Below are 57,671 nucleotides of genomic sequence, written 5' to 3' on the forward strand. Positions count from 1 at the left end.
AGAAGCGTTTGGTGCAGTAAATGAGTTGCTGACAATTGAGCGAATGGGGATTGCTGTATATAATGAAACAACACATCGGTTGGAATATGCTTCAAGCAATGGTCAGGAAATGCCGGAGATAGTCCAACAGTGTTTCGATACTTGTAAATACCTTTCTGTACAACATTCCCAAGCGATTCCATTGATGATTGAGGTGGGGGGTGAACACCAATATGTGGGAGTATTCTATTTGGAACGTAGGGAAGGGACGGAACAAGAAACGGATCGTTTACTATTCGAACTGGTAGCCCGTTATGTAGCTATTGTCGTATTTAATGCGGTGGTTAAATTGGCTACGAAATATCGGGATATTGAATCAGCGCATGAAGAAACACGTCGTGCCTCATGGGAGGATAGTATGCTCCATGTGCAGAATATGGTGCTTGACAACTGTCTTTCTACTATCAAGCACGAGACAATCTATTATCCTAATAAGATAAAACAGATCATCGGGCGGTTAAATACACAGCAACTCTCGGAAAAAGAAGAACGGGAGGCAATAGAGACAATTACGGAGTTGATTGAATATTATAAAGGAATATTCACTATTTTGAGTTCTTGTGCTTCCCGACAGTTGGAAGAGGTTACTTTCCGGCGAACTACTATCCCAGTGCAAGAGCTTTTTGATGCTGCTACAAAATATTTCCGAAAAGTGAATAAAAATCTGATTGAGAAGCTGGAATTAGTGATAGAGCCGATAGATGCGAAGGTTATAGGTGATGTAAATCAGCTACGTTTCTTGTTTGAGAATCTGATCGATGAAGCTTTGACAGTTCATGAAGAAGGAATTATCCGTATACAAGCCTGTAAGGAGGATGAATATATCCGTTTTCTTTTTACGGATACACGACGTGAAAAAAGTATAGAAGAATTGAATCAATTATTTTACCCAAATCTGGCCCGCATGACTTCCGGAGAAAAAGGGGAATTAAAGGGTACTGAGTATTTGGTGTGTAAACAGATTATTCGAGATCATGATGAATTTGCCGGTCGCAGAGGATGCCGCATCAATGCAGAACCTGCTGAAGGTAGTGGATTTACAGTTTATTTCACTATTCCGCGTAGATAATAAAGAACACATATAAGTTATTTGATAAAGAAAAATGGAAGAGCAAAAATTTAAGGTTATTATTGTTGAGGATGTAAAATTGGAGTTGAAGGGGACGGAGGAAATCTTCCGTCATGAAATTCCTAATGCAGAAGTTATTGGTACGGCTATGACCGAAGGGGAATTCTGGTCGTTGATGGAGACACAGATCCCCGATTTGGTATTGTTAGATTTAGGGTTAGGTGGTTCAACTACGATTGGAGTTGATATTTGCCGTAATATATTTAAGCGTTACAAAGGGGTTCGTGTATTAATCTTTACCGGAGAAATACTGAATGAGAAACTCTGGGTAGATGTACTGAATGCAGGTGCGGACGGCATTATCCTTAAAACCGGTGAACTGCTGACTAAAACGGATGTACAAGCTGTCATGGATGGTAAAAAGCTTGTGTTTAATTATCCTATTCTGGAAAAGATTGTGGACCGTTTCAAGAAGTCGGTTGCAAATGATGCCAAACGGCAAGAAGCTGTGATTAGCTATGATATTGATGAATATGACGAGCGTTTTCTTCGCCACCTGGCATTGGGATTTACCAAAGATATGATTGCTAATCTGAAAGGAATGCCTTTTGGAGTGAAATCATTGGAGAAACGACAGAATGATCTTATCGGTCGTCTTTTTCCGAACGGGGAACGGATAGGAGTGAACGCTACACGTTTAGTAGTCCGTGCTTTAGAATTACGTATTATCGACCTCGATAATCTGGAAGCTGATGAAGAGTAAATGGCGGGTACCTCATCCCGCTACAATGTTCTTTCTGCTGACGTTGGCGGTCGTTTTCCTTTCATGGATATGTGATATCTATGGACTAAAGGTGACGTTACCGCAATCAGGAGAAGATATTCGTGTGCAAAGTCTGCTAAGCCCGGAAGGAATCCGGTGGTGGTTGCGGAATGCTATTGGTAACTTTACCGGTTTTGCTCCTTTGGGTATGGTAATTATTGCCATGTTCGGTCTAGGAGTGGCTATACATTCCGGATTCATAGATGCGTGTATTCGTATTGGGGTAGGAAAACGTCAGGGAAAAAGGAAGATTATTATATGGGTGATCATTTTGGGGCTATTGTCAAACGTGATCGGAGACGGGGGATATATCATATTGCTTCCTATTGCCGCCATGCTTTTTCAATGGGTGGATCTTCATCCGATCGCCGGAATTGTGACGGCTTATGTGTCCGTTGCCTGTGGGTATAGTGCGAATGTCGTGTTAAGTACGATGGACCCATTGCTGGCTCATACCACCCAAGAGGCAGCATTAGTGCAAACTGGGTATCAAGGAAATACAGAACCATTGTGCAATTACTTTTTTATGAGTGCTTCTACTGTAGTGATTGCAGCTATCGTATATTGGGTTACTCAAAAGTTTCTTATTCCTGTTTTGGGGAAATATGAAGGTAGTGTGAGAATGGAAGCTTACCGACCTTTATCTCGCAAAGAGCGGCGGGCATTGACACTTGCAATTATTGTGGCAGGGATTTATACGACGCTTATTTTATGGCTAACTTTTTCTTCTTACGGTATACTGCGTGGAGTTAATGGTGGACTGATGCATTCACCTTTTATTGCAGGTATTTTGTTTTTGCTTTCTTTGGGAGCTGGTTTTACGGGAATGGCCTATGGATTTGGTTCCGGGCGTTATCGTAGCGATAATGATGTGATTGACGGACTCACCCGACCAATAAAATTATTAGGTGTCTATTTTGTGATTGCTTTTTTTGCTGCACAAATGTTTGCTTGTTTTGAGTATTCTCATTTGGACAAATGTTTCGCTATCATGGGAGCAGAATTATTATCTTCCTATGAGCCGTCTCCATTATTGACACTTGTTCTGTTTATCTTATTCACAGCATTGATTAATCTGATCATGGTGTCTGCTACTTCCAAATGGGCATTTATGTCTTTCATCTTTATTCCTATGTTTGCTCAAATGGGGATTACGCCTGATGTGACCCAGTGTGCTTTCCGTATTGGAGATAGCTCAACGAATGCTATCACGCCGTTCTTATTTTATATGCCTTTAGTTTTAACTTATATGCGTCAGTATGACAAACAGATCACTTATGGTTCTTTGTTGAAATACACGTGGAGGTATTCGTTGTGCATTTTGGCTGCATGGACTGCTTTGTTTGTTATTTGGTATTTACTGAAGTTGCCAATGGGTTTATAAGTAATTGGTACATAGAGATAAAGAAAAAAGTAGATAAAAAAGTAATAGAAAATTTTTGTGATTACATAAAAAACACTACCTTTGCAACCGCAAATAAGGATGGTTCCGTAGCTCAGCTGGATAGAGCAACGCCCTTCTAAGGCGTGGGTCAAGCGTTCGAATCGCTTCGGAATCACACAAGGAGGTGTGTCAAAACTCAGGCACATCTCCTTTTTTTGATCTAAAACATTCATTTTCCTTTTTTGGGATCAACGTAAAAATCTGAGGGGTTAAAATTCTAAATTGTTATCTTTGCCTCCAAATTAATTGATTATGGAATTAAACGGTTATCGCCTTCTTCTTCCTGAAGGCACTTTGGATTACTTTGACCTTGTTGATGTGAAGGAAAGCGTGAATGAAGTTGTTATTTACCTTGAAGAGAAGAATATTGTTCCCCAGAAGTATTCCGATCAGGATACAGAAAGCAAAGGTTTCTATGATCCTGTTGTCGTTCAAGACTTCCCCCTTCGTGGCAAGAAGGTCTTCCTTAACATTCGTCGCCGTCGCTGGATATTAAAAAAGAGTAATGAGTATATCTGCCGTAACTGGCGTATGGTAGCCGAAGGCACTCGTTTGACGCAAGATTTTGCGTCTTTTTTAAAAGAACTATATTGATAACTATCCGATCAGTTGCAAGCTATTAGGGATTTTATATGGAGTTGACGGAGAATTATTGGAGCGTCAATACCGTAACCATCTAAGCGATTACCTTAATTGGGATCAACTAGTCCATGCAGAGGATTGGTTGTTGTTCGAAAAGAATATCGGTGCTTATATCTGCATTGACGAGGTGGCTCTCTCGCGTGGAGAACTCTATACTGTACTGATCAATAAAGAAGCTCACGGTGGTAAAGGTAGTATTATCGCTATCATTAAGGGTACGGATGTCTGTACAGTCACCTCTGTTTTGCTTAAGTTATCCCGTCGTCGCCGTTACCAGGTGCGTGAGATAACCTTGGATATGGCTCCTAATATGGAACAGATTGCCCGGACTTGCTTTCCTGCGGCCAAGCGTGTTACCGATCGTTTTCATGTACAGAAATTAGCTTATGAAGCCGTTCAGGAGATGCGTGTGAAAGCTCGCTGGGAGGCTTTGGATGAAGAATCCACTCAGATTGCTTATGCAAAGGCCTGCGGAAAGATGTATCATGCCCCTGTTTTCGCTAATGGAGATACAAGGAAGCAATTGCTGGCAAGAAGTATTTATCTGCTTTACAAGAAGGAGTCATTATGGACCCAGTCTCAAAGAATACGAGCTGAAATTCTCTTCAAGGAATATCCCGATATAAAGAAAGGATATTATCTGGCTATGCGGTTAGGTTTAATCTATCATCAGTGTAAGTTTAAGGATATTGCTTTGACAAGGCTTGCAAGGTGGTATGATGAAGTGGATAAGTCAGGTTTCCTCACATTTGGAAGGGTGGCACGTTCTATACAAACACACTATCTGAATATTATCAACTTCTTTGAAAGGAGAGCAACCAATGCTGCAGCAGAGTCGTTCAATGCTAAGATCAAAGCATTCAGAGCACAGTTTAGAGGAGTTAGGGATAAGGCTTTCTTTTTATACAGACTAACTAGGTTATATGCATAAAATGAAAATCCCTCAGGTTTTTACGTTGATCCCTTTTTTGTCTATGCGGCTATTTTTTGCCTCATTAAACGATAAGTCGTTACATTCCCCGCATTTTGAGCCACACATGGTCTGAGAGCGATAAATATAGCGTGTACATTCTTTCCCTTTCTCGCTTTTAGCAGTTTTGCACACATTTTTTTGATATTAAATGCTATAGCAAAGAAGGCAAAGTCCATTGTAACCTTGTCTTGTCCCACATGCCGGAACCTTCTGTATGCCATGTTGTGTTTCATTTGTCCAAAAACTGCTTCCGGTTCTATACATCGCCTTCCCCTATGCCTGATGCCTTCTTCCGAGAGCAACCTTTCCCGTGCCTGCCGTTTGTATTGGTTTAACCGGTGGTTTACTTCTATAATACGGTTCCCCCGGGCTTTAAAGCAACTGCCACGCAAAGGGCACCCTTCACATCTTTGTGCTTTATACCGGGCACTTTCGGTGATGTATCCGCTCGCAGTCTTGTCACATCTGGTTCCTATACGGTTCATGTGCTGCCCCATAGGACAAACGTAATAATCCTCTTCCGCATTGTAATGGAGACTCTCCGTATGGAATGGATTGGGGGTATAACGGGGACGCCGTTCTTTATGGAAGTAGTTGTACTTGACAAAGGCTTCTATCCCATTATCTTGCATGAACCGGTAATTTTCTTCCGAGCCGTAACCGGAGTCTGCCACACCGACAGTTGGTAAGCGGTTATAGCGTTGCTCAAAGGAGTGGAAGAAAGGTATGAGGGTCAGTGTATCGGTTGGGTTTGGAAACAGTCGGAAGTCTATGAGGAATTGGTTCTCGGTACCTATTTGCAGATTATATCCGGGCTTTGTCTGCCCGTTTCTCATGGCGTCTTCTTTCATGCGCATGAAGGTGGCATCAGGATCGGTCTTGGAATAGGAGTTGCGTTCTCCAAGAGTATCAAGATGGTTGTCGTATTCCATCAACTTGTCACGGTACTCCTCAAGTTCCCGGACCTGTTTCTTCTTTTCCCGGATGACTTTCTTTTGTTCCTTGTCCTTTGTTACAGGTTGGTGTTCCAGTACCTCTTTAAGTTCATCCACTATATCTGAGAGCATGGCGGGAGTGAACTCTACGGGGGTGTCTTTGACGGAGTTCTCTTGGGCTATGGCTTCATCCACCTGCTCCAGGAGAATGCGGATCTTATCCATCAGCTTTGTACGGTTCTTTTCGACTGTCTTGCGCCAGACAAAAGTATATTTGTTGGCCCTGGACTCAATCTTGGTACCGTCGATATACTCTACGTCAAGGCTGATGAAACCTTTGTCGGCAAGGACAAGGACCAACTGCGTGAAGACGTTGTTGATTTCCTCCTTGACACGGTTACGGAAACGGTTGATGGTAATAAAATCCGGATGTTCATTACCGGAAAGCCAGATATAATGAATGTCACGTAGGAGAAGCTTCTCTATTTTGCGGCACGAATAGATATTGTTCATGTAGGCGTAAATAATCACCTTGAGCATCATTTTAGGATGATAAGGACAACGACCGGTTGCTTTATAAAGCTTCTTGAAATTGTCAAGATTGAGATTATCAACAACAGTATTAACTATGCGAACCGGATCGTTCGCTGCTATGTTTTCATCAATTCTTTGGGGAAAAAGAACTGTTTGGTTGGGAATGTAAGGACGAAAATGTAACTTTGCCATAACGAAAAACTTTATGCCTAAAGATACAAAAACTTTGGGTAATAACAAAGCCCGGGCTTGGGAAAGTCTGGGCTTTGTGCATAAAAAAAGGTTGGGCCAGCGTTTTGACACAACCTCTTTTTTATTGTATATCGGATTGTTGTGTGCTATTTAGTTGATATATAGGGGTCAGTCTGAAGTATTCTCTTGCTTATAATTCCTTTTACAAAGAATAACGAACGTTATAGAGCTTTCAAAAAGCTCAAAAAAGGTAAAAAAGAGTTGTATCTTTCTATTATAACTTATACTTTTGAACGATTAACAACTAAAAAACACATAAAGTTATGAAGAAATTGATTTTTTTATTTGCAATCTGCATTGCAGCAACTAACATTTTTGCCCAAACCGACCCTAACCAATTAAAAAAAGAAGGTAGTGAAGCGTTCAATGCTAAGAACTATCCTGTAGCTTATGCAAAATTTAGCGAATACCTAAAACAAATTAATAATCAGGATTCTGTAATTGCTTACTATTGTGGTATGGCTGCTGATGAAGCTAAGAAATATGCTGAAGCTGTAACCTTTTTTGATATAGCTATTCAGAAGAAATATAATGTAGGAAATGCTTATGCTCGTAAGGCTTTAGCTCTAAGCGAGCTGAAAAAAACGGATGAGTTTGTGGCTACTCTTGAAGAGGGATTGAAAGTTGATCCGGATAATAAATCAATGGTTAAGAATTATGGTTTACATTTCTTGAAAGCTGGAATTGCGGCTCAGAAAGCTGGTAAGAAGGAAGCTGCCGAAGAAGCATTTAAAAAAGTAATTCCCCTGAATAATAAGAAATACAAAACTGACGCATTGTATAGTTTAGGAGTATTATGTTATAATGATGGAGCCAATATATTGAAAGTTGCTACTCCGTTGGCAACATCAGACGCAGACAAGTATGCTGCAGAAAAAGCAAAAGCTGATGCTCGTTTTAAGGAAGCTGTAGATTATTTGGGAGAAGCACAAAAAGTTTCTCCGGAGAGAGCCGAAATTAAAACGATGCTCACTCAGGTACAAGATGCAATGAAATAATTTTTTAATTGTAGAATGAGTAGAGGGTTGCTAACAATCAAGTTTAGCAACCCTTTTTTGTACCTAGTTTTTCTAGTCCTATAGTTTTTATATACATTTGCTCCTTCAAAGTAAGAAATGTATGCGATTATATACTAAAGATCAAGCAATCGAGCGAATGAATCGTTTGGGACGAAATTCTAGCCCTTTTATATTTATTATTAATTATGCACAAGATACATCTTATGTTGAGGAGGTTTCGTCTGTTGATTCTAATGAGATATTATATAATTTGAATGGATTTACTAACCTGCCGCTGTGGAAGGAAAATAGTGTTTCAGCTTTTTCGGAACAAAATGTTTTTTTTAATACACCTGTTCACTGGCAATCTTTTCCTGAAGCCTTTGATGTTTATAAACGTTCGTTTCAGATTGTTCAGCAAAATATATTTGTAGGAAATAGCTTTCTTGCCAATTTGACGTGTTGTACTCCGATAGAAACCAATCTTAATATAAGAGATCTTTTTTTCCATTCAAAAGCTATGTACAAATTGTGGATAAAAGATAGGTTTACCGTTTTCTCTCCTGAAATATTTGTCAGAATATGCAAAGGAAAAATTAGCTCTTATCCGATGAAAGGAACAATAGATGCCTCTTTACCATGTGCTGCTCAAATATTGATGAACGATTCTAAAGAGGCTGCAGAACATGCAACTATTGTAGATTTGATTCGCAATGATTTGAGTATGGTGGCAGACCGAGTATCAGTATCAAGATATCGCTATATTGATAAGTTGCAAACCAATAGAGGCACTATTCTTCAGACAAGTTCTGAGATTCGGGGAATATTACCCAAAAACTATCAGTCTGCATTAGGAGATATTATTTTTAAACTCTTGCCAGCAGGTTCTATCACAGGAGCACCTAAGAAAAAGACGATGCAGATTATCGAAGAAGCAGAAAACTATGATAGAGGTTTCTATACTGGTGTGATGGGATATTTTGACGGTAGCGACCTAGATAGTGCTGTTATGATACGTTTTGTGGAACAAGAAAACGGGAAAATGTATTTTAAAAGTGGAGGTGGCATTACTTGTCAAAGTAATGTGGAAAGCGAGTATAATGAAATGAAACAAAAAATATATGTGCCTATTTATTGAAACTATTCGGATAGAGAACGGACAAATCTGTAATTTAGAGTATCATACGGAACGTTTAAACCGGACTCGTGCTGTTTTTTGGAAAGATATAGCTTTCATTGATTTGAAGGAATTTATTTACCCACCAAACATCCTTGGTGTTCAAAAATGCCGGATTGTATATGGAAAGCGGATCGAAGAGATAACATACACTTCTTATCAAGTCAGGAAGGTATCTTCTTTGCGCTTGATGGTTGATAATACGATTGATTATACCTATAAGAAAGTAGATCGGGAAAGATTGAACGCTTTGTTTTCACAACGAGGGGCAGCAGATGATGTATTGGTAATAAAGAATGGATTTCTGACGGATACATCCATTGCTAACATTGCTTTATACGATGGAAATACATGGTTTACTCCGGCTCATCCTTTACTGAATGGAACTAAGAGAGCAAAGCTCTTAGAAAAGCATTTGATCGTAGAGAAGGATATATCTTTGTCTCAAATAAATGATTATTCGTACATCATGCTGTTTAATGCGATGATTGATTGGGAGCAGATAAAATTTGCTGTTAATGAAAAGTGTTTGATTTTATAAACTATAATTAACGGATTTATTCGAAGAATTGCTGAACAAATACTCTCTTTAAACTGTTATATTTATGTGTTTTTCATAGTATTAGATATAAGATTAATTAAAAAGAGATTGTACGCAACTTGTGAAAGCTTAAGTACGTCAGAAACAGAAGAGTCTGTTTTTATGATAAATGTGTTAGAGCATCGGTTTATATATAGCCGATGCTTTTTTTATGTCCTTTTGTAGTGTTTTGTAGTTTATATGAAATAAAATTTGTACGTTTGTAGGATAATAATAGAAAATAATGAAGATGAATATACCCGTTATTTTTCAATTTTTAAATAATCTTTCTGCGAACAATAATCGAGAGTGGTTTAACGAACATCGCGCAGAATATGAAACAGCGCGTATTGAGTTTGAAAATTTTCTGGCAGCAGTGATTGCCCGTATTTCCTTGTTTGATGAGTCTATCCGGGGAGTTCAACCTAAAGACTGTACGTATCGTATTTACCGGGATACCCGTTTTTCTGCGGACAAGACACCATATAAGATACATTTTGGCGGATATATCAATGCCAAAGGGAAAAAATCCAATCATTGTGGTTATTATGTACATCTTCAACCAGATGGTTGTATGCTTGCCGGAGGTAGTCTGTGTTTGCCTCCTAATGTGATGAAAGCTGTCAGACAATCTATTTACGATAACGTAGAAGAATACATATCAATAGTAGAAGATCCGAAATTCAAACAATATTTTTCTGTAGTGGGAGAGGATTTCATGAAAACAGCTCCTAAGGGTTTTCCGAGAGATTTCAAGTATATTGATTATTTAAAATGCAGGCAATATACTTGTGCATATAATGTTCCTGATAACTTTTTTTCTCAGCCTGATATGATGGAACAAATAGGGAAAGTGTTCCAGCAATTCAAACGCTTCTCTGATTTTATAAATTATACGATTGACGATTTTGAATAATACCTAAAATATAAACTTTAAAATTAAGCTTTTATGGTTATAGATACTTTGGATAATCTTGAGAAATATACCACCTTGAATCCTTTGTTTGCGGAAGCTATAGAGTTTTTAAGATCTCATGACTTACAGGCTATGGAGGTCGGCAAGACGGAGTTGAAAGGAAAAGATCTGTTTGTGAATATAGCACAGACACAGCCTAAGACAAAAGATGAAGTAAAGTTAGAGACACATAGAGAGTATATTGATATTCAAATACCACTGTCTGGAACAGAGGTAATGGGTTATACTGCTGCTGAAGACTGTATTCCTGCAAATGCTCCTTACAATGCGGAAAAAGATATTACTTTTTTTGAAGGGTTAGCCGATATTTATCTTGCTGTGAAGCCCGGAATGTTTACTATCTTTTTCCCACAAGATGGACATGCTCCCGGAATTAGTCCGGAAGGAGTGAAAAAAGTAATCGTAAAAGTAAAAGCTTAATCTTAATTCAATTCTGATATGGAAAAGACTCTGAATCTTATCAAAAACGATCCCTGGTTGGAACCGTATGCCGATGCTATTGTTGGTCGTCACCAGCATGTATTAAACAAGGAAGCCGAATTGACCAATAAAGGTAAACAGACTCTCTCGGATTTTGCATCAGGTTATCTCTATTTCGGTTTGCACCGTACACCGAATGGATGGACATTTCGTGAATGGGCACCCAATGCTACACATATTTATATGGTAGGTACATTCAATAATTGGGAGGAAAAGGCGGCTTATAAACTGAAAAAGCTGAAAAACGGTAATTGGGAGATTAATCTTCCTGCAGATGCGATAAAACATGGTGATTTGTATAAGTTGAATGTTTATTGGGAGGGTGGACAAGGAGAACGTATTCCGGCATGGGCTACACGTGTGGTTCAGGATGAGAATACTAAAATATTTAGTGCACAAGTATGGGCTCCCGAAAATCCTTATAATTTTAAGAAAAAGACATTCAAGCCTAGTACTAATCCACTGTTGATATATGAATGCCATATTGGAATGGCACAAAAGGAGGAAAGAGTAGGTACGTACAATGAGTTTCGCGAAAAAATTCTTCCTCGTATTGCACAAGAAGGATATAACTGTATCCAGATTATGGCTATCCAAGAACATCCTTATTATGGAAGTTTTGGTTATCATGTGTCTAGTTTCTTTGCAGCTTCTTCCCGTTTTGGAACTCCTGACGAGTTAAAAGCATTAATTGACGAAGCCCATCAAATGGGAATTGCAGTGATTATGGATATTGTCCATTCTCATGCGGTGAAAAATGAAGTAGAAGGACTGGGTAACTTTGCCGGTGATCCAAATCAATATTTCTATCCGGGTAATCGTAGAGAACATCCGGCATGGGATTCACTGTGTTTTGATTATGGAAAGAATGAAGTAATTCATTTCCTGCTTTCTAATTGTAAATATTGGTTGGATGAATATAAATTTGACGGATTCCGTTTTGACGGTGTAACTTCTATGTTATATTATAGCCATGGTTTGGGAGAAGCTTTCTGCAACTATGGAGACTATTTCAATGGTCATCAAGATGATAATGCTGTTTGTTATCTTTCATTAGCTAACGAATTGATTCATCAGGTAAATCCCAAAGCAATAACGATAGCTGAGGAAGTATCCGGTATGCCGGGACTTGCTGCAAAGGTGAAAGACGGAGGTTATGGCTTTGATTATCGTATGGCAATGAATATTCCGGATTACTGGATTAAAACAATCAAAGAAAAGATTGATGAAGATTGGAAGCCGTCAAGTATGTTCTGGGAAGTGACAAATCGCCGTCAAGATGAAAAGACTATTTCGTATGCAGAAAGTCATGACCAGGCATTGGTAGGGGATAAGACAATTATTTTCCGTCTGATTGATGCTGATATGTATTGGCATATGCAGAAAGGAGATGAGAATTATATAGTCAATAGAGGTATTGCTTTACATAAAATGATTCGACTGCTGACGGCTTCGACTATCAATGGTGGTTATCTGAACTTTATGGGTAATGAATTCGGTCATCCTGAATGGATTGATTTCCCACGTGAAGGTAATGGATGGTCTTGTAAATATGCTCGCCGTCAATGGGATTTGGTGGATAATAAGAATTTGGCATATCATTACTTGGGTGACTTTGACACAGAGATGTTGAAAGTGATTAAGAGTGTGAAAGATTTCCAGGCAACCCCGGTTCAGGAAGTTTGGCACAACGATAAAGATCAGATATTGGCTTATGCGCGAAAGGATCTTATTTTTGTTTTCAACTTTAATCCAAAGCAGTCATTTGCAGACTATGGTTTCTTGGTGACTCCGGGAGCTTATGAAGTGATTCTGAATACAGATAATACTGCATTTGGTGGAAATGGTTTTGCTGATGATTCTGTTGTTCATTTTACGATAACAGATCCTTTATATAAAAAGGAAAAGAAAGAATGGTTAAAACTTTATATACCTGCACGTTCTGCTGTTGTTTTAAGGAAAAAGAAATAAGCATTAGTATATAGAATAAAATCGATTTTTGATATAGAGAATTAGCCCTTGCAATAATGATTGAGGTTGCAAGGGCTTTCTTTTTATAAGAATTTACTTGTTTATAAGAATGTGCTGGGACCTAGTATATCGTACATATATGTTACATTACGTTTTCGTAACATCATTCCATTGGGAGTATAAAAAAGTTGATATTTGATATCTACATTGTCTTGCCCTACTTTTATCACGATAATGGCTTGCCATTTAGGAAATTCTACCATTGTAACATCATCTACTACCCAACTGGCATAAGGACCTGCTACAAAGGAATTGTAAACTGTTGGAGATAGTTGATCGAGACTTACAAGATCAGTTTGTGTCATTTCCCATTGAGCTTGAGCATTGAACCAGACGCTTTTGGTGAATCCGTTCATAACAAAGTTGGCACAATAGTAACCGGAATCTTGTGACCAAGCTACACCGTTTGCTTTTGGGTACATCTTTTTAAAAGCTGCCTGTACATTTGAAGGAGGTGCAATGGCAAAGATAGATACAGACAAGAGCAACATAATTGTCAATAGACTAAATTTCTTCATAAGCTATTGGTTTAGGAGATTATTTTATCTAACTAAACAGCTTCCAAGAATTTTTGTTTTGTCATGGAAGTATAATTAAGGGTATATCTAGAATTATGTTGGTAATGATAGTTTTTGCCATCGTCATATTACTGTCTATTTATTAGTAGTACAGTTGTTTAAATTGCTTCATTTAATCTTACTGAACGGTCGTTTTTAAAAGAAATAAGCGGTCTGTTTTGTATAAACGACCGCTTATTTCTTTTAAATTAAGTATACTTTATTCGGTTTTAAAAGACTTTAATCTTCTTGACGATTCCTATATAACTTCAATAAAACTTTTACCCAGCTAACTTAAAATGTGATCTTTAATATTTTTGCATTATATCCTCCTACGGAAACTTCTGTAGCCTTATAAGGTAACATACAAATTTCTTCTTTTGCACCTGTCAATAAATCTATTGCCTGATAAGTGTCCATTTGAGGAATTTGCAAAAAGTCGAATGCGTGTGAAGGCACATTAATCGCAACATCTACCAACTGACTATCAAAATTGACAATGATAAACAATAATTCATTTTTGAATTTTCTCATGAAAGTATATTGCTTATGTTCGTTGAAGCGCCATCCATTTTGGTTAGCATACATAAGGTCGAAAAAAACGCCATGTGCAATGGCCCGTTCTTCGTTGCACAACGTCAATACTTTCTGGTAGACATTGTATAACCTCTTATGCTCTTCAGACAACATTTTGCCATCAAACTTTCCACCATTACGCCAACGACGAATAGTATCTACACTCCAGTAGTCGAAAATCGTTGTTCTGCCATCTCTTCCGCTGAATCCTTCACTATCCATCCCCATTTCTCCAAACTCCTGACCAAAATAAATCATCATGGGATTGGTACTCATACAAGCTGAAACAACTAGAGCTGGAATACCTTTGCGTGGATCACTAGCAAAGAAATCAGAAGCAATACGCTGTTCATCATGATTTTCCAGGAAGTTCAGCATTTTCTTTTCAATCCCGTTTAGACTTTGCCAGCAGTGTGTGATAGCCGATGCGGATGTATATCCACAAGCTACATTGCGAAGCGTGTCGTATAAACCGACTTTATCGTATAGATAATCAAACTTTCCACGGAACAGATAATTTCTGTACTCATTCGGATTATAGATTTCTGCAATAAAAAGAACATCAGGATATGCTTCTTTAACCTGAGGTATTGCCCATTCCCAGAATTCTACAGGAACCATTTCCGCCATGTCACAACGGAACCCGTCAATATTCTTCGAAGCCCAGAATAAAAGGATATCCAACATCTTAATCCAAGTATCCGGAGTCGGGGAGAAGTGGCAAGTTCCGCCGTTCTGATAATCTACTCCGTAGTTTAGCTTGACTGTTTCGTACCAATCGTTGATATTGGGGGTTGCATCGAAACGGTTATTACCTGTAGCTTTAGCAGGAAATTCCCGATAAGGCTCAGCCGCACTTCCTTTCATATCAAATTGTCCACGAAGTTCGGCTTGTGGAATATAGTAGAAATTGTTGTAAGGACTAAAAGAGTAGTTTGGATCATCATTTGCTCCAAGTTCTGTCGTTCCGTCTGGTTGTGCGTCAGAATGATATTGGCGGGCAACGTGGTTAGGAACAAAATCAATGATCACTTTCAAACCTGCCCGATGAGTACGGTGTACTAGATTCTCAAACTCTCTCATTCGTTCCGGTACATCATTTGCCAGATCTGGATCTACGTCATAATAATCTTTGATTGCATAGGGCGAACCGGCTTTTCCTTTTACAATTGCCGGATGGTCAGGACGTATATTATATCTTCGGTAATCAGTCTGTGTGGCATGTTCGATAATTCCTGTATACCAAATGTGGGTGGTTCCTAACTTTTTAATTTCATTTAAAGCTTTGAGAGTAAAGTCTGCCATTTTACCACATCCGTTAGTGGTAATATCTCCATTATATATACAATGGTTGTTATTGTTCCCAAACAGGCGGGTAAACACCTGGTAAATGATTATTTTCTTATCGTCATTCATATAGAGTAGATTTTTATTTCCAAGTTTTTCCTTTCTTTTCCAGCAGTTGCTTTATTATATCATTAGCAGTCTGGTAACCTTGTCCGAAGATCTCTTCCGCTTTTTCCAATTCCGTATTGCTATAGCCATATAGATTGTATGGTTCAACTAACAGATCGCATTTCTCTCTTTCGGGAAAAGTGTTGGCACGAAACATAAAATGAAAAGAACGCATAGCAATACTTACAATATTCATTTTATAATCTTCTGCCATGATAGGGCTTACATTGATTGCCACTACTTTGTCGCAAATCCTGCGGATGGTGGAAACCGGGAGATTCATCATTAATCCACCGTCTACATAGTTTGTTCCTTCAATATTGACAGGGGCAAACATAACAGGCATACAGCAGGAAGCTGCAACCCGTTCGGCAATGGAACCGCGATGGAAGTGAACCATACGTCCATGATCGAGGTCAGTAGCTGTGATTATAAGTGGGATTTGGAGCTCTTCCAAATTCTTAGCTTTCAGATTGGTTCGGAGAAAGTCTATGAATTCGCATAAATCGAATAATCCTTTTTTGGGAATTACGAGCTTTGTCAAATCCTGAAATTTATGTCCGGAAAAGTAATCAAGTACTTTGTGTGGTTCATTGCCATCAGCATAGAAGACTCCTGCAAGTGCACCGGCACTAACGCCAGAGATGATATCAGGTTTGATATCATGCTCTAACAATGCCTGCATTACTCCCAGATGTGCAAATCCTTTGATAAATCCTCCGCTTAAAGCGTATCCTATTTGATATTTACGGTTATTCCAATTGTTGGTAATTACCTCCATGAGTTATTTCCTTTCTTTTATTCGGTACGAATTTAGTGAAATTATTGATAGTAGAAGGAATATAACAAATAGTTTTTTGAATAGTTCCCAATTCCGGGAACGATTATTCGTCTTTGTATTACAATTTAGAATCCGAAATCGTCTACTTTTACATTTTGTTCTTCTGTCTCTTTGAAGGGTTTCGCTTCTTTCTGAATGGAATTTCCTTCAATATATACTGCGCGGAATGGGCGGGATGGACATACATATTCACATCCGCCGCAGCCTACACATATTTCTTTATTAATTTTGGGGAGCGTTAATCCATTTCTGAAAGGTACCATAGAAATAGCCTGTGTAGGGCAGTGTTCGGAGCATGCTCCACAACTTGTCCCTTCAGTATAAACAATACAATTCTCCTCAACAAAAACGACATATCCCATTTGATTGAGATGCTTTTGTTCTACAGTTAGCGGACGAATAGCACCATTGGGACAAACTTCGCCACAAACCGTACAGTCAAAATTACAAAAGCCTTTATCGAAGCTTACGGTAGGTTGCATCATGCCTGAAAGTCCATATTCGGAGAAAGATGGTTTCAATACATGAGATGGGCATTTACTCACACAAAGATGACATGATGTACATTTCTGTTGAAATTCTTCTCTGCTAACTGATCCCGGAGGGGTAATCGGATTTCTCTTTGTGTATGGCTTCTGACCTCCCATAGTAGCAACAGAAGCTTTGGCTTTAGTCAGAATCTTAGGAGTAGTTCCAGCCATTATGCCTGCTGTCAGGAAACGGCGTTTGGACATATCTACAGCCGATGTTTCCTTTTCTACTGAAGTTTGCTGCTTTTTCTTAGGAGTCTTCTGTTGTTGCTTTAAATTTAAAGAAGGGCTATATATTAAAGCTTTCTGTTTACAAGCGTCCAAACAATCGAAACAATCTACGCAACGACTATGGTCGATAAAGTGTTCTTTACTATCAATACAAGCTGCTTTACATTTAGTCGCACAAAGTCCGCAACCATTGCATTTGTTGGTATCGATCCGGATTTTAAACAGTGAAAATCGGCTCAAGAATCCCAACACAGTTCCTACAGGACAAATTGTATTACACCATGTACGTCCATGCTTCCAAGCAAGTACAATGATGATTCCTAATGTAACGATCGCAATGACAAAAGATGAAAGACTAAGAATAGACGCATCTACCCGATAGAACGTATAATTATCAAACTTAGAGAAGATAGATTCCAGCAGGTTGTTGCCTAATATGTATACAGGTTTGAATACATTGGTGATAATCCGTCCGAAAGCACTGTATGGATCAAGCAAACCCAGTAATAGAGGGAGTTTGCATAAAAAAGTAATGATAACTACGCCCAGTATACCCCAGCGTAATATGTTTTTAGCTGCACTGTAACTATATCTTTTTTTCTTTTTTCCGGTTGATTTTGAAATCCTTGCAATAATATCTTGCAAAATTCCCATCGGACAAATGGTAGAGCAGTAAATACGACCGAATAATAGACTAAGCACTATCAATATGATAAGTATACCTACACTGAGCGAAAGCAGGGCAGGAACAAATTGTATGTGTGCTAACCTGTGAAAACTATTAGGTAATAGCTCTGCAAAATCGAGAAAATAAAAAGTTATCAGTGCAAATAATATAACTGATATTCCTATACGTATCTTTCTTAACATTGTGTTTTACATCTTAATTCGCTTCACATTCAGTTTGTCGATATCCATTGTTCCTACTTTCAGTGCTTCTCCTTTAGAGAGATGTCCTACTGTATCCAAAGGCATATCCCGTACTTGATTGAAGAATTTGGCAGCAGCAGTATCTACTGCTACAATATCCGGAGAAATGAACAGCCCTTTTGCCAACACTACATCTGATTCGGAACGTCCACGTGGACCATTTGTTTTCATGATACGATAGGCATCGACGACATTGAGAACTGCTTTCTTTTCCATGGTGCAAATATCTGCAATACATTGTTGCAAATCATGTTGATGGAAGAATCCGCGATCCCATACAATGCCCATATGGTTCTTCATAGAAATCGTCAGATTAGCTCCTCCATGGTTTTTAAGGATAGGCACATTAATCCATGCATCACAGTTTACGATAGCCTCGTGTACTTTTGCCTTTTTCATATTTACACCGTTCGGCAAGTCTATCTGTTTATAATAAGATTCCAGATGAGCTGGCATTATTTTTGCACCGGCACTTTTTACTACAGCTTCAATACCACTATTTTTGTAGCATTTCTGCCAATCGTCACAAGTGTGATCGAATACAGTTACTTCTTTTGCTCCGGCAGCAAAACATTGTTTGATGATTTCAGCCACTAATTTAGGGTTGGTGTTTCCCGCTAACTCAGGAACTTTATCCCAACCAATATTGGGTTTAACAACTACCTTTTGACCGGGCTTTATGAATTGTTTCATGCCACCTAATTCTTTAATAGCACGTCGAAACATTTCTTCCGGTTCTCCACCCATAACAGCTACCAGGTCCGGTTTACCTCCTTTAGGTGCATTGATTGTCTGAGTAAGAACTTCCATTGCCTCAGACCGTTGTATAGTAAAAGCAGCACCAGTAATTGCTACTGCTTTAAAAAAGTCTCTTCTATCCATCTTTGTTTAGTTTTAAAGTTTAGCTATTGCTTTCAGCAAGGCATAGCCGCCGAACCATTGAATAAGCATTCCCGGTATACCCATGCGGAAATCCTGTGCTGCTGCATAGAAATCTCTTACAAGTATCCATTCGAATGCTGTCCCTATGATTTGATAAGAGAGTACAACTCCGAGAATAGCTAACAGGGAGACTGACTTTACAGTTCGTGCAGCAATTGCAGCAGCTCCTGCAAGTAAAGTTGATTTTATTAATATTGCTGGTAAAACTGCGGCTGCAGGCATTGCAAATAGCAAATGATTGATGACAGGTGAGAGAATAGCCGTTAGCAATCCTACCCGAAAACCATATTTATACGAAGCAATTAACGTGAAAAAATAGATGGGCAATAAAGTCGGACCACCAAAAGGTACGAGATGACATAATTGTGGTAGAGCGATGTTACCTGCTACAAATAATAAAACGAACAGGTATGTTTTCACGTTGCTGTAATTCAGCGAATAGAGTTTGGCAGATGTTTCCATTTTCATTAATAACTTTAATGTTTAGATTATAATATCTTAAGAATTGGACCTTTCTTGATGGAAAAGGTTTAATCAGACTTGTATAATTTCGTAATTCATTGTTCCTAATCCGATCTTCTCGGCATGTTCCAGTCCGGCAAGCCAATTGGTATTTGGGTGCATCAAATGAAACTTATCGCGTCCACAGAGATCATCATGGTCATGTTTTTCGGACAATCGGTTGCCACTGTGTAGGATAGGGGCTTTGATTACCATATCGGCACAAGCTTTATCCAATGCTACCGGGTCGAGCGAAGCAAGTATTCCTAAATCCGGAATAATAGCTGCATCGTTATGATTCCAACAATCACATTCGGGTGATACGTTCATGATAAAACTGACATGGAAATGAGGTTTGTCTTTAACCACTGCTAATGAGTATTCTGCGATTTTGTAGTTTAACCGTTCGGAAGTATCTTCATCACCCATAATAGCTCCGTCATACTGGCAAAGTGCTACACATTGACCGCAACCGATACATTTGTTGTAGTCAATTTCTGCTTTCCGCTGAGCATTTAAATGTACGGCATCGTGGGCACAATGTTTTACGCAGATGTTGCATCCTTTGCAGCTTTCCATATCTATTTTAGGTTGAGAGGCACTATGAAGTTCCAACTTACCGGCAACGCTGGCACATCCCATACCTAGATTTTTCAATGCTCCACCAAAACCTGCCTGCTCGTGCCCTTTGAAATGATTCATACTGATGATAATGTCTGCATCGGCAATGGCAGTTCCTATCTTTGGTGCTTTGCAATATTCACCATCTAATGCTATTTCTTTGCAGTCAGTTCCTTTCAGACCATCACCAATAATAACCTGACATTGAGCAGAAATTGGATTGAAACCATTTTCCATTGCGCTTTGCAAATGATCTACAGCATTGGCGCGGCGACCGGAATAGAGTGTATTACAATCTGTCAGGAATGGTTTAGCACCAGAGCTTCGAAGTAAATTAGCCATTCTTGCAGCATAATTGGGACGGATATATGCTAGGTTTCCTGGTTCTCCAAAGTGTATTTTGATAGCGACAAAACTGTCTTTCAGAGGTAAGGTATTGATACCTGCTTTCTTTACCAGACGTTCCATTTTATCCAAAAGATTGGACGTAGGAGTAGTTCTAAGATTTGTATAATATACTTTTGACGTTTGCATAGTTAGTAATTTGTGAGTTTGTCGTTTACAAAAGTAATGTAATTTTTGAATAGCACATTGTTATTCTGTTGTTTTTTCGCAAAAAAAACTGAAAAAAAGAAGTCGTTATCCAATTATTAACGCTTTTAGGTGCTATAAGTTTTCTTGTTTTGTTAAGGCTATTGTGAAAGAAAATCTGATTAGGAAGAGCCCGAATATAATATAAGGTGAAATAGAAACTAGGGTAAAGAACCGTAAGAGGTAATCAAACTTTAGTTTTGCTATAGGTCTACACTTAATTTCATAAGGATGAAACTGTTTTTTCTCTTAGATGAAACAAAGTTTTGTGACTTATGTATATCGTAACAATAAAAAGAGCTGATACTCAATAGCTATTGAATCTTACGATAAACGTCATTAAACGGCACCCTGCACCGTTCTCCCCAGATTCCTTTATTTCCATCCCGTATACCACAGGGGATAACCATATTTATTTCAGCTCCATAAGGCAATTTCAGGACTCTTTTAAGACGCCGACTATCCAAACCTTCTAGCGGACAGGTATCATACCCTTCGTTTGCCATTGCAATCATAAATGTCTGAGCAGCGAGTGCACAAGATTTATGTGCAACGACACGCATATCATTTTCAGAAACCTCGAGCATCATCGGACGGAAAATACTGATGACGTTAGCCAGCAGTTTTCTGAACAACCCTAAAATCCCGAAGAAACGGGCATAAACAAACGGCATCAATATCCCATAGTACAGTTCTCTGTCTTTAATACGTTTAGCTTGACGTTCTTTCGGACTATTACGATGAATATTTTCCTTCTCAAACTCAAGTACATACTTTGCACGCTTCCTATATAGATCTCGCCGTACAACGAAAACGACCACTTGTGAAGCAGTGGCGGTCGATTTTTGGTCGAGACATGCTTTTGAAACTTTGGCTAGCAATTCTGGTTGTGTGATATGATAAAACTCCCACAATTGCATATCTGAACTATTAGGAGCTAACGTTGCCAGTTCCAAACAATGTTTTACCTTTTCCGGATCTATAGTTTTTTCTTTATCATACGCTCGTACGGAACGACGGTAATGGAGAACTTCATCTAAATTCATAATTCTGCTAATTTGATTAAAATACTTTTTTAGATTGAATGATTGCCTGAACTGTGTCGGAGAAACAGACGTCTTATTCTTAAACAAACGATGGAGTGATTAAGAATGTTCAAATTTCTATCTCGTTTGTTTAAATTCTTGGTTTTTGTTTACCCTGAAGGGGTTATACACAAAGTTAGAATAAAAAAAGCGGTACACCAATTATTGAGAAATTGATAATTTAAAAATTAGAAATTAATATCGGAAACCTTCTTCTTACATTCTTCAAGCTTCTCCAACCCTTCTTTTGAGAGAGTGGGATAATGTAAATCCAGCCTTTTCATACGTTCACCGATGATTTTGCTTACTGCGTATCGCATAAACCATTTATTGTCAGCGGGAATAACATACCATGGAGCCAATTCTGTAGAAGTTTTTGTAAGTACATCTGCATAAGCTTTCATATATTCATCCCAAAATTGGCGTTCTTTGATATCAGCAGAAGAGAACTTCCAATTTTTAGACTTATCTTTCAGTCGTTCTAAGAAACGTTTTTTCTGCTCGGCTTTCGATACATTAAGAAAGAACTTTAAGATAACAGTTCCGTTTTCCGTCAGGTATTGTTCGAAATCATTAATCTGGCGGTAACGACGTTTCCAGAAATCAACATCTATATCATCTATATTTTCAACGCCTGGGAGTTTATTCGACAGAATAATTTCAGGATGCACTTTAGCAATCAATACGTCTTCATAATGTGAACGGTTGAAAATACCTATTCTTCCTCTTTCAGGAAGGCAACGATTAATACGCCAAAGGTAATCATGATCCAATTCTTCGGCAGATGGTTGCTTGAAAGAGAAAACTTGGCAGCCCTGCGGATTGATGCCGGACATTACATGTTTAATGGTTCCATCTTTTCCGGCAGCATCCATTGCCTGAAAAATGATAAGAATGGAATACCGGTCCTGTGCATAAAGCATACTTTGGAGGTCGGAAAGTTTTTCAATATCCTTTGCCAATTGTTCCTTAGCATCTTGTTTAGAGATACCTCCAGTAAAAGATGAGTCGAAATCAGATACCAGATGATTCTTTCCCGGTTTAGCCAATAAGTCCTTAAAAATGTCTTTTTCCATAAGTTTAAAATTTGAAAGTTTCTACTACTCTAATAAAAACATTTAGAGAGATTGATTAGTTTTTTGATGAAGATAGATAAAATATGTGCTTTAACTATATGTTTTAAAAGATAATTACTTATATTTGTCTCAGTGACTTTAAAATGGCTATCATGAAAAACTATACAATAATAAAAAACAACCGATTATGAATCAAGAACTATCAATGAATGCCAATCAGTTGGTGGCATACTTGCAAAAGCCTGCCTCAGAGTTTACTAAGGCAGACATTATCTCATTTATTCAGCAGAACGACATTCGCATGGTGAATTTTATGTATCCGGCGGGTGACGGGCGTTTGAAAACATTGAATTTCGTTATCAACAATCAGGCTTATCTGGAAGCTATTCTTACTTGTGGAGAACGGGTCGATGGTTCCAGCCTTTTTTCTTTTATAGAAGCGGGGAGTAGTGATCTTTATGTCATTCCTCGTTTTCGTACCGCATTTGTAGATCCTTTTGCGGACATTCCCACATTGTCCATGCTTTGTTCTTTCTTTAATAAAGATGGCGAACCTTTGGAAAGTTCTCCTGAGCATACACTCCATAAGGCTAGTAAAACATTTACGGATGTTACAGGGATGGAATTTCAGGCAATGGGTGAATTGGAATATTATGTAATAGCAGAGGATACAGATATGTTTCAGGCAACTGACCAACGCGGATATCATGAATCGGGTCCTTATGCTAAGTTTAATGAATTCCGTACGGAATGCATGTCGTTTATCGCACAAACAGGGGGACAGATAAAATATGGGCATTCTGAGGTTGGAAATTTCATGTTGGATGATTATATTTATGAGCAGAATGAGATTGAGTTTCTACCTGTGCGTGTGGAAGAAGCTGCGGATCAATTAATGGTGGCAAAATGGGTGATACGTAACTTGGGATTGCAATATGGTTATAATGTGACCTTCGCTCCTAAAATTACAGCAGGAAAAGCCGGATCGGGACTACATATTCATATGCGTATCGTCAAAGATGGTAAAAATCAAATGTTGAAGGATGGAGTTTTGTCGGAAACAGCACGTAAAGCAATTGCAGGAATGATGGTTCTTGCACCTTCAATAACAGCTTTCGGAAATACGAATCCAACTTCTTATTTCCGTCTTGTCCCCCATCAGGAAGCACCGACAAATATTTGTTGGGGGGATCGTAATCGTTCTGTATTAGTTCGTGTTCCTTTGGGATGGGCCGCTAAGTCGGATATGTGTGTATTGGCAAATCCGTTGGAGGCTGAAAGCCATTACGATACCAGTCAGAAACAGACTGTTGAGATGCGTTCACCGGATGGTTCGGCAGATATTTATCAGTTGCTTGCTGGCTTAGTTGTTGCCTGTCGGCATGGTTTTGAGATAGAGAATGCTCTGGATATTGCTGCGAAGACTTATGTGAATGTAAATATTCATCAGAAAGAAAATGAAGATAAGTTGAAATCGTTGGCTCAGTTGCCGGATAGTTGTGTGGCATCTGCTGATTGCTTGCAGCAACAACGTGCTATCTTTGAACAATATAATGTATTTAGCCCGGCAATGATTGAAGGGATTATTCGTAAACTTCGTAGTTACGAAGATAAGACGTTACGTGCAGAATTGGAGGGCAATCCACAAGCAATGCTTGATTTAGTGAATAAGTATTTCCATTGCGGATAATAAATCAATGCAATAATTGATTGTAAGCTTCTCCATAAAGAAGATAATGAATGTATAAGCTAGTGAAGATGATGCAATTAAGCAAAACTTTATTGTAAAATAGCCTATGATAAAGTTCCGGTCCGTGATGGATCGGAACTTTATGATGTTTATCTAGGTATATAGATTATTCTATCTTTTTACGATTTCCAAGTTCGGAGTATATATTCCATAATCATTCTGATTATTTAATCTCAAATCTGGCCTTCATTTCATATTTATATTTAATTTTTCGGAGTGCTGTTGAATTTGGATCTCCCGGTGAGGCAAAAGCGGCATTGCTAAATGAAGCTTGCGCAGGCATAAAATGATTGCCTTGTTCTTCTGGCTCTATAATACGTAAAATATCTCCCAATTGTTTCCCCGTACAATCAACAAGATAAGTTGCTTTCACTTTCGCAGCTTTTAAGGCTTCTATTTTTCCCAGTTTGCGATAGGTGGCTTGATCTTTATTTTTTAATTCTCCGAAGTGTAGTGCGTTTATTCCTTTATGGTTGATATTTTTAATAATTGTATCAACGATCTTGAAATTATCAAGTTTCAGATCAAATTCTTTGCTGACTAAGAAGTCTTTACCTGTTTGGCGCCAATAATTACCTATTTCCCATACATGAATATTAGAAGAGGCGACTCCAATGTTTTGTAATGTAGCCATTAAATCCTTTTCGATGTTATCGATCGGAACTTTTGTCTTGTATTGTTCAGGTTTGGTATTATCCTGATACTCTTCTTCCCAATATTCTTGAATCTGTATGATTAGATGAATTTCATCCGGATCTACTTCAATTTCTGAGCTACCGGTTACTTCAACGTACTTTAATGAATCATCATTCTGTGCGTGAAGCATTACTGAATAACTAATCAGTAAAACGCTTAATAAAATAACTTTTCTCATATTGCTGATTATTTTGAGTTTGATATATGGGCAAAGTTAAAATAAAAAAAGTAACTAATGTAGATTAAGCTATAAAATATATATTGGGTTCATTATTCGCAGATATTGAATTTGAAAAGATAATGTTAAGTATTGGACTATAATTATAAAAAATATTTTTTCTGATAAAGAAAAAGAGTATTTATAGTGTATTATTCAAAGAAAATAGCTTCCTTTGTACCGAACAACAATAAAAGGTTATTTCGATTTGATTATTTCACATGTATTTTCTCATTTATTGAGTATATCCATTTCTGATTAAGAACTTCCAAAAAACTTTCTTGTTGAATTATTAATTTTTTATATTTGAATTTTATGAATTTGTATGTTGGAAATCTTAACTACAATGTTAAGGAATCGGATTTGAGACATGTAATGGAAGAGTATGGAGCAGTTGCTTCAGTTAAATTAATCACTGATCGTGAAACAAGAAGATCTAAAGGTTTTGCGTTTATCGAAATGCCGAATGATGCCGAAGCTGCAGACGTTATCAAGAAATTGAACGGTGCAGAATATGTTGGTCGTCCAATGGTTGTAAAAGAAGCATTGCCGAAGAACTAATTGAAAATCAATATTAGTATCAAAGAAAGAGTGCGCTATCAATAGATAACGCACTCTTTTTTCATTGATTAATCCTCATTGTTATCCTCTTCGTCATCCACCATATTATTGAGTTCCAGTTCCAGATCTACCAAGTTTTGTTCCCATAATTTCAGGATATCTTTTGGGGTATCCTTTGCTGCTTTTTTAATCCTTTCCTGAGCAACAGATACTTCATGCTCTAATTGACTACGTCTACTCATATTTGTTATTGATTTTTAATTGACGAGATTATAACATGTAAATATAACAAATGGTTCAACAAAATCAATTTTTCAACCTCCCTCACTTATTAATTTTCTATTCACTTAGCAGTGTTTTTAAGAAGTATGGGAATTTCAGCCGGTTCCTTGGCTACTTGAATTCCCGCAGTTGTAAGTGCGGTGATCTTTTCTTGAGCAGAACCGGAACTTCCGGAAATTATAGCTCCTGCATGTCCCATTTGTTTTCCCGAAGGGGCAGACTGTCCTGCAATAAAAGCAACAACGGGTTTGGTGATATGCTTTTGTATGTATTCTGCAGCTAGTTCTTCGGCATTTCCACCGATTTCTCCGATCATGACAATTGCTTCTGTTTCATCATCATTTTGAAACATTTCCAATAATTCACGAAAATAAAGCCCAACGACCGGATCACCACCCATACCAATGGCGGTTGATTGTCCCATGCCATTTGCAGTCAGATGATAAACAATCTCATAAGTTAAAGTTCCACTACGGCTGATTACGCCAATATTTCCTTTCTTGAATACATTTCCCGGTAGAATACCCACAAGGCTTTCTTCTGGTGAAATTAGTCCAGGGCAATTCGGGCCAATTAACTTAGCACCTTTGAGTTGGGTGAAACGATAGGCTTTGATGACATCCAATGTAGGCACGCCTTCAGATATACAGATAATTAGTTTAATTCCTGCATCTGCTGCTTCCATGATGGTATCAGCTGCATGACTTGCAGGGACAAAAATGATAGAGGTATTAGCTTGTGTTTGTTTCACAGCTTCATACATCGTATTGAATACCGGAAGTCCGTCGATTTCAGTTCCTCCTTTTCCAGGAGAAGTACCACCTACAACATTGGTACCATATTCTTTCATTTTCACAGCATGAAAATGCCCGTCTCTTCCTGTAATTCCTTGCACCAATAGGCGAGTCTCTTTATTAATAAGTATGCTCATACATTTCCTCCTTTCACTGATTGTACTGCCAATAAAGTTGCTTCATTCATTGTTTCTGCTACCTGAAAACGACTATGGTCTCTTAATAATCCCCGACCTATATTTTCATTCGTCCCGGTGAGACGAACGATGACTGGAATATCTGTTTGTAGCTGGTCAAAAGCTTGAATTAATCCTAACGCTACATCATCACAACGGGTAATGCCACCGAAAATATTGATGAAAACAACTTTCACTTTTGAATCATTCAACAATAGCTTCATAGCTTCAACTACTTTTATAGGATTTGAGCTTCCCCCAATATCCAGGAAGTTAGCAGGAGAACCTCCATGAAGTTTAATCATATCCATCGTGGTCATTGCCAATCCGGCACCATTTACCATGCAGCCAATATTTCCGTCCATACGTACATAACTAAAGCCTCTGTCTTTCGCCGTCGCTTCTATTTGTTCTTCAGGAGTCGGCTCAAAAAGAGCATGTATTTCAGGGTGTCGGTACAGTGCGTTATCATCGAAAACCATTTTGGCGTCAATAGCTATAAGTGTGCCTTGGGTGGTTAGTGCCAGTGGATTGATTTCGGCTAACGAAGCATCAGTTTCAATAAATATCTTGTAAAGTTTTTGTAGAATAGAACTCATACGTTCTGCTAATTTATTTTGCTTGAAGAATGAAAAAGCGAAACGACGTGCCAAATATGCAGGAAGTCCGATGAATGGATCAATGCTGTAACGGATAATTTTCTCTGGAGTTTTGCGAGCCACTTCTTCGATATCCATTCCACCGGATGCACTTATGATCAAAACAACTGATCGCGTATTTCGATCGATCGTAAAACTAAGATAATATTCGGTAGCTATATCAACTGCCTCACTAACAAGTATTTGCTTTACAGGAAATCCTTTAATAGTCATATTTAGGATTTCATTAGCATATTGACGTACGGATTCTTTGTTGTTGGCAAGTTTAATACCTCCAGCCTTTCCGCGGCCACCTGTCAATACTTGAGCTTTTATAGCTACTTTGTCTGTTCCTATTACTTGATAGGATTTTACAGCTTCATCGGCAGTGTGGCATAGCATATGCCGTTCCACTGGAATCCCATGCTGAGAAAAAATCTCTTTTGCCTGATATTCATGTACTTTCATGGATGATGGATTAAGTGTTTCTTCTGTAGAAAACAAACAGGACAGCCAAAAAGTTGTGAGATAAGTAAATGAGAAGAGGATAAATAAAAAAGGAATGCTCCCATGAAGAACATTCCTTCCTGTGAATTATTTAATTTATTCGATTATGCTATGCCGTGGGCAACAACCGTAGAATCAATTTTCTTGATCAAACCTTGTAACACTGCACCAGGACCACATTCTGTGAAATCTGTTGCGCCATCAGCAACCATATTCTTTACAGTTTGAGTCCAACGTACTGAAGCAGTCAGCTGAGCAACCAAATTCTTTTTGATTTCTGCAGGATCAGTATGTGGAAGTGCATCTACATTCTGATAAACCGGGCATTTGGGAGTATGGATTTCAGTAGCGTTAATTGCTGCTTCTAGTTCTATTTTAGCAGGGTTCATCAATGGAGAGTGAAAAGCACCACCTACTTTCAGCGGGAGTGCACGTTTTGCTCCGGCAGCTTTCATCAGTTCGCAAGCTTTTTCGATACTTGGAACGGATCCGGAGATAACGATTTGTCCCGGGCAGTTGAAGTTCGCAGGAACACAAACATCACCTTCAGCATTTACTGCTGCACAGATTTCTTCTACTTTTTCATCCGGCAATGCGATGATAGCAGCCATAGTAGAAGGAGTAGCCTCACAAGCCTTTTGCATAGCCATCGCACGTGCATAAACCAATTTCAAACCGTCTTCGAAACTCAAAGCTCCAGCAGCAACCAATGCAGAAAATTCACCTAAAGAGTGTCCGGCAGTCATTTCAGGTTTGAAATCGTCACCCATGCAAAGAGCAGAGATTACAGAGTGCAAGAATACAGCCGGTTGAGTGACTTTTGTCTGACGCAGATCTTCGTCAGTTCCGTTGAACATGATATCTGTTATGCGGTATCCGAGGATATCATTTGCTTTTTCAAACAATTCTTTTGCTAAAGCAGAATTTTCATACAGGTCTTTACCCATTCCTACGAATTGAGCTCCTTGACCGGGAAATACAAATGCTTTCATCTTATTCAATATTTTAATTTATTGTTAATTGCGGGTGCAAAGGTACAGATTTTTATAATATGATGGCACAATTTGTTTATTTTTGTGCAGTTCGGTCGGGAAAATGCCATAATGGTCCATTGCCATGGCCAATATTTAATTCTTTTCCTGCTATAATTGCGTTATTGATGTATTCTTTGCTTTGATGAACGGCTTCATTCATTGAATATCCTTTTGCCAGATAGGTTGCAATAGCTGAGGAAAGTGTACAGCCCGTACCGTGCAAGTTTTTACTTTTAATCTTTACCTCTTTATATGTATAGGTATTACCATCTAATGTATGAAGTACGTCACACATTTCGTCGCCTGGCAGATGTCCTCCCTTTATAAGAACAGAAATATTATATAATTCAGAGAGTTCTCGTGCTGTTTCTGTCATTTCATCCGGAGTATATAATGTTTTTCCCGTAAGAATCGCAACTTCATCTAAATTGGGAGTAATTAAAGAGGTAAGTGGAAATAGTAATTTTTTTATTTCAAGAATTGCATCTTCGGTCATTAATTGACGTCCGCTGGTAGATACCATAACCGGATCGTAAACTATATTTCGGGGCTTATATTTCTTGATACAATCAGCTATAACGTGAACAATGGAAGTGTCATCAACCATTCCTATTTTGATACTATCCGGTTGCAAATCGTCCATCACAGCTTCAATCTGTTTGCAGACAATTTCGGAAGGTAATGTGTGTACAGCCTGTACTCCTAATGTGTTTTGGATCGTAATGGCTGTAATAGCAGATGCTGCATAGCCTCCTAATGCAGAAATGGTTTTGATATCTGCCTGAATGCCTGCCCCTCCCGAACAATCAGAACCGGCAATGGATAAAATGATCGGATAACGTTTCATTTCAATTTTTTTTTAATAGTTCTTCCGCAAAGATAGAATAAAATACAGTAAGGTACAAAATGAGATATCGTTTAAAATACAATAAGTACTCTTATCATATTAAAGAATTTGATATGCAAAATACACTGAACATCAAGCTTGTTGGAGCATTGAAAGAAGTAAATAAGCTATCGGGATTTCTTATCAAATGCATGAAAAGATACGGTGATTTTAAGTAAAATAACCGCATGATTTGGTTAAATTTAGCGGTTGATTGAATAGAAATGACCGCTTAATTTGGCTCAATTTTACGGTCAATTGAACTCAAATATACGGTCATTTTTTAATATTCAAATTCTAAGAAGTGACAGTAGTGACGTTTTTTTCTCCCGATATATTATTTATATATAGGAAAATAATAAATATTACTTTTTCTTTATCTAAGTAGAATATTTAATTTCTCCTTTATATATACTCCAAAAACGATAGTCACAAGTGTCACTTTGTCACAGATGCTTAATAATGAGTGAATTATAATAGCAGGTGTTTAGGGATTTCTTCCAAGTATAAAAGTTTCACCATCGCTTATCTTCAATTTCGTCTATCCCTTGCCGGATGTTCCGCTCTCCAAAATACTAACGATGGAGAATAATGTAAAGCAAATGGCTCCGAGCCCTGCCAGAACGCGAGACGGAATAAAATAATCATCATGCATCGAAGCAAGCTCGAATACGAAAGCAGCAAGGAACAAACAACTCAGTGCCGTCATTATTGGTATCAAAGGAATGCGATTGGATAATTTGAATTCATGTCTCCAGATTTTTGCCAATAAAATCACTTTGCTGGAAATACTGTAGCAGACTAATCCCAATCCGATCATAATGTATCCGATTACCCCGTTTGTACTACTTGAATCGGCAAAAATAACGAAAAGTCCCCAGACGAGAGAGATTGTTCCCATCAACAAAACGAGTTCGGGCCATTTACTACGTTCTTTCGCTGAGTATACATTACGAATTTGACGGGCAATCGTAGCTACTAAAGCAATCAAGCTGGTACAAATACATGCAATTCCTGCCATGACATGACCTGCTACGAAATAAGCAGGGTGAGAATGACTGCTTCCCAAAAGAATAAATGCCCAAATCCAGGCAACTGCTGACGTAACAATAGCTACTAATTTCAAGGCACGTTCCTGTCCTTCCGAAAAGGCTCCATCGGGTATGTCATTTCCGATACTTTTAGAATTGGCAGGAATTAGAGAAAAACGTGTGGAAGAAGTTGCAGCCGTTGCTACGCACATGGTTATCAATCCTACACCTGCTACTACATGACCTGCGACAAAAGAAGAAGAGGAAGTAGAATTTGTGAATATGCATATACCCCCGATGACGGTAATGACTGCAGTTACATAGGCAAGTATTGGCAGACCATACTTTGACGATTTATTATAAGTATGTATGATTTGCCTTATTATTGTCGCTGCTGTACAGAACAATGCAATACATATCATACCTAGTGAAAATACGACTGGACCAGCCACTACGCGGCTTGGTGCATCTCCATATCCATAAATAAATGCACCATATCCGAAGCAAAAAACAGCCATTATCAGAGGGATTGCTCTGAATAAAATACTCATTCCGTAATTCATAATTAGATTGCTTTAAAATTTCAACTAAAACAAGGGTACACTCGTTTTGTTTAGGCTCAAAGGTAATTTCTAATTGATAACTTCATGTGAATCTGATTAAAAGTCATCGCTTTTTGCTCGATTAAACAAATGTTTTTGTAAATTTGCACCCTTAAAAATGGGGATACCCCTCAAATTGTAAATTGTAAATAGTAAAATCGTAGATACAACCATGGGTAAGAGATTTACTGAATATTCGCAGTTTGACCTTTCACAGGTGAACAAAGATGTGCTGAAGAAATGGGACGAAAATCAAGTTTTCGCCAAGAGTATGACAGAACGTGAAGGCTGTCCTTCGTTTGTGTTTTTCGAAGGACCTCCCTCGGCTAACGGTATGCCGGGTATTCACCATGTAATGGCTCGTACTATTAAAGATATTTTCTGCCGTTACAAAACTATGAAAGGTTATCAGGTAAAACGTAAAGCCGGATGGGATACGCATGGACTGCCTGTAGAGCTGGGTGTGGAAAAAGCATTGGGCATTACAAAAGAAGATATCGGTAAGAAAATCTCTGTTGCTGATTATAACGCAGCTTGCCGTAAGGATGTGATGAAGTTTACCAAGGAATGGGAAGATCTGACTCACAAGATGGGATATTGGGTAGATATGAAACACCCATATATCACTTATGACAATCGTTATATTGAAACATTGTGGTGGTTGCTAAAGCAGTTGCATAAGAAAGGTTTACTCTATAAAGGATATACTATTCAGCCGTATTCACCGGCTGCAGGAACAGGATTGAGCTCTCACGAGCTGAACCAGCCCGGTTGTTATCGGGATGTAAAAGATACAACGGTTGTTGCACAGTTTAAGATGAAGAATCCTAAACCGGAAATGGCAGAATGGGGAACACCCTATTTTATCGCTTGGACAACGACACCTTGGACATTGCCTTCAAATACGGCACTTTGTGTAGGTCCGAAAATTGACTATGTAGCTGTACAATCATACAATCCTTATACAGGAGAACCCATAACAGTAGTTTTAGCGAAAGCTTTATTGAATACTCATTTCAACCCTAAAGCTGCTGACTTGAATTTAGAAGATTATAAGTTGGGAGATAAATTGGTACCATTCAAAGTGATAGCCGAATATAAAGGTCCGGATTTGGTTGGTATGGAGTATGAGCAACTTATTCCATGGGTGAAACCGGTTGAAGTATTCGAAGATGGTAGTTGGAAAGCTAGTGATAAGGCATTTCGTGTGATTCAGGGTGATTATGTAACCACAGAAGATGGTACAGGTATTGTTCATATCGCACCTACTTTCGGTGCGGATGATGCAAATGTAGCACGCGCCGCTGGAATCCCGTCTCTTTTCATGATCAATAAAAAAAGTGAGACTCGTCCTATGGTAGACCTGACAGGGAAATTCTATTTGTTGGATGAATTAGATGAGACCTTTGTAAAGGAGTGTGTAGATGTTGATAAATACAAAGAGTACCAGGGAGCATGGGTAAAGAATGCATATGATCCGCAATTTACAGTAGATGGGAAATTTGATGAGAAGGCTGCACAGGCTGCCGAATCATTGGATATTGCTATCTGTATGATGATGAAAGCAAATAATCTGGCTTTCAAAATTGAGAAGCACGTTCATAATTATCCACATTGTTGGCGTACAGATAAGCCTGTACTTTATTATCCGTTGGATAGTTGGTTCATCCGTTCTACAGCTTGTAAAGAACGCATGATGGAATTGAATAAGACTATTAACTGGAAGCCGGAATCTACTGGAACCGGTCGTTTCGGTAAATGGTTGGAAAACCTGAATGACTGGAATCTGAGCCGTTCCCGTTATTGGGGAACTCCATTACCCATCTGGCGTACGGAAGATAATACGGATGAAAAGTGCATTGAATCAGTAGAAGAACTTTATAATGAAATTGAAAAATCGGTAGCAGCCGGATTCATGAAATCGAATCCATACAAGGATAAAGGTTTTGTGCCGGGTGAGTATAGCGAGAGTAATTACAATAAGATTGATCTTCATCGTCCGTATGTGGATGATATCATTCTTGTATCTAAGGATGGAAAACCGATGAAACGTGAGATGGACTTGATCGATGTTTGGTTTGATTCAGGTTCTATGCCTTATGCGCAGATTCATTATCCTTTTGAAAATAAAGAATTGTTGGATAGCCGCCAGGTGTATCCGGCTGATTTTATAGCGGAAGGAGTAGATCAAACACGTGGTTGGTTCTTTACATTGCATGCTATAGCTACAATGGTATTTGATAGCGTATCTTATAAAGCTGTTATTTCTAATGGTTTGGTACTTGATAAGAATGGTAACAAGATGTCTAAACGTCTTGGTAATGCTGTAGATCCATTCTCAACCATTGAAAAATATGGTTCTGATCCATTACGTTGGTACATGATTACTAATTCTTCTCCATGGGATAACTTGAAGTTTGACGTGGAAGGAATTGAAGAAGTGCGTCGTAAATTCTTTGGTACTTTATATAATACATATTCATTCTTTGCACTTTATGCTAATGTGGATGGATTTGAATATAAGGAAGCTGATGTACCGATGGATGAACGTCCGGAAATTGACCGTTGGATTTTGTCTGTACTGAATAGTTTGATTAAAGAAGTAGATACTTGCTACAACGAATATGAACCGACTAAAGCCGGCCGTCTGATTTCAGACTTTGTTAATGACAACTTGTCTAACTGGTATGTACGCCTGAACCGTAAACGTTTCTGGGGTGGTGAATTTACTCAGGATAAACTGTCTGCTTACCAGACTTTATATACTTGTCTTGAAACAGTGGCTAAGTTAATGGCTCCGATTTCTCCATTCTATGCAGACCGTTTGTATATGGACTTAATCGCAGCTACAGGACGTGATAATGTTGTTTCTATCCATTTGGCCGAATTCCCAAAATATCAGGAAGACATGATAGACAAGGAATTGGAAGCACGTATGCAGATGGCTCAGGATGTTACATCTATGGTATTAGCCTTGCGTCGTAAAGTGAATATTAAAGTTCGCCAACCATTGCAATGTATCATGATTCCGGTAACAGACGATGAACAGAAAGCACATATTGAAGCTGTAAAAGCTTTAATTATGAACGAAGTGAATGTGAAAGAGATTAAGTTTGTTGATGGTGCTGCAGGAGTATTGGTGAAGAAAGTTAAATGTGACTTTAAGAAGCTGGGACCGAAATTTGGCAAACAAATGAAGGCTGTTGCTGCCGCCGTAGCTGAAATGTCACAAGAAGCAATTAACGAATTGGAGAAGAATGGCAAATATTTACTGAACTTAGATGGTGCTGAAGCTGTTATTGAAGCGTCGGATGTTGAAATCTTCAGTGAGGATATTCCGGGTTGGCTGGTTGCTAATGAAGGTAAGCTGACTGTAGCACTTGAAGTTACAATAACCGAAGAATTGCGTCGTGAAGGTATTGCCCGCGAATTGGTAAACCGTATCCAAAATATTCGTAAATCAAGCGGTTTCGAGATTACAGACAAAATAAAAATAACAATCTCGAAAAATACGCAAACAGATGATGCGGTAACAGAAAATAAAGATTATATTTGTAACCAAGTTTTGGGAACATCGCTCGAATTGGTAGATAAAGTGGAAGATGGTACAGAGTTGAACTTTGATGATTTCTCTTTGTTTGTCAATGTGATAAAAGACTAATACTAAATTATTGATTAACCTTTTAAACTAGTAAAGTTATGGCAGAAAAGACTAGATATTCGGATGCGGAACTCGAGGAATTCCGTGCCATTATTATGGAGAAGTTGGAATTGGCTCAACGTGATTATGATCAGTTGAAGATGAGTTTGATGGGATTGGATGGTAATGATACCGACGATACATCTCCTACATATAAAGTTCTTGAAGAAGGAGCAAATACGCTTTCCAAAGAAGAAACAACTCGTTTGGCGCAACGTCAACTAAAGTTCATTCAAGGATTGCAAGCTGCTTTAGTGCGTATTGAGAATAAGACGTATGGCATTTGCCGTGAAACCGGAAAGTTAATTCCTGCCGAACGATTGCGTGCTGTTCCTCATGCAACGTTAAGTATCGAAGCAAAGAACAGTGGTAAGAAATAATAGTTAGCTACAAGCTACTAGTGACGAGCTACAAGTAGCTGCGCAATATTTTCGCACGGCACTTGTAGCTCGTTATTTTTAATTTTAGACAGACAAATGAAGAAACTACTTACAAAAGGGAGGATTGCTCTGCTTGTTATCTTTTCTGTATTGATTATCGATCAAGTTATTAAAATATGGATCAAAACACACATGTATTGGCATGAAAGTATACATGTGACAGATTGGTTTTATATTTATTTCACCGAAAACAACGGAATGGCTTTCGGAATGGAAATATTTGGAAAACTTTTTCTCACCACTTTCCGTATTGTGGCGGTTGGCTTGATTGGTTGGTATCTTTATAAAATCATAAAGAAAGGTTTCAAAACAGGTTATATTATCTGTGTATCTCTGATCTTGACAGGGGCTTTGGGGAATATTATCGATAGTGTATTTTATGGAGTAATATTCAACGAAAGTACGCATTCGCAGATTGCCAGTTTTATGCCTGAAGGGGGAGGATATTCTACTTGGTTCTACGGAAAAGTAGTAGATATGTTTTATTTCCCGATAATTGATACAAATTGGCCGACATGGATGCCGTTTGTAGGCGGAGAGCATTTTATTTTCTTTAGTCCAATCTTTAATTTTGCAGACGCCGCTATTAGCTGCGGTATTATTGCTTTATTACTTTTTTATAGTAAATATCTGAATGAATCTTACCATTCATTGGATAATAAAAAGGAAAATGTGGATCATGAAAAATAGATTTCGATTTCATCTGTGTTGCATCTGTATGTTCGCGCTGGCGATTGCTGGATGTAAAGTGAAAAGACCCGATGATGTCATTCCGGAATCAAAGATGGAAGATATATTGTATGATTATCATATAGCAAAAGCTATGGGAGAAAATTTGCCTTATAATGAAAATTATAAGAAGTCTCTTTATATCGATGCTGTTTTTAAGAAATACGGTACTACAGAAGCTGTGTTTGATTCATCAATGGTTTGGTATACACGTAATACAGAGGTTTTATCGAAAGTCTATGAAAAGGTGAAAAACCGTTTGAAGAGTGAACAAGAGACTATAGGGGATTTGATTGCCAAACGCGATAAAAAGCCCAAAATGACAAGGAATGGTGATAGCATTGATGTTTGGCCTTGGCAACGTATGATACGTCTGACAGGTGAGAGGATGAATAACCGCTATTCATTTGTTTTGCCGACAGACTCGAATTACAAAGATCGTGATACATTGGTATGGGAGGTACGTTATAGCTTTTTGGAACCGGTGCTTGCTGATTCTTTGAGAGCAACGACAATGGCTTTACAAGTAATATATGAAAAGGATACAGTTAGTCATTGGAAAACATTCACCTCTCCGGGTGTTCAGCAAATTCGTTTGTATGCTGATACATTAGGTGGCATGAAGGAGATAAAAGGTTTTATTTTCTATTCGGTGGTAGATAGCTTGAAAAGTGGTGTACTATTGGCTGATCGTTTTGTTATGACTCGTTATCACTGTAAAGATACACTTTCGTTTGTTGTGCGTGATTCTCTGAATAAGATGGAAGCTCTAACAGCGGATTCTTTGAAGAAAATTTCTGCTACTAAAGAGAAAAAGGATTCTCTAAGGACTGAAGAGGGAATGAAGGATGACAATCAGCGTTTAACCCCGGAAGAAATGAATCGTCGCCGGTCGGGATCTCGCCCGGAAAAGAAACCGGAACAAATTGAAGTGGAACAGCATATTCAACAAGAACGGATAGAGCAGAGAAGAGAACGCCAGATAAATCAGCGCAGACAGCAGCAGAGGCGCAAACAGGCTACTCATTAATTGTATGAAACGTTTTGCAGCTCATTATTTGTTTTTGCCGGGTATTGGTTTTATTAAACAACATGTGGTAGAGATCGTTGAAGGAGGAAGTGTTCAGAGCATTTTTCCATTAACTGAGGAAATAGAATCTGTTGAATGGTTACCGGGAGTAATAGCATTGCTTTCCACAAATGAAATAAAAAACATTGGGATGATTTTTACAAACATCCCAATGTTTGAATCCAATCTTCCCAATGTTTCAAATCAATCTTCCCAATGTTTTTTAAAGGTATTTGAGGAGTCATTACAGAAGAGTAAAACTCTGTATCCTTGTTTATTTTATCCTTTCGATTTTATTTCCATGCAGCCTGTCGCCGAAACTCAGCACAGATTACTGCGGTAGCAATTGCTACATTAAGTGATTCCGAAGTTTCCTGGCCTTGTGGGTAATTGGGAATATATAGTTTCCGGTTAATCAAAGATTCCACTTCTTTTCCTATTCCGTTACCTTCGTTGCCCATTACAATAAGTCCATTGGTGGTTAATGGTTGTTCGTACATATTTTTTCCGTTCAGGAATGTTCCGAATATTGGTGTATCGTCTCCAAGGGAACTGATAAAATCTGGTAGGGGAGTATAATACACTTTCACTCTGGCAATTCCTCCCATGGTGGCTTGTATGGTTTTGGGGTTGTATACATCTACTGTGTTTGTTGAACAGATAATATGTTCGATGCCAAACCAATCTGCTAAACGGATAATTGTCCCGAGGTTACCGGGATCCTGTACGTCATCCAGAGCCAGACAAAGTGATTGGTGAACAATCTCCGGATTTAATTTATATTGTGGTTGTTCGAAAACAGCAAGTACTTGTTGTGGAGTTTTCAATAGACTGGCACGGGAAAGTTCTTCTTGTGAGACCTCTATGATTTCATGTGCTTTACATTCCGGGTGGCTTTGTAGCCAAGAACTTGTAGCAGCCAAAAAGCGACAAGGAAAATATCCAAGCAAATCACTAACTAGCTTGGGACCTTCTGCCAGAAACACTTGTTCTTCTTTACGTATCTTTTTTAGTTCCAACGAGTGGATATATTTGATTTTGTTCTTGCTTAGTGATGCCATATAATTGATATTTTGGACAAAGCTATAAAGATATTTCCAATTAATCGGTTATTATTTCTATTTTTTCCTGATAATTATTCAGTCTATTAACAATTATTGTACAAATAAAAACATACTATCTACTTAATTTTAGTAGATTTGCTTAAAAATAGTAGTTTGATATTCAATATAAAATAGAAGTTGTATGGAAAGATTGACGCAACAAGAAGAAGAAGTAATGATTTACTTTTGGAGAATGGGACCAAGTTTTATCCGAGAGGTCGTTAATGAAATGCCGGATCCAAAACCTCCTTATACGAGTGTAGCTTCAGTCGTTCGTAATTTAGAGAAGAAGAAGTATTTGTCGCCATTCAAATTAGGAAATTCTATTCAATACCATTCATTGGTGAAAGAAAGCGATTATAAACGTAACTTTTTGAATGGGATAGTAACCAACTATTTTACCGGTTCGTATAAAGAAATGGTTTCATTTTTTGTCCGAGATCGAAAGATCGGTAAAAAGGAGCTTGAAGAATTGATGAAAATAATAGAAAATGAGGAATCATAAACTGAATATGTATGGAATCTTTTGCAATTTATTTAATAAAAGTCAATGTTGCACTGATTGTATTATATACTTTCTATAAGTTGTCTTTTAGTAAGGATACATTTTTCAGATTGAGACGGATGATGTTACTATTAATATGTGTGACTTCATTTGTTTATCCTTTTATTGATTTTCCGGTTTGGGCTGATTGGGGTAATCATCCAGTGGGAGAAACACTTGCAGTTGTTTATGCAAAAATTCTGCCAGAAGTTTCGGTTCATGCATTCAGTACTTTTTCTGGTGCCGACAATACACGTTGGACGGTTGATACTTATTTATGGATGATATACGGAATAGGGATTGCTCTACTGATACTACGTACCACATTAGAGATGTTCAAAATGCATACTTTATTACTTCGCTCTAGTCATTGCTTTTTGAATGGTACGTATGTATATCAAACGGTAGAAATAGATGAACCATATTCATTTTTTCATTGGATATTCATTAACCCGGCACGACATTCGGATAAAGAGATCAGTGAGATATTGATACATGAGCGTACACATATGCGCGAGTTTCATTCATTGGATATTCTATTGGCTCAATTGATAATTATATTATGTTGGTTTAATCCGTTTGCATGGTTGATACGTAGCGAAATCCGTATGAATCATGAGTACCTGGCAGATAAACAAGTAATAACTTTAGGGCATGATAAAAAGTCTTATCAATACCATTTATTAGGAATGGAACATTCATCATTGGCTGCAGCAAACATATATAATAATTTTAGTGTATTACCTTTAAAAAAACGAATTATGATGTTGAATAAAAAACGAACCAGTAACATCATGTTAAGTAAATATCTGATGTTTATACCAGTAGTTGCATTATTGGTGCTTTTCAGTAATTGTGCAAATAAAGCAGAAAGCGGTGCGTCTAATGGTGAAGTAAAAAAGGATTCTTCGGCAGTGGTTAAGATTGATGATCGTAACCATGATACGAAAGAAATGGCAGAAATGAGTAAGGTAAAAGCTGATGAAGTGAAAAACGATTCCACTATTCATGATATTGTAGAAAATATGCCGGTTTTTCCGGGTGGACAGTCAGCTCTTTTGGCTTATTTAAGTGAAGAGATTGAGTATCCGACCATCGCAAAGGAAAAGCGTGTTCAAGGACGTGTTATCGTAGAATTTGTAGTTGGTAAGGATGGTTCTATTTCAGAGGCAAAAATTGTACGTAGTGTTGATCCGTATCTGGATAAAGAGGCTCTTCGTGTAATTAATAAAATGCCTAAATGGGAACCGGGTACTAATAAAGGGAAACCAGTGAATGTTAAATTTACAGTTCCTGTCACGTTCAGACTTAGATGATTGAATTCTGTTAGAAATCTTTCTTCTTACCACAGTTTGCGGAAATTATCACGGACATGTTATGAGTCATATATTATTGTTGTGAAAATTTCCGCAACTGTGGCGAAAAGTACATTTTAAATGTCATTTATCGTTTTGATAATTTCCCCGAACGGAAAATATGCTCTATCTTTGCCATACATTTTACTTCAGGTTTATAGAGATACCGTATGAGGAAAGGATTTCATGGCTTATTTACTTGTGCTATTATTATCTTGTTGCTAGCTTCGTGTACTGCTACGAAGTATGTGCCGGATGGCTCTTATCTGTTGGATGAAGTCAAAATCCATACAGATAATAAAAATGTTCGTCCTTCATCCCTGAAAATGTATGTACGTCAGAATTCCAATGCTAAATGGTTTAGTCTCATTAAAACACAGCTTTATGTTTATAACCTTTCGGGACGTGATTCAACTAAATGGGGAAATAAGTTTCTGAGAAGAATAGGTGATGCTCCTGTTATATATAATGAGGGTGAAGCTCTTCGTTCTCAGGAGGAAATTATGAAAGCAGTGCATAATATGGGCTATATGGCTGCTACCGTAAAAAGATCAACAAAAAAAAAGAAAAAGAAGATCAAATTACTGTATGATGTAACGGTTGGTGAGCCTTATATTATTCAATCTTTAAAACTCGATATACATGATACTAAAATAGATTCTATTTTAAGACAGGACTCAGTGAAGAGTTTATTAAGAGAGGGAATGATATTTGATGTAAATGTATTGGATGCAGAAAGGCAACGTATAACTAATAAGCTACTTCAAAACGGTTATTATAAGTTTAATAAAGATTATATCGGTTATACGGCAGACACTGTCCGCAATACTTATAATGTAGATTTAACTTTGCATTTACGTGCGTATAGAGCTCATGAAAATGATTCTGCCGAAGCGCATAAACAATACCAGATCAATAAGATAAATTTTATAACAGACTATGATGTATTGCAGTCGTCAGCATTAAGTAGTATTAATATAAATGATTCTATTCATTATAAAGGATTTCCTATATATTATAAAGATAAACTTTATTTGCGTCCTAAAGTGTTGACGGATAATCTTCGTTTTGCATCCGGTGATTTATATAAAGAAGAAGATGTACAGCAAACTTATTCTAGTTTTGGTCGCTTGTCTGCATTAAAATATACGAATATTCGTTTTATAGAGACTCAGGTAGGTGATACGGCAAAACTTAACTGTTATGTAATGCTGACCAAAAGCAAACATAAATCTATTGCTTTTGAAGTGGAAGGGACGAATTCAGCTGGCGACTTGGGAGCAGCAGCTTCTGTTTCTTTTCAGAATCGGAACTTGTTTCATGGGTCGGAAACTTTTATGGTCAAGTTTCGTGGAGCTTACGAAGTTATTTCCGGACTTCAGGCAGGATACTCAAATAATAATTATACAGAATTTGGGGTAGAAACAAGTATCAATTTCCCGAATTTTCTATTTCCATTTGTGTCTTCTGACTTTAAGCGTAGAATTAGGGCTACGACGGAGTTTGGATTACAATACAATTACCAGCTGCGCCCTGAATTCTTGCGTACAATGGCTTCTGCATCATGGAGCTACAAGTGGTCTCAACGTCTGAAAATTCAGCATAAGATTGATTTGATTAATATCGGTTTTCTTTATTTGCCACGTATTTCTCCTAAATTTAGAGAAGATTATATCAATAAAGGACAAAATGATATTTTCCAATATAATTATCAGGACCGACTGATTATTAATATGGGGTATAGTTATCATTACAATAGTACAGGAGGTTCTATTGTGAATAATACAATATCATCCGATTCTTATTCTATACGTTTCAATTTCGAATCGGCAGGAAATATTATGTATGCTTTATCTAAAGCGACAAATATCCGCAAGAATGATAATGGTGAATACGCTATTTTAGGAATCCCTTATGCACAATATGTCAAAGGTGAATTTGATTTTGCTAAAAATATAAGAATTGATCATCGTAACTCATTGGCTTTTCATGCAGGTATAGGGGTGGCTGTACCTTATGGAAATGCAAAGACGATTCCATTTGAGAAGCAATACTTTTCCGGTGGTGCCAATAGTGTACGTGGATGGTCGGTTCGTGATCTGGGACCAGGTTCTTTTGCAGGAAAAGGAAGCTTAATGGATCAGTCGGGAGATATTAAATTAGATGCCAGCATTGAGTATCGCAGTAAGCTGTTTTGGAAATTTCAGGGCGCGTTGTTTATTGATGCTGGTAATATTTGGACTATTCGTGATTATGCTAATCAACCAGGAGGAGTCTTCAAATTTAGTAGATTCTATAAGCAGATAGCTGTGGCATATGGCTTGGGACTTCGTTTAGATTTGGATTTCTTTATTCTCCGTTTTGATGGAGGTATGAAAGCTATAAATCCAGCTTATGAGACTAAAAAGGAACATTATCCGATCATTAATCCTAAGTTTAGTCGTGACTTTGCTTTCCATTTTGCGGTAGGATATCCTTTCTGATACAAAAAAGAGATGAAACGTGAATGTTCATCTCTTTTTTTGTATTTGTGTTTTTAGTTCTTAGCGAGCTGCAAAAAACATAGGATTACTTGTTGTAGCCTGACGAGCTGCAATCATACCTTGAGCATCAAGGGTTACATTCATTCTTTCGCCATTCGGCATGAACATATCAGCAGTACCGTCATTGTTCATTTTAACTAGAGGAGCAGTTTCACCATTGGCAACTACATTCCAAGTGTTAGTTGCTTGATCATAGATCAAATCCATAGAAGCAGTTTCGCCTTCTTTACTAATGGAATAACCATTTTCGAGTGTTTTTACCATGTAGTTTCCATTTTCTCCTTTCACCTTTTTCACGTCTCCTACATTAGCCATCGGATTGGTACCACTCCAGAATTCGATAGAGTTGATTACTAAAGCATCGGCTAGATAAGCTACACCGTAAACAGGAATGATGTTGAATGCCAAAAATACAAGTTCATTTACAAATTTGGTTCCAACAGATTGGTTCCAAGAAGTCAGACGATTAAATAAACCGAATGAACCTACACAGGAACTGAATAGTATACTTCCACTCAGTACAACTGCTACTAATGTTAGTCTGTTTCTTTTCATAACTTAACAAATTCTGATTAATAAATAATGTTACTATTATATTTCTTAATTGAATGCAAATATAATATTTTTTAATCAGCTTAAGTTATGAATTCTCTTTTTTGTTTTATTTCATTTTCCTTTTTATTAATTGATTTCCAATAAAATAATCAATAGAAAAATTACCAGGTCCTGCAATATACATGAGTATAAAGACTACTAAGTAAATGAATGCTAACTCTTTTACTACAAAGACATCATTGGCATGAATCACAAAGAAAGCGACGGACATTGTAAAGATCATTGGAATCATAGCTAGTCTATATAAAAAACCAATGATGAACCCCATTGAACATACAAGTTCTCCAAAAATGGCTAATCCGAGAGATAAGGGACTTCCTATACCTAGAGGATCAGGAAAAGTCATCGAAAGTTCCTGAAAATTACTCCATTTCTGAATGCCATGATTCATTAGTAAAATTCCGAATATAATTCGGACTGCCAATAGGAACAAAGATACTTTAGTTGTATTTGGCTTAGTAGGGAATAAAAAATTGTAAACCATAAGTTGTTCTATTTTAAGTTTATCTTTATAAACATAAAATATCTTGATTTTGTTCTTTATGGAAAGTAAATATTGAAAAATAAATAATGGGAATAAAGTAGTTGGTATACCTTAATTATTCCCACTATTTAAATGACTATGATTTGAAGATTATTCTTTATTCAAAATATAATGTTCTGCAAGTTCACCGGTAACTTCTTTTTTATCTGCTGTCAGTTTGCACAGTTGGTTTTCGCCTACTTTATAGTACGATTCTTCTCCACCTTCTTCTTTTAAAGTCAATATGTTATCTTTTAAGGTGTAGGTACCTTTTTCGTCAAAAGAACTATCCCGGTCGATATAAACAGAATGGAGGGTAAATGTTTTGTCTTTATTTAATGTGAGAATTGTTTCGATGCCCGGGCAATCGGCTGCCGGAAAAACTCCTTTATAAGTACCTTCATAATCGAGGGATGTTTCTGCACTGTGCGTATCGATTGCTTTGGTAGGAGTACTATCAATTCCAATGCCTTTATTTGCTTTTGAACTATTACCACATGATACAAGGAGCATACATGAACACGCTAAAATAAGAATTTTTTTCATGATTCTACGTTTTAAAAAATGATCTAATCTAGTTATTGAGGTGTAAAGATATGAAATAATATTTAGTTTATCTGCCATGAAAATGAACTGCAACTTTATTTATGAATTGATAAACTTATTATCTTTGTGAAAAATTACAGTGAATATGGCACAACATACTTATGACAATGAATCGGTTCAAGAATTGATAGACTGGGCGAGGAAGATGCTTGAGACTAAAAATTATCCAACGGAGAAATATCAAATTAATAAATGTACGTCCATAATAAATGGAAAACTATATTTAGAATCGTTGATTGCAATGATCTCTAGAAACTGGGAGAATCCAACGTTTTATTCTACTATTGAACAACTGTGGGAATACAGAGAAAAGTGGGAGAGTAGAGAAGAAAAGTAACTATAGAAGTAGAGATTAGAGAACTGTATTCTTTACTTATTGATGATACAAAATAATAGGAAATAAAAAAAGAATTATTCCGTATTTTGCATCATCAACTATTGTAATGGCACCATTCTTAAAATGGAAACCATTTACTTTTTTTCTTTGGAGTTGTAAACCTTTTTATGTCTGAATTGTATATCTCAGCAAAAGTCTTATTTTCCTTGATCATTTCATAAATCAATCCCCAATCGGGAAGTCCGCCAAGATTTCGGTCATCAATAAATAAGTCGGCTTTTAGTTTACGCGAAAAACTTTGGTGGTTTTTTTGTTCTTCAGGATAATCTTTATTGACTGCGTAAAACTCCAATCCTCTGTTTTTGCACCATTCTACTGCTTCATCTAACAGCTTGCCTTCCCGCACACTCCACAAGATTAAACGATGTTGCTCCTGCTGTAATAATTTTAGAGTTTCAATTGCAAAGGGAATTTCTTCTCCAATACGAGGATATCGATGCTTTACAATTGTTCCGTCAAAATCAACTGCTATGACCATAATTTATTTTAAAATACGTAATTTGTAACAAAGGTACGAACTGTACACTAAAAAAATGTATCTTTGTGTCAAATTAACATTTTAATAAAATTATATTGTACATGAACAATTCTCCTCAGCGTGCTGCCCAAGATTTTACACGAGCTTTTTGGGTCAGCAACACAGTCGAACTGTTTGAACGTATGGCATATTATGCCGTATTTATCGTTCTCACTATTTATTTATCCACTATTTTAGGTTTCAATGATTTCGAAGCAAGTCTAATTTCCGGTCTTTTCTCCGGTGGATTATATTTATTACCTATTTTCTCAGGGGCTTATGCTGATAAGATTGGTTTTCGGAAATCAATGATTTTAGCTTTTACTTTGTTGTCTATTGCTTATTTAGGGCTAGGTGCCTTGCCTACATTTCTCGAAGCGGCAGGATTGGTAAGTTATGGTGAAATAACTCAATTCAATGGTTTGCCGGATAGCTATGCTCGGTGGACGATTGTTCCTATTTTGTTTATTCTGATGATCGGTGGGTCCTTTATTAAATCCATTATTTCAGCGTCGGTAGCCAAAGAAACAACTGAAGCAACACGTGCTCGTGGATATTCCATCTTTTATATGATGGTGAATGTAGGTGCTTTCACTGGTAAAACAATTATAGATCCTCTGAGAAATATGATTGGTGAGCAAGCTTATATCTATATTAATTATTTCTCCGGGGCAATGACTATCATTGCTTTACTTGCCGTAATTCTCTTTTATAAATCTACTCATACAGCCGGTGAAGGAAAGAGCTTACATGAAATAGGACAAGGCTTTATGAGAATTGTAACGAATTGGCGTTTATTGGTTCTTATTCTGATAGTGACTGGTTTTTGGATGGTACAGCAGCAACTTTATGCAACAATGCCTAAGTATGTGATACGTATGGCTGGTGAAACAGCAAAACCAGGTTGGATTGCCAATGTAAATCCGTTTGTCGTGGTATGTTGTGTTAGTTTTATTACGCGCTTGATGGCAAAGCGTAGTGCAATAACTTCTATGAATGTGGGAATGTTTCTTATCCCAGTCTCGGCTTTATTAATGGCTTGTGGTAACATTTTAGGAAACGATATTATTTCCGGTATGAGTAATATTACTTTGATGATGGTGGCTGGTATTGTGGTGCAAGCACTTGCCGAATGTTTCATATCACCGCGTTATCTAGAGTATTTCTCATTACAGGCACCCAAAGGAGAGGAGGGTATGTATTTAGGATTTAGTCATTTACACTCTTTTCTTTCTTCTATTTTCGGTTTTGGATTGGCGGGAATCTTATTGACTAAGTATTGTCCGGATCCTGCGTTGTTTGAGACTCGAGGGGCATGGGAGGCAGCTAGCGCAAATGCTCATTATATATGGTATTATTTTGCAGCAATTGGATTGATTGCTGCCGTAGCTCTACTTTTATTCGCTAAAATTACCGAATCCATCGACAAAAAGAAGGAAACTTCTCAATAGTTATCTTCTTTTTTGCGTATATTTGCCGTCACTTTACTGTAAAAGTGGCGGCATTTTGTTTTTTAATGAAGGAAGATAAAACATGAAAGTAAGATTTATAAGTCTGGCAAGTGGCAGTAGTGGGAACTGTTATTATCTAGGCACCGAAACCTCTGGAATATTAATAGATGCAGGAATTGGCATTCGTACTATAAAAAAAACGCTGAAGGACTTCAACATTTTGATGGACAGCATACGTGCTGTATTTGTCACGCATGATCATGCAGATCACATTAAAGCCGTAGGACATTTAGGAGAGAAACTAAATATTCCTGTATATACAACAAAACGTATTCATGAAGGTATTAACCGTAGTTATTGCATGACGGAAAAACTTAGTACTTCGGTTCGTTATTTGGAGAAACAAGAGCCTATGAATCTGGATGATTTTCGTATCGAATCTTTTGAAGTTCCTCATGACGGTACTGATAATGTCGGATATTGTATAGAAGTAGATGGAAAAGTATTCTCTTTTCTGACCGACCTTGGTGAAATTACTCCTACAGCCGCTCATTATATTTGTAAAGCCAATTATTTGATACTGGAAGCTAATTATGATGAGGAAATGCTTAAGATGGGTCCTTACCCCCAATATCTGAAAGAAAGAATCACAAGTAAAACTGGACATATGAGTAATTCTGATACAGCTGAGTTCTTAGCGGAAAATATCACTGAACGTTTGGAATATATTTGGCTGTGTCATCTAAGTAAGGACAATAATCATCCAGAGTTGGCATACAAAACTGTAGAATGGAAATTAAAGAACAAAGGAGTTATTGTTGGCAAGGATGTGCAACTACTTGCTTTAAAGCGAAATACGCCTTCTGAGCTTTATATATTCGAATAACAACGAAAAAAAGACAGTAAAAAAGCTGCATTATTGTTTGGACAAATGAAATAAAAGACCTACTTTTGCAACCGCAAACGAGGAAAAAAGCACTCTTAGCTCAGTTGGTAGAGCAACTGACTCTTAATCAGTGGGTCCAGGGTTCGAATCCCTGAGGGTGTACAAATATTTGTTGGCAATTATAATAATTTCGCACTCTTAGCTCAGTTGGTAGAGCAACTGACTCTTAATCAGTGGGTCCAGGGTTCGAATCCCTGAGGGTGTACGAAGATAATTAAGGAGAGCTTTTTTAAGTTCTCTTTTTCTTTTTTTATTACTTGTCATTTTACGGGTCAATCCGAAAACTGGGGTCAGTCCGAAAATCCTGTGGGTATGTTATGTTAATACGCGAAAGTAATCTATCTTTGCGGTTAGATTTTAACAACAACAATCCAATGAATTCTAGTCGCACCCTACATAAGTTACTACGAGTCATCTTCCCCGAAGTTTTAATGGAGTATTTTGAGATTTCCGGTTGGCATGACGACTCTGCCAAGATCGAAGTTTGGCTTGATGAAAAGAACTACCTGGAACGTTCCGATTACAAGAGTGGAACTGTGATTTCACATGGTTTTACAGATGAGAAAGTTATCCAGGACTTTCCTCTTCGTGGCAAACCGGTTTATCTCCACGTAAGACGTCGCCGCTGGTATGACAAGGCTAGCGGGGAAACGTTTTCCTATACCTACGATGATCTTACTGCCGAAGGGACGAAACTCACTCCTGAGTTCGTTGCTTTTTTAAAAGAAGAAGATTGAAACTACGGCGGCCAGTATAAGCTCCATAGCAGATGCTTATGGGGTAAACGGTAAACAGTTAACTTCACAGTACAAGGAGTTTATCAGTGCATACAGACAGTGGGACCAGTTGGATCATGCTTCAGACTATGTCCTGTTCAAGCAGAACCTGGGTCCCAGCCTTTGTATTGACGAGACTTCCTTGAGCTGCGGAGAATTATATACTGTTGTCACTAACCGTGCGGGGCGTGGTGGCAGAGGCACCCTTGTGGCCATGATACGTGGCACGAAGTCTGAAGACGTCATCAAGGTGCTTGAAATGATTCATGTCTCCAAGCGCAAGACGGTCAAAGAGGTCACTTTGGATCTTTCGCCGACCATGATGCGGATTGTCCGAACGGCTTTTCCCAACGCCACTATGACCAATGACCGGTTTCATGTACAGAAGCTCTTTTATGAGGCAATTGATGAACTCAGGATTACTTATCGCTGGATGGCACGGGATCTGGAGAACGATGAAATTCAGCGGTGCAGGGAGCAGGGTATAGAGTATGTTCCGTTTCGATATGCCAATGGCGATACCCGTAAGCAGTTGCTGGCCAGGGCTAAACATCTACTTGTCAAGCATTTTAGCAAATGGACTGAATCCCAAAGAATACGTGCGGAAATCATATTCGAACAGTATCCGGAATTGAAATCAGTTTACGACTTGGCTATAGAGTTGACCAATATATATAATAAGCACTATGACAAGAATGTGGCACGTGGAAAGCTTGCCTTGTGGTACAATAAGATAGAAAAGCTTGGATACGGATGTTTCAGAACCGTAACGAATACCATGCAGAACTATTATGAAACAATACTAAACTATTTCGTTAACAGAGAAACGAATGCATTTGCAGAATCATTCAATGCAAAAATCAAAGCCTTCAGAGCACAGTTTAGGGGAGTCGGAGATATACCTTTCTTTATTTTTAGATTATGCAAACTAACTGTGTAAATTTAACATACCCACAGGATTTTCGGACTGACCCGAAAACTGCTGTACCAATCAACCAGATTCCTATCCATGTTTTCAAGGCTCTTACAATCGGGTGTCTGAATGAAACCTAAAGTCATGCTGGTTATGGGTCGATGACTCCGATGCCCGTGATTTCCAATCCACGCTTATACTCCCTTACACAGCCTGCCCAGAAGTAACCAATCCAAGGTGTCTTATGGTCTGACTTGGGAATGTAGGAAGGATCAATGGCAATGGCTTTTCTTTTGCCTGTAAGATGTTCGCTGATGATTGAATCGTTGAATGCAAACCAGTCGAAAGTTGCGTTTTCAAAAAGGTTGCGGTAGGTCTGTTCCGAAAAACGTCCATACTTGCCCAATTGAAGGAAATTGATGCGATCCGGTATAACCATGAATAATTTCATTGTATCCATGAAGGTCTTTTCAAAAGGTTTGTGTATATTTACGACTGATTTGAGAGCCGACAGGCACTCAGATTGGTATTGCATAAGGAGTGTTTCTTTAGTCATAATCAGAAGAGTTCAGAGACTTCTAATTTGCTAAAGAACAACGAATTATGAATATATTTTCTCTTTATTATCAGCTGATTAGCTTCTTTCCCGATCACAATTCTTAATACTTAACCATTCGTTTTTGACAATATTTCAATGATCTCGTTAATATTATCGAACTAGCTTTTGCTGGTTCTAATGTTTAATTTTAAAGTTTCGGTAAAATTTACCGAAGTATTATTCTGATTAATAAAAGAATTATAACTAAAAAACGCTGTCCAAGCTAATAATAACTTTAGGACAGCGTTTTATAGTAAATGAATCTTTAACAGTTAAAACTTAAAAAAGTTCTTCGCATTATTATAACTGATATCTTCAATCATCTGGTTCACTTGTTCCATTTCAGATGCAGGGATTTCTCCATTTTCTATGTCTCGTCCCACAAGATTACATAACGTACGACGGAAATATTCATGGCGCGGATAAGAAAGGAAAGAGCGAGAGTCTGTGAGCATACCTACAAAACGACTTAAAAGGCCTAATACAGATAGTGCATTCATTTGTTTTTCCATGCCATCTTTCTGATCAAGGAACCACCATCCGGAACCGAATTGAATTTTGCCAGGAATAGAGCCATCCTGGAAGTTACCAAGCATTGTTGCGATCATTTCATTGGCACAAGGATTCAAGTTATATAAAATAGTTTTTGTTAATTTACCGTTAGTATTTAAACGATCGAGGAATTTGGACATTGATTTAGCCGTTGTAAATTCACCGATAGAATCAAAGCCAGTATCAGGACCTATTAATTTGAACATTTTGGTATTATTATTCCGTATAGCACCGTAATGATATTGTTGTGTCCATCCTTTTTCCCAATCCATTTCTCCAAAGATAATCAGCATTGCTGATTTAAACTTCCGAATTTCTTCTTTTGATAACTCTGTACCACCATATACTTTATTAAAGATAGCTTTGATTTCTGCATCAGTGTAATCTTCAGCGTAGAATTCCTCAATTCCATGATCAGATAAACGGCAACCTTGTTCTGCAAAAAAGTCATGGCGTTTACGAAGAGCAACAATCATGTCATCAAAATTGGAGATGCTGGTATTGCTTACAGCTGAAAGCTTCTCTACATACAAACGAAAGTCGGCAGGAACTTCAATAGCCATTGCTTTATCAGGACGCCATGTAGGTAACATTTTGATTTCAAATCCACTTTCACGTGTTTTAATATGATATTCCAACGAATCTATCGGATCATCAGTAGTACATACTACTTCCACATGATACCGGCGCATCATTCCTCGAGCTGAGTATTCCGGTTGAGCTAATTTTTCATTACATTCATCGTAGATTTCACGTGCAGTTTGGGAATTTAATATTTTGTTGATTCCAAAAGCTGTTTTTAATTCCAGATGAGTCCAGTGATATAAGGGATTACGAAATGTATAAGGAACTGTTTCAGCCCACTTCTCAAACTTCTCCCAATCTGTAGTATCCTTACCTGTACAATAGCGTTCGTCTATACCATTGGTACGCATAGCACGCCATTTATAGTGGTCGCCACCTAACCATATTTCAGTAAGTGACTTAAATTGATAATCGTCAGCTACCATTTGAGGACTTAAGTGACAGTGATAGTCAATAATTGGCATTTTAGCCGCGTGTTCGTGGTATAACTTCTGTGCAGTTTTTGTCTGCAACAAAAAGTTCTCGTCCATGAAGTTTTTCATTTTACTGTGTTTTTAGTATATACAATTATTACTTTTTAAATTTATGCTTATATAGTATTGATAATAAATATGATATGAGTATAAAAAAGATTCAACTTTACCAACCGTTATCGAACACAAAAATAAAATATTTACTTATAGTAACAAAATAATTCATATATTTGCGATGATTATTTATAATATTTAAGTTTTAGGCTATGAAAGACTAAAGCTATAACATTAGGATATGTTTTCTATGTTTTCGCAGAGAAGGAGAGTATTAGATGAAAATTATTATCTACCTGATGTATTTGTTAAAAGTGAAAAGACAATACCATATTTTTTAAGCGATCAATGAATGCTTTTTAAAAGAAGAAAGTACAGTTTTACCGTAATATTTGATATTTATCTAGTTTGCTTGGCTGAATAGAGAATTATAATATATTAATGCATTTTCTTTGTCGGATAGTCTATTTCTCTGGTGATATCAAATAACTATAGTTTAAAATCTAATTGGTTTCTCGTACATGAGTTATTGGGTTCACGTACGTGATCCATTCGCTTCACGTATGGGAACCCAATAGACCTCGTACGAGAAGCGAAGTTATAAAACTCTCAAAATAGATTAATATGATTTTGTATTAGACTAAATAATAGCAAGAAATACATAAGATTTCTTGCATAATTTACACTTTATTCTGCAGTATGTAGTATAAAGGTAGTAGCTCCAATAGTGACAATAGCTCCATCTTCAATACGAATCTGGTCCTTATCTCCTAATATTTCATTCATAAGAAAAGTGCCGGTGAGACTGGGAGCGTCTCTTAATGTGTAAATCAACTTTCCTTGTTTATTACGTTTTATATTAATAATACAATGACGCCGATCCATACTCATATCACCGCTTTCTATCGGAGTATTAATAACCGTACCTATGCAACGACGACCAATAACATTGTCACCTTCTTGTAAGGGAAGGACCTGTTTATATCCAAATACATTTTCGATCACTGTGATATACCCAAATTCCTCTTTGAGAGCTTCTGCTTCTTCTTCCAGATTTTCTTCTTTACGAAGGGCTTTTACTTTACTCTTTCCAAGCCGGATACTAAATTGTTTACCGCAATGTTCACATTCGAATACGAGTGATTGACCTTCACTGTATTTAGTTTCATCAAAATATAGATAATTCTCGCATTTGGGACAAAGAACTCTTTTCATGTTTTTAAAAGGGGATTTTTATTTTACCAACAACCAGGCACTTTTATAAGTTTCATTCTTTCTTATTTCCAATAATTGCTTAGTTGCTTCTTCGCGATTATTGAATGAGCGGATACTTACGCGTACTTTTCCGTCATTATTTAAAACCATAGCTTCGGCAAATCCTTTAGTTTGTAACTGGTTAGCAATTGTTTCTGCATCTTTCTGACTGATTCCTCCTGCAACAATTATATGGAAAGGATTATTGACCTGAGGATGAGATACTTTTACTATAGGAGCTTTCGGTTTGGCAACCTTTATTTCTTTTACTATAACCTGTTTTGTTAGTTGGCTTTTATCAGTTACAACCTTTTTAGATTGGGGTGTAGTCGTTTTTTGAGAATTCTGTTGAGCAGTTTTTGGTTGTACTTGAACAGGAGTCATTGCTACTGATTGATTTTCAAAATGCTCAAATAATTCGGTAGGAAGAAGTTGAGCGTAATTATTCTTTTGAATATACGTATTCTCTACAGGAGTTGAGAAAGCAAAGAATAATACGATAGCAGCAATCATAGCAGCAGCATTACGTATAAAGGTACGATTAATGCTGATCTCATAGGTCTTCTTCTTTGGGGATAAATAAGCTGGCACCAACACTTTCTCTTTTTGTTGCAGTACAGAAAGCTCTTGCATCTCAAAAGTGTCGAGTCCGTAAAGAGAAGGAGTCGTAATCTTATAATCATAAGGTACGAACTCAAAATTACCATAAATATTATAATGGATTTCGCCAATATTATCCAAATGTACCTTTCCTTCTTCATGAAGAAGTCCGATTAATTCAGCTACTTCCTTTTCTACTAATCGGGCAGCATCGGAGAAACTGGTATCATGCACTGACATATAGGATTGAACCAATACCCCGTCATTTAATCTCAATTGCGGATTAAAACCGACGATACGGGTAGGAGGTAAAAAAAGATTTTCTTCTTTTATATATGAAGCGGGTGCATAGTGAGCTACGAAACCGCCCAAATTGGGAACGATTACACAATCGTTTTCTAATAAGAGTGATTCTATATGTTGTGCTAATTCTATCATGTGTGCAAAATTAAGAGATAAATTGCATATATCCCAGAAAACTGCGAAAAATTCACTACTTTTGCATCGTTTTATTTATCACTTATTAGCAATGAACTATATACAAACAGAAATAGGCGGAGTCTGGTTGATAGAGCCAAAGGTTTTCTCCGATGAAAGGGGATATTTTATGGAAGCATTCAAGCAAGATGAATTTGAAGCGAACATTGGTCCGGTAAATTTTATACAGGATAATGAATCAAGATCTTCTTTCGGAGTATTGAGAGGGTTACATTATCAAAAAGGAGAATATAGCCAATCGAAATTAGTACGCGTTATCAAGGGAAAAGTATTGGATATTGCGGTTGATTTACGTCAATCATCGCCCACCTTTGGAAAGTATATCAGTGTATTGCTTAGTGAAGAAAATAAAAGGCAGTTTTTCATACCTCGTGGATTTGCACACGGCTTTGCTGTGTTGAGTGAAGAAGCTATTTTCACGTATAAGGTAGATAATAAATATGCCCCTCAAGCGGAAGCGTCTATTATATATAATGATGAAACATTAGGAATAGATTGGTTGTTGGCAGAGTCTCAAATGTTGTTGTCTCCAAAAGATAAGCAGGGAATAACATTTAAAGATGCTGTTTATTTTGAATAAAGTTCTAACAAATAATAGATATGAAAATAGCAATTGTAGGGACCGGATACGTTGGATTAGTAACAGGAACGTGTTTCGCTGAAATCGGTGTAAATGTAACTTGTGTAGATACCAACAATGATAAAATAGAATCTTTAAAGAAGGGAATTATTCCTATCTATGAAAATGGATTGGAAGAAATGGTGCTTCGAAATATGAAAGCGAAACGTCTGAAATTTACAACTTCCTTGGAAAGTTGTTTGAATGACGTAGAAGTTATATTTAGTGCTGTAGGAACTCCTCCGGATGAAGATGGTAGTGCTGATCTCAGTTATGTATTGGAAGTGGCACGTACAATTGGACGAAATATGAACCAATATAAATTGGTGGTAACTAAAAGTACGGTTCCCGTAGGAACTGCCCGTAAAGTTCGTGACGTTATTCAGGAGGAGTTAGATAAAAGAGGCTTGGATATTGCATTTGATGTAGCTTCCAATCCGGAATTTCTGAAAGAGGGAAATGCTATCAATGACTTTATGAGTCCGGATCGTGTAGTAGTTGGAGTGGAATCAGAGCGTGCCGAGAAACTGATGTCTAAGTTATATAAGCCGTTTTTGCTTAATAATTTCAGAGTTATTTTTATGGATATTCCTTCCGCTGAGATGACTAAATATGCTGCGAACTCAATGTTGGCCACCCGTATTAGCTTTATGAACGATATAGCTAATCTTTGTGAATTGGTTGGGGCTGATGTCAATATGGTTCGGAGTGGTATTGGTTCTGATACCCGTATAGGACGTAAATTTTTGTATCCGGGTATTGGATATGGGGGATCTTGTTTTCCTAAAGATGTAAAAGCTTTAATTAAGACAGCTGAGCAAAATGGATATACAATGCGTGTGCTTAGTGCTGTGGAGGAAGTAAATGAACTACAGAAAGGTGCTTTATTTGATAAGTTGATGAAGCAATTTCATGGTAATTTAGAAGGCAAAAACATTGCTTTATGGGGATTAGCATTTAAACCGGAGACAGATGATATGCGAGAAGCTCCGTCGTTAGTGCTGATTGATAAGTTATTGAAGGCTGGTTGTCAGGTTCGTGTATATGATCCTGCTTCAATGCAGGAATGTAAACGACGAATTGGAGATATTGTTTATTATGCTTGTGATATGTATGATGCCGTACTTGATGCCGATGCATTGATGTTGGTAACAGAATGGAAAGAATTCCGTTTGCCTTCGTGGGCCGTTATCAAGAAAACAATGACCCAGCAGATTGTATTGGATGGTCGTAATATTTATGACAAAAAAGAAATGGAAGAACTTGGATTTATTTATTCATGTATTGGAAAATGAGATAAATAGAGTATTTTTCGCACAAATATTAGACAAATGGCAAAGTATATAGCGATATCGTTTATAGCGATTTTGCTTTCGGCATGTAGCAGCAGTAGCAAAAAGTCAGAATCTTCTCCACAAAAAGAAGATTTAAATGCCAAAGAATTACTGCAAGGTATCTGGGTAGATGATGAATCAGAAGAACCGCTGATGTATGTAAAAGGAGATACAATTTATTACGCTGATGCGCAAAGTACTCCAATTACATTTAAAATTATCCTAGATACTCTTTATACGTATGGCAATGATACTACTTGTTATAAAATAGATAAGCAGGCAGAACATATTTTCTGGTTTCATTCTATGGTAGATAATACGATTAGACTACATAAATCTGAAGATGAGAATGATTCTTTATCTTTCGTCAATCGGGCAACAGTGATTCCTATTTATACAGAAGTAACGAAACGGGATAGTGTCGTGAATTACGATGGTATTCGTTATCGTGCTTATGTTTATATTAATCCTTCCCAGATGAAAGTGAAGAAGACGACTTATTCAGTGGATGGATTGAGCATGGATAATGTGTATTATGATAATGTAATGCACATTTGTGTCTATGAAGGAAAGAAGAACCTATTTGCAAGTGATATAACCAAACAAATGTTTGATAAGGTGGTTTCTGCAGATTATTTGAAACAATCAATTTTGTCTGATATGCATTTTATAAAAGTAGACCGGAATGGTTTCCATTATCAGGCTGCTTTGTCCATTCCGGAAAGTTTGATTTATAATATGGTGAACTTAACTGTTAGTTTTGATGGTAAGTTGACTATATCTTCTGTTAAGTGAGTTTGAATGTTCTAGTTCT

The 57,671-nt window shown here is 37.5% G+C and carries 55 protein-coding genes, 3 tRNA genes and 1 pseudogene (2 of these 59 only partly in view); 32 read left to right on the forward strand and 27 right to left on the reverse strand.

Annotation, left to right across the window (positions count from 1 at the left end; all coding sequences use genetic code 11):
• The 6 genes from CZ225_RS11660 to CZ225_RS11685 form a co-directional block, all read left to right on the forward strand.
• A protein-coding gene (locus tag CZ225_RS11660) for a DUF5113 domain-containing protein (RefSeq protein ID WP_077155799.1) crosses the window boundary here: on the forward strand, window positions 1–1,108 show its 3' portion. 3,128 nt of this gene lie to the left of the window's left edge; only the last 1,108 of its 4,236 coding nucleotides appear in the window; its start codon lies off the left edge, out of view; it ends in the stop codon at window positions 1,106–1,108.
• A 34-nt stretch (window positions 1,109–1,142) separates the two neighbouring features.
• Window positions 1,143–1,871, forward strand: a complete 729-nt coding sequence (locus CZ225_RS11665) for a DUF5932 domain-containing protein (protein WP_025073618.1) — start codon at window positions 1,143–1,145, stop codon at window positions 1,869–1,871.
• Window positions 1,861–3,315, forward strand: coding sequence for an AbgT family transporter (locus CZ225_RS11670; protein WP_077154178.1), 1,455 nt, complete (start codon window positions 1,861–1,863; stop codon window positions 3,313–3,315). The genes CZ225_RS11665 and CZ225_RS11670 overlap by 11 nt, the downstream gene beginning before the upstream one ends.
• Before the next feature lie 101 nt (window positions 3,316–3,416).
• A tRNA-Arg gene (locus tag CZ225_RS11675) sits at window positions 3,417–3,490 on the forward strand.
• 137 nt (window positions 3,491–3,627) lie between these two features.
• Window positions 3,628–3,969: an ISAon1 family transposase N-terminal region protein gene (locus CZ225_RS11680; protein WP_077153136.1), complete on the forward strand. Its 342-nt coding sequence runs from the start codon at window positions 3,628–3,630 to the stop codon at window positions 3,967–3,969.
• A gap of 10 nt (window positions 3,970–3,979) precedes the next feature.
• Window positions 3,980–4,948, forward strand: a complete 969-nt coding sequence (locus tag CZ225_RS11685; RefSeq protein ID WP_449374844.1) for an ISAon1 family transposase — start codon at window positions 3,980–3,982, stop codon at window positions 4,946–4,948.
• 41 nt (window positions 4,949–4,989) lie between these two features.
• Here CZ225_RS11685 and CZ225_RS11690 read toward each other — a convergent pair whose 3' ends face one another.
• Window positions 4,990–6,651, reverse strand: a complete 1,662-nt coding sequence (locus tag CZ225_RS11690; protein WP_077152662.1) for an IS1182 family transposase — start codon at window positions 6,649–6,651, stop codon at window positions 4,990–4,992.
• Window positions 6,652–6,974: 323 nt separating this feature from the next.
• Here CZ225_RS11690 and CZ225_RS11695 point away from each other — a divergent pair, with 323 nt between their 5' ends.
• The 6 genes from CZ225_RS11695 (at window position 6,975) to CZ225_RS11720 (ending at window position 12,893) form a co-directional block, all read left to right on the forward strand.
• Window positions 6,975–7,709: a tetratricopeptide repeat protein gene (locus CZ225_RS11695; protein ID WP_077154179.1), complete on the forward strand. Its 735-nt coding sequence runs from the start codon at window positions 6,975–6,977 to the stop codon at window positions 7,707–7,709.
• Window positions 7,710–7,830: 121 nt separating this feature from the next.
• On the forward strand, window positions 7,831–8,847 hold the full coding sequence (locus tag CZ225_RS11700) for an aminodeoxychorismate synthase component I (RefSeq protein ID WP_077154180.1): 1,017 nt from the start codon (window positions 7,831–7,833) through the stop codon (window positions 8,845–8,847).
• Window positions 8,831–9,427 (forward strand): aminotransferase class IV family protein, encoded by a 597-nt coding sequence (locus tag CZ225_RS11705; RefSeq protein ID WP_077154181.1) that lies wholly within the window; start codon window positions 8,831–8,833, stop codon window positions 9,425–9,427. Before CZ225_RS11700 ends, CZ225_RS11705 begins: the two co-directional genes overlap by 17 nt.
• 289 nt (window positions 9,428–9,716) lie before the next feature.
• A complete protein-coding gene (locus CZ225_RS11710; RefSeq protein ID WP_187367594.1) occupies window positions 9,717–10,382 on the forward strand; it encodes a DUF2461 domain-containing protein in 666 nt (221 codons plus the stop codon).
• 33 nt (window positions 10,383–10,415) lie between these two features.
• Entirely contained in the window at window positions 10,416–10,862 is a 447-nt protein-coding gene (locus CZ225_RS11715; protein WP_077154183.1) for a NanQ anomerase/TabA/YiaL family protein, read from the forward strand.
• Between the two features lie 18 nt (window positions 10,863–10,880).
• A complete protein-coding gene (locus tag CZ225_RS11720; protein WP_077154184.1) occupies window positions 10,881–12,893 on the forward strand; it encodes an alpha amylase C-terminal domain-containing protein in 2,013 nt (670 codons plus the stop codon).
• 101 nt (window positions 12,894–12,994) lie between these two features.
• Here the strand turns inward: CZ225_RS11720 and CZ225_RS11725 are convergent, their stop codons facing one another.
• From CZ225_RS11725 to CZ225_RS11765, 9 genes are all read right to left on the reverse strand, one after another.
• A complete protein-coding gene (locus CZ225_RS11725) occupies window positions 12,995–13,471 on the reverse strand; it encodes a PepSY-like domain-containing protein (protein WP_077154185.1) in 477 nt (158 codons plus the stop codon).
• A 333-nt stretch (window positions 13,472–13,804) separates the two neighbouring features.
• Window positions 13,805–15,502: an alpha-amylase family protein gene (locus CZ225_RS11730; protein WP_077154186.1), complete on the reverse strand. Its 1,698-nt coding sequence runs from the start codon at window positions 15,500–15,502 to the stop codon at window positions 13,805–13,807.
• Window positions 15,503–15,515: 13 nt separating this feature from the next.
• Window positions 15,516–16,322 carry a patatin-like phospholipase family protein gene (locus CZ225_RS11735; protein WP_077154187.1) on the reverse strand — a complete coding sequence of 269 codons (807 nt, stop codon included), beginning with the start codon at window positions 16,320–16,322 and terminating at the stop codon, window positions 15,516–15,518.
• 125 nt (window positions 16,323–16,447) lie between these two features.
• Window positions 16,448–18,013: a 4Fe-4S dicluster domain-containing protein gene (locus CZ225_RS11740; protein ID WP_077154188.1), complete on the reverse strand. Its 1,566-nt coding sequence runs from the start codon at window positions 18,011–18,013 to the stop codon at window positions 16,448–16,450.
• A gap of 6 nt (window positions 18,014–18,019) precedes the next feature.
• Window positions 18,020–18,955, reverse strand: a complete 936-nt coding sequence (locus CZ225_RS11745) for a DUF362 domain-containing protein (RefSeq protein WP_077154189.1) — start codon at window positions 18,953–18,955, stop codon at window positions 18,020–18,022.
• A gap of 12 nt (window positions 18,956–18,967) precedes the next feature.
• Complete coding sequence (locus CZ225_RS11750) at window positions 18,968–19,477, reverse strand: ECF transporter S component (protein WP_077155800.1); 510 nt, start codon at window positions 19,475–19,477, stop codon at window positions 18,968–18,970.
• Between the two features lie 72 nt (window positions 19,478–19,549).
• On the reverse strand, window positions 19,550–20,671 hold the full coding sequence (locus CZ225_RS11755) for a DUF362 domain-containing protein (RefSeq protein WP_077154190.1): 1,122 nt from the start codon (window positions 20,669–20,671) through the stop codon (window positions 19,550–19,552).
• A gap of 371 nt (window positions 20,672–21,042) precedes the next feature.
• Window positions 21,043–21,774 carry a nitroreductase family protein gene (locus CZ225_RS11760; protein WP_077154191.1) on the reverse strand — a complete coding sequence of 244 codons (732 nt, stop codon included), beginning with the start codon at window positions 21,772–21,774 and terminating at the stop codon, window positions 21,043–21,045.
• A 227-nt stretch (window positions 21,775–22,001) separates the two neighbouring features.
• Window positions 22,002–22,889 carry a polyphosphate kinase 2 family protein gene (locus CZ225_RS11765; protein WP_077154192.1) on the reverse strand — a complete coding sequence of 296 codons (888 nt, stop codon included), beginning with the start codon at window positions 22,887–22,889 and terminating at the stop codon, window positions 22,002–22,004.
• A 187-nt stretch (window positions 22,890–23,076) separates the two neighbouring features.
• On the opposite strand from CZ225_RS11765, the gene CZ225_RS11770 reads away from it, so the two are divergent.
• Window positions 23,077–24,579 carry a glutamine synthetase family protein gene (locus tag CZ225_RS11770; RefSeq protein WP_077154193.1) on the forward strand — a complete coding sequence of 501 codons (1,503 nt, stop codon included), beginning with the start codon at window positions 23,077–23,079 and terminating at the stop codon, window positions 24,577–24,579.
• Between the two features lie 223 nt (window positions 24,580–24,802).
• Here CZ225_RS11770 and CZ225_RS11775 read toward each other — a convergent pair whose 3' ends face one another.
• Complete coding sequence (locus CZ225_RS11775) at window positions 24,803–25,513, reverse strand: SIMPL domain-containing protein (RefSeq protein ID WP_077154194.1); 711 nt, start codon at window positions 25,511–25,513, stop codon at window positions 24,803–24,805.
• 354 nt (window positions 25,514–25,867) lie between these two features.
• Between CZ225_RS11775 and CZ225_RS11780 the strand changes: the two genes are divergently transcribed.
• On the forward strand, window positions 25,868–26,113 hold the full coding sequence (locus tag CZ225_RS11780; protein ID WP_077154195.1) for an RNA recognition motif domain-containing protein: 246 nt from the start codon (window positions 25,868–25,870) through the stop codon (window positions 26,111–26,113).
• A gap of 68 nt (window positions 26,114–26,181) precedes the next feature.
• On the opposite strand, the gene CZ225_RS23895 is transcribed toward CZ225_RS11780, so the two are convergent.
• The 6 genes from CZ225_RS23895 to CZ225_RS11805 all read right to left on the reverse strand — a co-directional run bounded on the left by CZ225_RS23895 (window position 26,182) and on the right by CZ225_RS11805 (window position 32,024).
• On the reverse strand, window positions 26,182–26,355 hold the full coding sequence (locus tag CZ225_RS23895; RefSeq protein WP_187367590.1) for a hypothetical protein: 174 nt from the start codon (window positions 26,353–26,355) through the stop codon (window positions 26,182–26,184).
• A 101-nt stretch (window positions 26,356–26,456) separates the two neighbouring features.
• Window positions 26,457–27,326 (reverse strand): succinate--CoA ligase subunit alpha, encoded by an 870-nt coding sequence (gene sucD, locus CZ225_RS11785; RefSeq protein ID WP_077154196.1) that lies wholly within the window; start codon window positions 27,324–27,326, stop codon window positions 26,457–26,459.
• Window positions 27,323–28,471 (reverse strand): ADP-forming succinate--CoA ligase subunit beta, encoded by a 1,149-nt coding sequence (gene sucC / locus CZ225_RS11790; protein WP_077154197.1) that lies wholly within the window; start codon window positions 28,469–28,471, stop codon window positions 27,323–27,325. Before sucC ends, sucD begins: the two co-directional genes overlap by 4 nt.
• Before the next feature lie 143 nt (window positions 28,472–28,614).
• Window positions 28,615–29,502 (reverse strand): ACP S-malonyltransferase, encoded by an 888-nt coding sequence (fabD, locus tag CZ225_RS11795; RefSeq protein ID WP_077154198.1) that lies wholly within the window; start codon window positions 29,500–29,502, stop codon window positions 28,615–28,617.
• Window positions 29,503–29,578: 76 nt separating this feature from the next.
• Window positions 29,579–30,391: a bifunctional hydroxymethylpyrimidine kinase/phosphomethylpyrimidine kinase gene (gene thiD, locus CZ225_RS11800; RefSeq protein ID WP_077154199.1), complete on the reverse strand. Its 813-nt coding sequence runs from the start codon at window positions 30,389–30,391 to the stop codon at window positions 29,579–29,581.
• A 580-nt stretch (window positions 30,392–30,971) separates the two neighbouring features.
• Window positions 30,972–32,024, reverse strand: a complete 1,053-nt coding sequence (locus CZ225_RS11805) for a DUF2776 domain-containing protein (RefSeq protein WP_077154200.1) — start codon at window positions 32,022–32,024, stop codon at window positions 30,972–30,974.
• Window positions 32,025–32,235: 211 nt separating this feature from the next.
• Between CZ225_RS11805 and ileS the strand changes: the two genes are divergently transcribed.
• The 5 genes from ileS to CZ225_RS11830 all read left to right on the forward strand — a co-directional run bounded on the left by ileS (window position 32,236) and on the right by CZ225_RS11830 (window position 38,344).
• Entirely contained in the window at window positions 32,236–35,724 is a 3,489-nt protein-coding gene (gene ileS, locus CZ225_RS11810; protein ID WP_077154201.1) for an isoleucine--tRNA ligase, read from the forward strand.
• A gap of 38 nt (window positions 35,725–35,762) precedes the next feature.
• Complete coding sequence (locus tag CZ225_RS11815; protein WP_005931903.1) at window positions 35,763–36,143, forward strand: TraR/DksA family transcriptional regulator; 381 nt, start codon at window positions 35,763–35,765, stop codon at window positions 36,141–36,143.
• 96 nt (window positions 36,144–36,239) lie between these two features.
• The gene (locus tag CZ225_RS11820; RefSeq protein ID WP_077154202.1) at window positions 36,240–36,893 is read left to right on the forward strand and encodes a lipoprotein signal peptidase; all 654 of its coding nucleotides are present in this window, start codon (window positions 36,240–36,242) and stop codon (window positions 36,891–36,893) included.
• On the forward strand, window positions 36,883–37,962 hold the full coding sequence (locus CZ225_RS11825; RefSeq protein WP_077155801.1) for a DUF4296 domain-containing protein: 1,080 nt from the start codon (window positions 36,883–36,885) through the stop codon (window positions 37,960–37,962). Before CZ225_RS11820 ends, CZ225_RS11825 begins: the two co-directional genes overlap by 11 nt.
• Window positions 37,963–37,966: 4 nt before the next feature.
• Window positions 37,967–38,344, forward strand: a complete 378-nt coding sequence (locus tag CZ225_RS11830) for a hypothetical protein (RefSeq protein ID WP_077154203.1) — start codon at window positions 37,967–37,969, stop codon at window positions 38,342–38,344.
• Here CZ225_RS11830 and CZ225_RS11835 read toward each other — a convergent pair.
• Window positions 38,295–39,062: a TrmH family RNA methyltransferase gene (locus CZ225_RS11835; RefSeq protein WP_077154204.1), complete on the reverse strand. Its 768-nt coding sequence runs from the start codon at window positions 39,060–39,062 to the stop codon at window positions 38,295–38,297. The genes CZ225_RS11830 and CZ225_RS11835 overlap by 50 nt on opposite strands.
• Window positions 39,063–39,246: 184 nt before the next feature.
• Here CZ225_RS11835 and CZ225_RS11840 point away from each other — a divergent pair, with 184 nt between their 5' ends.
• From CZ225_RS11840 to tamL, 3 genes are all read left to right on the forward strand, one after another.
• The gene (locus tag CZ225_RS11840; RefSeq protein ID WP_077154205.1) at window positions 39,247–39,609 is read left to right on the forward strand and encodes a BlaI/MecI/CopY family transcriptional regulator; all 363 of its coding nucleotides are present in this window, start codon (window positions 39,247–39,249) and stop codon (window positions 39,607–39,609) included.
• 11 nt (window positions 39,610–39,620) lie between these two features.
• Window positions 39,621–40,964, forward strand: a complete 1,344-nt coding sequence (locus CZ225_RS11845) for a M56 family metallopeptidase (RefSeq protein WP_077154206.1) — start codon at window positions 39,621–39,623, stop codon at window positions 40,962–40,964.
• A gap of 209 nt (window positions 40,965–41,173) precedes the next feature.
• Window positions 41,174–43,486 carry a translocation and assembly module lipoprotein TamL gene (gene tamL / locus CZ225_RS11850; RefSeq protein WP_077154207.1) on the forward strand — a complete coding sequence of 771 codons (2,313 nt, stop codon included), beginning with the start codon at window positions 41,174–41,176 and terminating at the stop codon, window positions 43,484–43,486.
• A 60-nt stretch (window positions 43,487–43,546) separates the two neighbouring features.
• Here the strand turns inward: tamL and CZ225_RS11855 are convergent, their stop codons facing one another.
• The 3 genes from CZ225_RS11855 to CZ225_RS11865 form a co-directional block, all read right to left on the reverse strand.
• A complete protein-coding gene (locus CZ225_RS11855) occupies window positions 43,547–44,101 on the reverse strand; it encodes a DUF3332 domain-containing protein (protein ID WP_077154208.1) in 555 nt (184 codons plus the stop codon).
• 106 nt (window positions 44,102–44,207) lie between these two features.
• Window positions 44,208–44,645 carry a DoxX family protein gene (locus CZ225_RS11860; protein ID WP_077154209.1) on the reverse strand — a complete coding sequence of 146 codons (438 nt, stop codon included), beginning with the start codon at window positions 44,643–44,645 and terminating at the stop codon, window positions 44,208–44,210.
• A gap of 150 nt (window positions 44,646–44,795) precedes the next feature.
• A complete protein-coding gene (locus CZ225_RS11865) occupies window positions 44,796–45,230 on the reverse strand; it encodes a copper resistance protein NlpE (RefSeq protein ID WP_077154210.1) in 435 nt (144 codons plus the stop codon).
• A 145-nt stretch (window positions 45,231–45,375) separates the two neighbouring features.
• Between CZ225_RS11865 and CZ225_RS11870 the strand changes: the two genes are divergently transcribed.
• Window positions 45,376–45,627 carry a DUF6965 family protein gene (locus CZ225_RS11870; protein WP_077154211.1) on the forward strand — a complete coding sequence of 84 codons (252 nt, stop codon included), beginning with the start codon at window positions 45,376–45,378 and terminating at the stop codon, window positions 45,625–45,627.
• Between the two features lie 118 nt (window positions 45,628–45,745).
• Here the strand turns inward: CZ225_RS11870 and CZ225_RS11875 are convergent, their stop codons facing one another.
• On the reverse strand, window positions 45,746–46,165 hold the full coding sequence (locus tag CZ225_RS11875) for a BT0820 family HAD-type phosphatase (protein WP_077154212.1): 420 nt from the start codon (window positions 46,163–46,165) through the stop codon (window positions 45,746–45,748).
• A gap of 101 nt (window positions 46,166–46,266) precedes the next feature.
• Here CZ225_RS11875 and CZ225_RS11880 point away from each other — a divergent pair, with 101 nt between their 5' ends.
• The 6 genes from CZ225_RS11880 to CZ225_RS11905 all read left to right on the forward strand — a co-directional run bounded on the left by CZ225_RS11880 (window position 46,267) and on the right by CZ225_RS11905 (window position 50,317).
• A complete protein-coding gene (locus CZ225_RS11880; protein WP_077154213.1) occupies window positions 46,267–47,655 on the forward strand; it encodes a peptide MFS transporter in 1,389 nt (462 codons plus the stop codon).
• 82 nt (window positions 47,656–47,737) lie between these two features.
• A complete protein-coding gene (locus CZ225_RS11885; protein WP_077154214.1) occupies window positions 47,738–48,541 on the forward strand; it encodes an MBL fold metallo-hydrolase in 804 nt (267 codons plus the stop codon).
• An 89-nt stretch (window positions 48,542–48,630) separates the two neighbouring features.
• Window positions 48,631–48,703: transfer RNA gene (locus CZ225_RS11890), tRNA-Lys, on the forward strand.
• 30 nt (window positions 48,704–48,733) lie between these two features.
• A tRNA-Lys gene (locus tag CZ225_RS11895) sits at window positions 48,734–48,806 on the forward strand.
• A 169-nt stretch (window positions 48,807–48,975) separates the two neighbouring features.
• Complete coding sequence (locus CZ225_RS11900; RefSeq protein WP_077153107.1) at window positions 48,976–49,338, forward strand: ISAon1 family transposase N-terminal region protein; 363 nt, start codon at window positions 48,976–48,978, stop codon at window positions 49,336–49,338.
• Window positions 49,339–49,363: 25 nt separating this feature from the next.
• Window positions 49,364–50,317: an ISAon1 family transposase gene (locus tag CZ225_RS11905; protein WP_449374842.1), complete on the forward strand. Its 954-nt coding sequence runs from the start codon at window positions 49,364–49,366 to the stop codon at window positions 50,315–50,317.
• 20 nt (window positions 50,318–50,337) lie between these two features.
• On the opposite strand, the pseudogene CZ225_RS11910 reads toward CZ225_RS11905, so the two are convergent.
• From CZ225_RS11910 to CZ225_RS11925, 4 genes and pseudogenes are all read right to left on the reverse strand, one after another.
• Window positions 50,338–50,846: pseudogene (locus CZ225_RS11910) on the reverse strand (hypothetical protein); the annotation flags it as partial.
• 314 nt (window positions 50,847–51,160) lie between these two features.
• Complete coding sequence (uxaC, locus tag CZ225_RS11915; RefSeq protein WP_077154215.1) at window positions 51,161–52,567, reverse strand: glucuronate isomerase; 1,407 nt, start codon at window positions 52,565–52,567, stop codon at window positions 51,161–51,163.
• Between the two features lie 672 nt (window positions 52,568–53,239).
• Window positions 53,240–53,767 carry an FHA domain-containing protein gene (locus CZ225_RS11920; RefSeq protein ID WP_077154216.1) on the reverse strand — a complete coding sequence of 176 codons (528 nt, stop codon included), beginning with the start codon at window positions 53,765–53,767 and terminating at the stop codon, window positions 53,240–53,242.
• 18 nt (window positions 53,768–53,785) lie between these two features.
• A complete protein-coding gene (locus tag CZ225_RS11925) occupies window positions 53,786–54,844 on the reverse strand; it encodes an HU domain-containing protein (protein WP_077154217.1) in 1,059 nt (352 codons plus the stop codon).
• A 91-nt stretch (window positions 54,845–54,935) separates the two neighbouring features.
• On the opposite strand from CZ225_RS11925, the gene rfbC reads away from it, so the two are divergent.
• From rfbC to CZ225_RS11940, 3 genes are read left to right on the forward strand one after another with little or no spacing between them, the layout of a single operon-like run.
• Entirely contained in the window at window positions 54,936–55,484 is a 549-nt protein-coding gene (rfbC, locus tag CZ225_RS11930; RefSeq protein WP_077155802.1) for a dTDP-4-dehydrorhamnose 3,5-epimerase, read from the forward strand.
• 20 nt (window positions 55,485–55,504) lie between these two features.
• On the forward strand, window positions 55,505–56,818 hold the full coding sequence (locus tag CZ225_RS11935; protein WP_077154218.1) for a UDP-glucose dehydrogenase family protein: 1,314 nt from the start codon (window positions 55,505–55,507) through the stop codon (window positions 56,816–56,818).
• A 36-nt stretch (window positions 56,819–56,854) separates the two neighbouring features.
• On the forward strand, window positions 56,855–57,652 hold the full coding sequence (locus CZ225_RS11940) for a DUF4738 domain-containing protein (RefSeq protein ID WP_077154219.1): 798 nt from the start codon (window positions 56,855–56,857) through the stop codon (window positions 57,650–57,652).
• An 11-nt stretch (window positions 57,653–57,663) separates the two neighbouring features.
• Here CZ225_RS11940 and CZ225_RS11945 read toward each other — a convergent pair whose 3' ends face one another.
• Window positions 57,664–57,671: the final stretch of a DEAD/DEAH box helicase gene (locus CZ225_RS11945; RefSeq protein WP_077154220.1), read on the reverse strand. It continues 1,249 nt past the right edge of the window; the window shows 8 of its 1,257 coding nt (coding positions 1,250–1,257); the start codon falls outside the window, past its right edge; its stop codon occupies window positions 57,664–57,666.

The sequence above is a fragment of the Bacteroides bouchesdurhonensis genome (assembly GCF_900155865.1).
Lineage (GTDB): Bacteria > Bacteroidota > Bacteroidia > Bacteroidales > Bacteroidaceae > Bacteroides > Bacteroides bouchesdurhonensis.

Excerpts from the sequence above, each read along its gene's own strand:
- ileS (WP_077154201.1), top strand. The coding sequence starts at position 32,236 with ATGGGTAAGAGATTTACTGAATATTCGCAGTTTGACCTTTCACAGGTG.
- CZ225_RS11805 (WP_077154200.1), bottom strand. The coding sequence starts at position 32,024 with ATGAATTACGGAATGAGTATTTTATTCAGAGCAATCCCTCTGATAATG.
- CZ225_RS11710 (WP_187367594.1), top strand. The coding sequence starts at position 9,717 with ATGAATATACCCGTTATTTTTCAATTTTTAAATAATCTTTCTGCGAAC.
- CZ225_RS11735 (WP_077154187.1), bottom strand. The coding sequence starts at position 16,322 with ATGGAGGTAATTACCAACAATTGGAATAACCGTAAATATCAAATAGGA.
- CZ225_RS23895 (WP_187367590.1), bottom strand. The coding sequence starts at position 26,355 with ATGAGTAGACGTAGTCAATTAGAGCATGAAGTATCTGTTGCTCAGGAA.
- CZ225_RS11755 (WP_077154190.1), bottom strand. The coding sequence starts at position 20,671 with ATGCAAACGTCAAAAGTATATTATACAAATCTTAGAACTACTCCTACG.
- CZ225_RS11690 (WP_077152662.1), bottom strand. The coding sequence starts at position 6,651 with ATGGCAAAGTTACATTTTCGTCCTTACATTCCCAACCAAACAGTTCTT.
- CZ225_RS11830 (WP_077154203.1), top strand. The coding sequence starts at position 37,967 with ATGAAACGTTTTGCAGCTCATTATTTGTTTTTGCCGGGTATTGGTTTT.
- CZ225_RS11680 (WP_077153136.1), top strand. The coding sequence starts at position 3,628 with ATGGAATTAAACGGTTATCGCCTTCTTCTTCCTGAAGGCACTTTGGAT.
- CZ225_RS11865 (WP_077154210.1), bottom strand. The coding sequence starts at position 45,230 with ATGAAAAAAATTCTTATTTTAGCGTGTTCATGTATGCTCCTTGTATCA.
- CZ225_RS11900 (WP_077153107.1), top strand. The coding sequence starts at position 48,976 with ATGAATTCTAGTCGCACCCTACATAAGTTACTACGAGTCATCTTCCCC.
- CZ225_RS11940 (WP_077154219.1), top strand. The coding sequence starts at position 56,855 with ATGGCAAAGTATATAGCGATATCGTTTATAGCGATTTTGCTTTCGGCA.
- CZ225_RS11695 (WP_077154179.1), top strand. The coding sequence starts at position 6,975 with ATGAAGAAATTGATTTTTTTATTTGCAATCTGCATTGCAGCAACTAAC.
- CZ225_RS11885 (WP_077154214.1), top strand. The coding sequence starts at position 47,738 with ATGAAAGTAAGATTTATAAGTCTGGCAAGTGGCAGTAGTGGGAACTGT.
- CZ225_RS11815 (WP_005931903.1), top strand. The coding sequence starts at position 35,763 with ATGGCAGAAAAGACTAGATATTCGGATGCGGAACTCGAGGAATTCCGT.
- CZ225_RS11860 (WP_077154209.1), bottom strand. The coding sequence starts at position 44,645 with ATGGTTTACAATTTTTTATTCCCTACTAAGCCAAATACAACTAAAGTA.
- rfbC (WP_077155802.1), top strand. The coding sequence starts at position 54,936 with ATGAACTATATACAAACAGAAATAGGCGGAGTCTGGTTGATAGAGCCA.
- CZ225_RS11725 (WP_077154185.1), bottom strand. The coding sequence starts at position 13,471 with ATGAAGAAATTTAGTCTATTGACAATTATGTTGCTCTTGTCTGTATCT.
- CZ225_RS11820 (WP_077154202.1), top strand. The coding sequence starts at position 36,240 with ATGAAGAAACTACTTACAAAAGGGAGGATTGCTCTGCTTGTTATCTTT.
- CZ225_RS11840 (WP_077154205.1), top strand. The coding sequence starts at position 39,247 with ATGGAAAGATTGACGCAACAAGAAGAAGAAGTAATGATTTACTTTTGG.
- CZ225_RS11870 (WP_077154211.1), top strand. The coding sequence starts at position 45,376 with ATGGCACAACATACTTATGACAATGAATCGGTTCAAGAATTGATAGAC.
- CZ225_RS11855 (WP_077154208.1), bottom strand. The coding sequence starts at position 44,101 with ATGAAAAGAAACAGACTAACATTAGTAGCAGTTGTACTGAGTGGAAGT.
- CZ225_RS11740 (WP_077154188.1), bottom strand. The coding sequence starts at position 18,013 with ATGTTAAGAAAGATACGTATAGGAATATCAGTTATATTATTTGCACTG.
- CZ225_RS11825 (WP_077155801.1), top strand. The coding sequence starts at position 36,883 with ATGAAAAATAGATTTCGATTTCATCTGTGTTGCATCTGTATGTTCGCG.
- CZ225_RS11760 (WP_077154191.1), bottom strand. The coding sequence starts at position 21,774 with ATGAATTTAGATGAAGTTCTCCATTACCGTCGTTCCGTACGAGCGTAT.
- CZ225_RS11875 (WP_077154212.1), bottom strand. The coding sequence starts at position 46,165 with ATGGTCATAGCAGTTGATTTTGACGGAACAATTGTAAAGCATCGATAT.
- CZ225_RS11745 (WP_077154189.1), bottom strand. The coding sequence starts at position 18,955 with ATGGATAGAAGAGACTTTTTTAAAGCAGTAGCAATTACTGGTGCTGCT.
- CZ225_RS11705 (WP_077154181.1), top strand. The coding sequence starts at position 8,831 with ATGTGCCTATTTATTGAAACTATTCGGATAGAGAACGGACAAATCTGT.
- CZ225_RS11880 (WP_077154213.1), top strand. The coding sequence starts at position 46,267 with ATGAACAATTCTCCTCAGCGTGCTGCCCAAGATTTTACACGAGCTTTT.
- CZ225_RS11665 (WP_025073618.1), top strand. The coding sequence starts at position 1,143 with ATGGAAGAGCAAAAATTTAAGGTTATTATTGTTGAGGATGTAAAATTG.
- thiD (WP_077154199.1), bottom strand. The coding sequence starts at position 30,391 with ATGAAACGTTATCCGATCATTTTATCCATTGCCGGTTCTGATTGTTCG.
- CZ225_RS11935 (WP_077154218.1), top strand. The coding sequence starts at position 55,505 with ATGAAAATAGCAATTGTAGGGACCGGATACGTTGGATTAGTAACAGGA.
- sucC (WP_077154197.1), bottom strand. The coding sequence starts at position 28,471 with ATGAAAGTACATGAATATCAGGCAAAAGAGATTTTTTCTCAGCATGGG.
- uxaC (WP_077154215.1), bottom strand. The coding sequence starts at position 52,567 with ATGAAAAACTTCATGGACGAGAACTTTTTGTTGCAGACAAAAACTGCA.
- CZ225_RS11765 (WP_077154192.1), bottom strand. The coding sequence starts at position 22,889 with ATGGAAAAAGACATTTTTAAGGACTTATTGGCTAAACCGGGAAAGAAT.
- CZ225_RS11780 (WP_077154195.1), top strand. The coding sequence starts at position 25,868 with ATGAATTTGTATGTTGGAAATCTTAACTACAATGTTAAGGAATCGGAT.
- sucD (WP_077154196.1), bottom strand. The coding sequence starts at position 27,326 with ATGAGCATACTTATTAATAAAGAGACTCGCCTATTGGTGCAAGGAATT.
- CZ225_RS11730 (WP_077154186.1), bottom strand. The coding sequence starts at position 15,502 with ATGAATGACGATAAGAAAATAATCATTTACCAGGTGTTTACCCGCCTG.
- CZ225_RS11770 (WP_077154193.1), top strand. The coding sequence starts at position 23,077 with ATGAATCAAGAACTATCAATGAATGCCAATCAGTTGGTGGCATACTTG.
- fabD (WP_077154198.1), bottom strand. The coding sequence starts at position 29,502 with ATGAAAGCATTTGTATTTCCCGGTCAAGGAGCTCAATTCGTAGGAATG.
- tamL (WP_077154207.1), top strand. The coding sequence starts at position 41,174 with ATGAGGAAAGGATTTCATGGCTTATTTACTTGTGCTATTATTATCTTG.
- CZ225_RS11920 (WP_077154216.1), bottom strand. The coding sequence starts at position 53,767 with ATGAAAAGAGTTCTTTGTCCCAAATGCGAGAATTATCTATATTTTGAT.
- CZ225_RS11750 (WP_077155800.1), bottom strand. The coding sequence starts at position 19,477 with ATGGAAACATCTGCCAAACTCTATTCGCTGAATTACAGCAACGTGAAA.
- CZ225_RS11835 (WP_077154204.1), bottom strand. The coding sequence starts at position 39,062 with ATGGCATCACTAAGCAAGAACAAAATCAAATATATCCACTCGTTGGAA.
- CZ225_RS11925 (WP_077154217.1), bottom strand. The coding sequence starts at position 54,844 with ATGATAGAATTAGCACAACATATAGAATCACTCTTATTAGAAAACGAT.
- CZ225_RS11720 (WP_077154184.1), top strand. The coding sequence starts at position 10,881 with ATGGAAAAGACTCTGAATCTTATCAAAAACGATCCCTGGTTGGAACCG.
- CZ225_RS11670 (WP_077154178.1), top strand. The coding sequence starts at position 1,861 with ATGAAGAGTAAATGGCGGGTACCTCATCCCGCTACAATGTTCTTTCTG.
- CZ225_RS11845 (WP_077154206.1), top strand. The coding sequence starts at position 39,621 with ATGGAATCTTTTGCAATTTATTTAATAAAAGTCAATGTTGCACTGATT.
- CZ225_RS11715 (WP_077154183.1), top strand. The coding sequence starts at position 10,416 with ATGGTTATAGATACTTTGGATAATCTTGAGAAATATACCACCTTGAAT.
- CZ225_RS11700 (WP_077154180.1), top strand. The coding sequence starts at position 7,831 with ATGCGATTATATACTAAAGATCAAGCAATCGAGCGAATGAATCGTTTG.
- CZ225_RS11775 (WP_077154194.1), bottom strand. The coding sequence starts at position 25,513 with ATGAGAAAAGTTATTTTATTAAGCGTTTTACTGATTAGTTATTCAGTA.